We start from the raw sequence: 57,671 nt of genomic DNA, 5'->3' as shown, positions 1-57,671 counted from the left end.
TCAGGAATATAGCGGCGGCGCTGCATAAGGGTCGTGACATATCCTTTTTGCTTCGCTTCCTGCACCGATTCTTCCATATACGCCTTAACGCCCGGGAAGCTCTCCAAATAGCGGTCTATAAAAGCGCCCGCTTCTTTCCGGGTGATGCCGAGGTTTTGTGACAGCCCGTAATCACTGATGCCGTAAACAATGCCGAAATTGACGGCCTTTGCCTGGCGGCGCATCGCTTGTGTCACTTCATCTTCACTGACATGAAACACGTCCATGGCGGTTTTTGTGTGAATGTCCATGTCATTCGTAAACGCTTCGATCAGATTTTCATCTTTTGAAATATGCGCAAGCACCCTTAATTCAATTTGTGAATAATCGGCGGCGAAAATAAGCCAGTCCGGTTCGGACGGTACGAAAGCCTGACGGATTTTCCGCCCTTCCTCCAGCCGGATCGGAATATTTTGCAGGTTCGGATCCGTTGAGCTGAGGCGTCCGGTTTGAGTCAATGCCTGATTGAATCGTGTATGCACCTTATGAGAATCCTTGCGCGTGACCTTCAGCAGCCCTTCAATATAAGTCGATTGGAGTTTGCCGATTTGTCTGTATTGCAGAATGTGCGCGACGATATCATGTTTGTCTGCGAGCTTCTCAAGCACATCGGCTGAAGTGGAATAGCCTGTTTTTGTTTTCTTTACTGGCGGCAGGCCGAGCTTTTCAAACAGAATGACGCCGAGCTGTTTTGGTGAATTGATGTTAAACGGCTCACCGGCGATGTCATGGATTTTTTCTTCATATTCTTTCAGCTTTGCCTTGAGCTCTTCGCCCATTCGCTTCAGTCTTTCAACATCCACTTTGACGCCCATTGATTCCATTTCTCCGAGAATTAGCGCAAGCGGGAGTTCGAGATCTTCATATAATTCAAGCTGATTATTTTCTTCCAGCGCGTGCAGCAGTTTGTCACGGAGGCTGTTAACGGCAGACGCTTTCCGCGCGAGATGATCGGCAAGCTCTTTTTCAGCCGGAACGGCGCGCTTTGCGCCTTTTCCGTAGACCGCTTCATCTTTTGAAACGATATTCAGCCCGTATTCTTTCGCTACGCTCGCGACATCGTCGTACGAATTGCCCGGGTTTATAATGTAGGCAGCAAGAAGCGCGTCAAATTCCGTTCCCTTCAGCTCAATTCCCTGCCAGCGCAAAGCGACGACGGAACGTTTGCTGTCGAACACCCACTTTTTCATCGATTCATCTTCAGCCCAAGATTTAAAAGCTTCAGACTGAATGGCGATTTCTTTCGGAATATAATAAAGACCTGTTTCATTCACGATGGAAAAGCCGAGGATCGGTTCTTCGTGATAGTTATCACCGATTTGTTCGACGACCAAAGCGGACGGCGAAACGAGCATATCTTCGGTGATTTCTTCTGCCATTTCGACATTGATGTCTTCAAAATTTTCTTCCGCCGTTTCCCCGCTTTCTTCACCGAGCCGCTCAAGAAGCGTATTAAAACCCAGGTCTTTAAAAATGGCAACAACTTGTTCACGGTCAAACCCTTGGTAACCTAAATCTTCGGGCTTGACTTCAATCGGCGCATTTGTCATAATCGTCGCCAGCTCTTTGCTCATCAGGGCTTGTTCCTTGTATTCTTCAAGCTTTTCTTTTAATTTTTTTCCGCTGACTTCATCAATGGAATCAAGCAGTTTCTCAACCGAATGGAACTGCTTTAAGAGCTTAATCGCGGTTTTTTCTCCGACGCCGGGGACGCCCGGTATGTTATCGGATGAATCCCCCATTAATCCCTTCATATCAATGATTTGCAAAGGGGTCAGACCGTACTTTTCTTGCACGTGCTCCGGCGTGTAATCTTCCACGTCAGTAATGCCTTTTCTCGTAATGGCAACGGTCGTTTTCCCGGTTGCAAGCTGGGTTAAGTCCTTGTCCCCCGAAACTACCTTTACTTCGAAGCCTTCTTTTTCAGCAGATACAGCAAGGGTGCCGATAATATCGTCCGCTTCATATTCAGGAAGCTCGTAGCGGCTGATGTTATAGGCATCAAGGAGCTCGCGGATGAACGGCATCTGTTCTGAAAGCTCCGGCGGCGTTTTTTGTCTTCCGCCTTTATATTCTTTAAACGTGCTGTGGCGGAAAGTGGTTTTCCCCGCATCAAAAGCCACCAGCATGTGGGTCGGCTTTTCATCTTCCAGCATTTTCATTAAAATCATCGCAAACCCGTATACGGCATTTGTATGGATGCCTTTTTCATTGCTTAAAAGCGGCAATGCAAAAAACGCTCGGTACGCCAGACTGTTTCCGTCGACAAGCACTAATTTTTTTCGTTCCGTCATTCAATATCCTCCTAAGAGCAAAAGCTCGTCATTCCTCTATTTTTTAATCTCACAGCTTCTCTTATTTTAACAAAGTTCAATTTGAAAGGAAAATGAGCGAACCCCGTGAAAACGCAAAAAAGGACGGGAACAAGAAAACACGTTCCCGCCGTCAAAATTGGCTCCTTGGATGAAGGGGTTCTGTTACATCCTAACAAGATAGGTTTAACAGGTCATGAAGAAATTGTTAATCCTTTGTAAAGCTGATCACGCTTCCGGCTGCCGCTTCAGCGTCACGGTAAATACAGTCCCCTGTCCCGGCTCGCTTGTGACCTCGATTTTACCTTCATGGGCTTCTATTAAGTGCTTTACGATGGCAAGACCGAGCCCGGTTCCTCCCGAGTTGCGGCTTCTGTCTTTATCCACGCGGTAGAATCTCTCAAATATCCGCGGAATCTCTTCCTTCTGAATGCCGATTCCCGTATCGGACACTTTGATATCGACAGCGGTTTCTTTCACATTTACCGAAATCGCCACCGTCCCTTTTTCAGGCGTGTAGGTTAAAGCGTTGTTCGCCAGATTCAGGAATACCTGCTTCAGCCTGTGCACATCACCCATCACAAAAATCGGCTCCTCCGGAAGATCGAGCTGAAAACTGATGCCTTTTTCCTCAGCCTTATGCTGTAAAAGGGCTTCGATTTCATGGAGGATTTTTGCGGCGTCAAAGGACTCTACGCGCATCGTAAAGTTTTGCTGCTCCATCTTGGATAAATCCAGTAAATCCTGCACGAGAGATTGGAGCCGCTCACTTTCTTTCAGAATGATAGACAGAAAGTCTGAAAGCGCCTTTTCGTCTTTCATCGCTCCGTCTAACAGTGTTTCCGTAAAGCCTTTAATCGAGGTGATCGGTGTTTTCAGTTCATGGGAGACATTGGCGACGAAGTCCTTTCTCATCTGCTCCAATTTTTTAATTTCCGTCATATCGTGAAAGACGAGGACGATGCCCTTCCATTCATCGTCAGGGCCCATGATCGGAACGCCGTCAACTTCAAAGTAGCGCCGCTCAATGTTGATGGGAAGTCTGAGCAGCTGGCATTTTTTCGTCTCCGTCATAAAAATGTCTTCGACAAGCCGAATGATCTCCTCATGTTCAAACGCATCATGGTAAAGACGCCGAAGCAGACGTTCAGGCTTTGTATGAAACTGCTTCGTGTATGACCGGTTCACGAGATTGATAAAACCTCTCCCGTCTATTAAAATCAAACCGGATCCGATATTTTCAATGACGGTTAACAGACGATCGCGCTGCATATCCTGCGTTCTCGTCATTTCCATTAAATCGACCGCCAGGCTGTTCATCGCACGCCCGAGACGGTCCGACCGCCTTGCGTAACCGCTGTAGGAGCGGGCGTCATAATTCCCCTTGGACAGCTCCGTCGCCACTTTTGTCGCGGCGTCGATTGATTTTTTGTAACGGGACGTCATGTTTGTATAAAAGAAAACGATAATGATAAAAGCGGTACAAAGACTTGCTGCCAGCATGCCCCACATTTCTCCGGTAACGCTTGAACCGCCGTTGATCTCAGAGGAAACGAGTACATACCCCGCAATTTTCCCGGCGTCATTTTTTACGGCAGTGCCGCGGATGACTTTGCTTTTCGACTGTACGGCTTCCTCGCTTTTATTGTGAGAAATGAACTCCTTTACGGCTGAATCATCAGCATGACTGCCGGAATGATATACGGCGTCACCCTTCTCATTGAGCACGGCGACGTTTATACCGAGGGTGCGGCCGGCGTCACGGATTACCGTTTCATTGCTTTTATTGCCGATTCGGCCGGTGTCAAGAAGGCCCGCTATGTATACCGATTCCTTTTTCAGCTGATCCGCCGTTCTTTCTTCAGCGGATGAAGAAATAAGCTGCTGTAAAAAAAGGCCGAGAACACTGAAAACCAATATGATACATACAACGAGTAAAGCGAACAGACGCACACGGACTTTATTCATTCATTTTTGGCTCCTCCAGTTTATACCCCAAACCTCTGATTGTTTTAATATAGATGGGTTTTTTGGTATTTGATTCGATTTTGTCGCGCAGATGACTGATATGAACGTCAACAATCCGGGTATCCCCGGCAAAATCATAGTTCCAGACCGCGCTCAGCAGAAGATCTCTCGTCAGCACTCTTCCCTTATGTTTTCCCAAATACAGAAGCAGTTCAAATTCTTTAGGCGTCAATTCCAGCTGTTCTGACTTGAAGTACGCTTCGTAATGCTCCGGAAGAATTTTCAGCTCGCCGATGAGGATCTGCCCGTCCTTTTCCTCTTCTCTGCCTTGTGACAGCGAAGAAATGTCAGCCCTTCTTAAAATGGCTTTCACCCGCGCAGTGACTTCCCGCGGACTGAACGGCTTTGTCATGTAATCATCCGCTCCGAGCTCCAGTCCCAGCACTTTATCAAACTCCTCATCTTTTGCTGTCAGCATCAAGATCGGGACCATCATTTTCTGCTGTCTGAGCTGCTTACAGACGTCGATTCCGTCCACTTTCGGCAGCATGACATCCAGTACGATTAAATCCGGATTTTCATTCTCTGCCAGCTCCAGAGCCTCTTCTCCGTCTGATGCGGTAATGACATCATAGCCGGACCGTTCCAGATTATACTGTAAAAGAGTAACGATAGATTGTTCATCATCTACAACTAAAATTTTTTTGTTCATGCTGCGCCCTCCGCTGTCTATTTTCCCCGACATCCAATTTTCTCTATTTTATGTGCTGCATATCACTTTATGATTTCATTTTATCCAATACTGCCCGTTCAGACAATTCGCCTTTTTGATCATTTTCAGAGAAAGGATCGCTCAGGGAAAAAGAAAACGCTTTCATTAATTGTAAAAAGAGGAAGGCTTCTGATTCGGAAGCCTTCCCTTTTTTCTTATGACAATACTTTCATCACATTTTTGACAGATTCAACTGATTTACTCAGCTGCGCTTTTTCATAGTCTGTCAGTTCAAGCTCGATGATTTGCTCTAGGCCGTTTCCTCCGATAATCGTCGGTACGCCTAAGTAAATGCCTTCATGACCGTATTCGCCTTCTAAGTAAGCGATGGTCGGAAGCACGCGGCGCTGATCTTTCAAAATGGCTTCTACCATTTCAGTCAGTGATGCAGCAGGCGCGTAGTAGGCGCTTCCGTTGCCGAGAAGGTTGACGATTTCCCCGCCGCCTTTTCTTGTACGTTCTACAATCGCATCAAGACGGTCTTTCGGGATAAGCGTTTCAAGCGGAATGCCGCCCGCATAGGAATAACGGACGAGAGGAACCATGTCGTCACCGTGTCCGCCAAGAACAAAACCGGTCACATCTTTTACAGACAGGTTTAATTCTTCAGCGACGAATGTTCTGAATCGTGCAGTGTCAAGCACTCCGGATTGTCCGATGACGCGTTCTTTCGGGAAGCCTGATTCTTTGTACACCGCATATGTCATCGCATCAACAGGGTTTGTCAATACAACGATAATGCAGTCAGGAGAATATTTCACGATCTCACGTGTGACGCTTCTCATGATTTTTTCGTTTGTAGATACGAGATCATCACGGCTCATGCCCGGTTTTCTCGCAATTCCGGCTGTGATGACGACGATATCAGAACCGGCTGTGTCCTCGTAGTTGGACGTGCCTGTGATTTTCGCGTCAAATCCTTGGACCGGACTTGCTTCGAGCATGTCTAGCGCTTTTCCTTTTGTCGGGTTTTCTAATTGCGGAATATCAACGAGCACAACGTCCGCAAGCTCTTTTTGAGCTGTCAGAAAGGCTGTTGTCGCTCCCGTAAATCCTGCTCCGATAACAGAAACTTTACTGCGTGTTTTTCCCATGATTCTCTTCTCCTTTTTTGGCTTCATTAGAAGTCTGCTTTAGGTTCAGTCCATGTTTTTAATTAGCTCTTCACCAAACTCTGAACATTTCACTTCAGTTGCGCCGTCCATTAATCTAGCAAAATCGTACGTTACTACTTTTGAAGCAATCGTTTTTTCCATAGATTTAATGATCAAGTCAGCAGCCTCATTCCAGTTCAGGTGTTCAAGAAGAAGCACTCCTGAAAGGATGACGGATGACGGGTTGACTTTGTCAAGGCCGGCATACTTTGGAGCCGTTCCGTGAGTCGCTTCGAAAATCGCATGCCCTGTTTCATAGTTGATGTTCGCTCCCGGCGCGATTCCGATTCCGCCTACCTGAGCGGCAAGCGCATCAGAGATATAGTCTCCGTTTAAGTTCATTGTCGCCACGACGTCGAATTCGCTCGGACGGGTTAAGATCTGCTGAAGGAAAATATCAGCGATGCTGTCTTTGACGATGATTTTTCCTGCCGCTTCCGCGTCGCTCTGCGCTTTATCAGCAGCTTCTTTTCCGTCTTTTTCGACAATGCGGTCATATTCAGCCCAAGTGAATACTTTATCTCCGTATTCTCTTTCGGCAAGCTCGTAGCCCCAGTTTTTAAATGCCCCTTCAGTGAACTTCATGATGTTTCCTTTGTGGACAAGCGTGACAGACTTACGGCCGTTTTCGATCGCATACTCAATGGCAGCTCTGACTAAGCGGCTTGTGCCTTCTTCAGAAACAGGTTTGATGCCGATTCCTGACGTTTCAGGGAAACGGATTTTGTTAACACCCATTTCATTTTGCAGGAAGCTGATCAGCTTTTCAACCTCTTCAGAACCTTTCGCATACTCAATTCCGGCATAAATATCTTCCGTATTCTCGCGGAAAATGACCATATCCGTATCTTCAGGTCGTTTGACCGGAGAAGGCACTCCCGTGAAATATCTGACAGGGCGCAGGCACGTAAACAAATCAAGCTCCTGTCTCAGCGCCACGTTCAGAGAACGGATACCGCCGCCGACCGGTGTCGTCAGAGGACCTTTGATGGCGATGAAGTACTCTCTGATGTCTTCCAGCGTTTCGGCAGGAAGCCACTCACCTGTTTTATTATAAGCCTTTTCACCGGCATAAACTTCTTTCCACGTGATTTTTTTCTCGCCTTTATATGCTTTTTCAACAGCGGCTTCCAATACTTTAGAAGCGGCGTTCCAAATATCAGGGCCTGTGCCGTCGCCTTCAATAAACGGGATAATCGGATTATTTGGTACGTTTAATACTCCATTAGAGACTGTAATTTTTTCACCTTGTGACACAATATTACCTCCCAGTATGTAATTCATATTTAGAAAACATTTTATTTTTCTTGTATAGAAAATAAAATGACTTTTCTCAAGATTCTATCAAAATTGTAAACCAATCCGGGCTTGATTAACAAGAGGCTAACGACATGAAAATCACCAGCCTCCCGTTTGATCAGGCTCTTTCATCAATCGGAACAAAAGTCTGCTTATCCGGACCCGTGTAATCAGCGCGCGGGCGGATGAGGCGGTTGTTATCGTACTGTTCAAGAATATGGGCGATCCATCCTGACATTCTGCTGACCGCAAAGATCGGCGTGAACAGATCGTGATCAATGCCGAGACTGTGGTATACAGATGCGGAATAGAAATCAACGTTAGGCGGGAGTTTTTTCTCCGACGTCACGATTTCTTCGACACGGATTGACATCTCATACCATTTGCTTTCCCCCGTCAGATTCGTCAGGCGTTTGCTCATTTCTTTTAAGTGTTTGGCGCGCGGGTCTCCATGCTTATACACACGGTGTCCGAAGCCCATTACTTTTTCCTTTTTCTCCATTTTGCTGCGGATATAAGGCTCGGCGTTTTCCACTTCGCCGATTTCTGTCAGCATTTTCATGACGGCTTCATTGGCTCCGCCGTGAAGCGGTCCTTTTAAAGCGCCGATGGCGGCAGTGATGCCTGAGTAAATATCAGATAAGGTGGCGACACATACTCTCGCCGTAAATGTTGATGCGTTCAGCTCATGATCCGCATGAAGAATGAGCGCTTTGTTAAACGCTTCCACTTCGATCGGAGAAGGCTCTTCACCGTTTAAGGTGTAAAGGAAGTTCTCCGCGATTCCGTACTCTTCCTTCGGTTCAACAGGATCAAGTCCTTTGCGGATTCTTGAGAAAGCGGCGACAATGCCCGGCACTTTCGCCTGCAGACGGATGGCTTTTCTGTAGTTCGCTTCCGGATTCATAACATCGGCTTCACTGTCAGTCAGACCGAGTAATGAAATCGCCGTCCGGAGCGCAGCCATTGGATGTACGTTATTGAGGGGATATGATTTGAAGTGCTCAATGATTTCTTGTGGAACGGCAGCTTCTTTCGCAAGCTGTTTTTTCAGTTCAGCAAGTTCCGTTTTATTCGGCAGGCGCAGATGCCACAGCAAATAAATGATTTCTTCAAAACTTGCATTCTCTGTCAAGTCGTCAATATCGTACCCTACATATGTAAGGGTATCGTCGATAATAGAGCTTACAGATGATGTTGTTGCTACAACCCCTTCAAGACCGCGTGTTGCTGTCATATTCAACCTCTCCTTTTCAATCAAAATTCCCCTTTAAAGAGTATATAAAACATACGGCTTACTTAAAATGAGTCATGCAAACAATCCCTTTCCCCTTTAAGAAAATGCTTACATTTCACTGATTGCGGTTACATAACCGATATGCTTATAGAGGAACATAACAAATTCTTATAAGCTTATTTAAGTTTAAGCCTATTCTTATTATAAACAATAATCTGATTAATTTGTAGACTTTTAACTAAAAATGTTTTAAAAGCCCTATATATCAAGGTTTTGCGTTGATAAATTTAATCGCTTGCTTTCAGGCGCTTTGTAAAACCATGTATTCTCATGTTTTCATTTGGGGGTGTTTTGGAGGAGACTTTAAAAGGACAGGCGCGACAACTTCACCGCAAATTTAATCCCCTTCTTAGGAAAGTGAATAATATGAATGGGACAGAGTTCTCAATTTCATCGGCCCGAAAACAGCAAAGCAGTCAAACGATTCCAGTCCATGTACGGCCTGACTGCTGATGGCATTTATGGGCCAAAGACAAAGACGAAAATATTGTCCTTGCTATAATATAAAGCCTTCCCATTAATGTCTCTTAGTGGCAGCCTTATAGAATTTACGGACATTGTCTAATATATCTTTACATAAAAGTTCTTGCATAAAAACATCAAATAGCTCTTGAGAATCTTTTGGGTTCTGGCGATGTTCTTGTTTAGCAGCAGCCACTGTGATAGAGCTTAACGAAAAACATAAGATCAACAATACAATTATTTTTTCAAATTAATCATCTCCCTTCATAAAAATAGAGAGTTTATTATTACTTCAGCTAAGACAAGATTTTCGCTTTTGCAGTCAGCCCGTAAATATCCTTATCAAACCGTTCATCAATTGAAACTGACTCATTTACTGATGTAAGTGAAGTTAAATAAATGGCAGAAAAACCCTCCTCATCTCGAGAAGAGCTCTGACTTATACTTCTTTTTCTCTAAATCAGTCCGAAGAAACTAACTGATGCCGCTCAACTTTTCAATCGAAGGGCTTCATCGGGCTCTCCAACTATTTTCCCCTATGCTTTTCTTTTGCTTTTTGTTTTCTGATTAAATATTTTTGTTCCTTTATTTTTTCTCTTTGTTTTCTGTTCAGTTGTTTTTTCTTTTCTTTTCTTGCTTCAAGCTCCTGTTTTATCGCTTTTTGTGCCTTAGTTGATATCCCGATATTTTTCATTTCTTTAGAAGCTTGTCGTTGCAATCTTTTTGGGTTTAATTTCTTAGATTTTGCTTTAACACAAACCCCTTCTTGTTCAGTGTGGGAGAGAGTCTGTAAAAGTTGATTATTAACAAAATGCATTATTTCTGAATCCTTTGGCTCTTGTCCAAACAAATGACGAATTGCTCTTAATTTCCCGTCATTCACAACTTCAATGACTCCTACCCAAAACTGACCATCGTAGTAAACCGTTAATTTCATAACGATTCCCTCCTCCTAAATTTACTGAAGAATGATGGACATCCCGAGGAGGGGAAGGTTACTGACATTTTAAATCATGCATCCGGACTACCAACCGAATTGTGTTTTTTCATTCTCATTATAAATTTAACAAACTTTCAAATTGAAGGAAAGGGTCTCCGCTTATTTTAACAACACTTCAAGTTTTGCTTTGGTATCAGGCCCATAAATCCCATCAGCTTTTAATCTACTGCAATCGCTGTTTTCGCTCCATGTGCGCCGTCAATCCCGAAGCTCTTTGTTACATGGTAAGCCGCTTCATTCATCGGAATAATGTAAATGGCATTTGTCTGAACTACAAAATGCGCAAGTGCAAACTCTAATTTTCTCCACAAAAAAAGCAGCTTTACGCCGCTTTTTTACTTTACGAAGTGAATATTTTAACGATTTGCATGGCCAAGTAGGCGATTCCGGCGCCGATTAACGGGCCTACGGCGACGCCTCCGAAAAGCGCGACGGCAAGTATCGTGCCGATGACCAGCGCCGTTGTAATATGAGGGTCGTTTTCCAATAAGGTGAGACCGTTTTTGGCGATTAAGGCAACCGCGATCCCGGCACCGAGAGCGATCCACGCATAATATGATTTCATCGCTTCTCCGAGCTGTTTAAAACCGATATCACCTGTGGCAATCGGCACTAAAACGGCGATTGTAATGACGGTGACCCCCCAGTTGATGCCTTTTGACTGAATAACCGGAAATAGTTTCTGATCAAGACCGACAGCTTTTATCACAATGAGAAAGCCGACGGCAAAAAGCAATGACTGATTTTTGGCTATCAATGCGATGGCCAGCAATAATAGTAAAAATAAATTCGCTTGTGTAAACATCCTGAAAGCACCCTCTTTCATCATATCTGTATTCATATCCTTTTTTTGACGAATAAACTAATGTAATAGGACGTGCCATCGAGAGGAGGATCGATGTGAATCCGCACTATGCAACTGTTTTTTTCCGCGCGCTGTTTGTACTCGCTGCGGCCGGCGGCGCTTTAGCGGCCGGTTACGCCTCATTTCCGTTAACTTATCCGTTTCTGATCGCCCTTATTCTGTCATCAGCGATCATTCCCGTTGTTGACTGGCTGGACAAACTGACGGGGCTGCCCCGGTCAGTCAATACAGTCATTGTCCTGGTCTTCTTTTTGCTTATTCTTCTCGGCGCGGCGACATTTCTCGTTGCGGAAATCATTTCGGGAACCGCCTATCTGGCCAAAACGCTCCCTCCCCATATCAGCGCCTTTATGACGTATTGCGAAGAGCTGTTCACTTCCCGCATTCAGCCATTGTACCACGAGCTGACCGTCTTATTTAACGGGCTTGAAACCAATCAGCAGGCATCCATCGTGACGCATATTCAGACCCTCGGTGATACAGCCGCTAAAAATGCGGGGCTGATGCTTTCACATCTTTTGGAGCTGGTGCCGAAATGGATTGCCTTCCTTCCCAATACAGCTGCCGTCTTCATTTTCGCAATGCTGGCGACTTTTTTTATGACAAAGGACTGGCATAAGCTGAAGGCGCTGCTTTATTCCATTCTTCCGGAACGGGTTTCGGCAAACGCCAAGGCCGTATCGGGAGAGCTGAAAAAAGCGATGGCAGGTTTCATTAAGGCGCAGGCCGTGCTCATACTTTTCACGATGATCATTGTCTTTATCGGACTTTTTCTTTTAGGGATTGAGCATGCGGCAACCATCGCCTTTTTTATCGGCCTGGTGGACCTGCTCCCGTATCTCGGCGCCGGATCGGTCTTTGTTCCCTGGATTATGTATTTGGCCATTGCCGGTCAGCTTCCTCAAGCGATCGGTCTCGGTGTTTTATATATTGTGGTTCTTATCCAGCGCCAGCTGACGGAGCCGAAAATTTTAAGCAAGTCAATCGGACTTGATCCGCTTGCGACCTTAATCGCTCTGTTTGCCGGCTTTAAATTGTTCGGAATTTTAGGACTGGCTGCGGGGCCCGCGCTGCTCGTTTTCATTCAGGCCTTTATCACAACGGGCGCTTTAAAAGAAATATGGGCCTATATTACTGTTCAGTCCAAATAAAAACAGCAGCCCTGTAAGAAGGCTGCCGTTTTTATTTGATAATGATCCGCTTGTTTTTTGACATTCCTCTCAGCCATTTGAACAAAAGCGGCTTCATGCGGTTCCGAGTGAACGGAATCAGAAGACAGGCCCCTGCAATATCGGAAAGAAAACCCGGAAGCATCAAAAGCAGGCCTCCGAAAAAGACGCATATTCCGTCAAGAAGCGCTTCCCCCGGCATTTTGCCGTGCTGCAGGTCGCGCATCACCCGATGATACACATCGGTTCCCTGTCTTTTTGCCACCAAGGCGCCTAACACGCCTGTCAAAATGATGAGAAGGAAGGTCGGAAAAATACCGAGCCATTTTCCCGCCAGCAGAAACAAACCGATTTCAATTGCCGGACACACGATAAACAGTAAGAATAACACTCTCATTTTTCTGCCCTCCTGCCCTTCTAAAAGCGCGTCACCGCCCGCATGGGAATAGGAAAATAAACCTAAAGACAAAAGAGAAGGGAGAACCCCCCTCTCTTTTTTAAAGCTGTTTAAAGAACGCTTGCGCGGCCTTCATACACAGCGCCGCGGGCAGCGTCAACTGTGATAACCTGTCCTTCTGTTAAAACTGAAGTTGCGTTCTCCAGACCGACGATAACCGGAATGCCCAAGCTTAAACCGACAACGGCTGCATGGCTTGTCAGACCGCCTTCTTCAGTGATGAGCGCTGATGCTTTTTCAAGTGAAGCGATCATGTCGCGGTCAGTGCTTGAAGCAACCAATACTGCGCCGTCTGTCATTTTTTGTTCAGCTTCTTTCGCATTTTTTGCAACAACGACCGGACCGAATGCAGATTTGCGTCCGATGCCTTGCCCTTTCGCGATAACGCTGCCGACAGTGTGGACTTTCATCAGATTCGTCGTGCCTGATTCACCGACAGAACCTGCTGTAATGACAATCAGATCACCGCGTTTCACGATGCCGCTGTCAAGTGATTTTTGAACCGCGTCTTCAAGCATTTCATCGGTTGAATTCGCGTTTTGGCCGCTTGCCGGGAATACACCGAATACAAGACCGAGTTTGCGTGATACAGACTCATTAACCGTAACGGCTACAATCGGAGCCTGCGGACGGTATTTCGCGATCATACGCGCCGTATGGCCGCTTTCTGTAGGGGTAACGATAGCTGCCGCACTCAGATTGATCGCCGTGTGCGCAACTGATTGGCCGATCGCATCGGTAATCGTCATGCCGACCTGATCTCTGCGTTTAGACAGAATTTCTTTGTAGTTCAGAGATTCTTCCGTGCGTGTGGCGATGTTAAACATTGTTTGAACCGCCTCGACAGGATATTGTCCCGCAGCCGTCTCACCGGAAAGCATGATAGCGTCTGTGCCGTCGAAAATGGCGTTGGCAACGTCACTTGCTTCAGCGCGTGTCGGACGAGGGTTGCGCTGCATGCTGTCAAGCATTTGTGTCGCAGTAATAACCGGTTTGCCGAGCGCGTTGCATTTTTTGATCATTTCTTTTTGCACGAGCGGCACTTCTTCGGCCGGAATCTCTACGCCGAGGTCTCCGCGCGCTACCATTAAGCCGTCAGATACTTCCAGGATCGCGTCCAGGTTGTCCACGCCTTCCTGGTTCTCGATCTTAGGAATGATTTGAATGTCAGACGCGTTATGCTCTTCAAGCAGTTCGCGGATTTCAAGGACATCCGTAGAACGGCGTACAAATGACGCAGCGATGAAATCAACGCCTTGCTCGATACCGAATACGATGTCTTTGGCGTCTTTTTCAGTAATTCCGGGAAGGTTGACGCTGACGCCGGGAACGTTTACGCCTTTTTTATTTTTCAGCGTGCCGCTGTTTAAGATTTTTGTTTTGATTTCGTGTTTTTCCGGATTTGATTCTAGCACTTCCAATCCGATTAAACCGTCATCCAACAGGATGATAGACCCTGCTGACACGTCGTCTGCCAGGCCTTCATAAGAAACTGAGAATTTTTCAAGCGTTCCCAGCACCTGTTTCGTAGAAACGATAATTTCATTTCCCGCCTGAAGCTCAAGCGCGCCGTTTTCCATATCGTGCGTGCGGATTTCCGGACCTTTCGTATCGAGGAGAATCCCCACGTTTTTGCCGAGCTTTTTGCTTGCTTCTCTGATGTTTTTGATTCTTGCGCCGTGCTCTTCGAAATCACCGTGTGAAAAATTCAGACGAGCAACGTTCATACCCGCTTCCATCAATTTTGTCAGCATTTCTACACTTTCACTGGCCGGACCGATTGTACAAACGATTTTTGTTTTTTTCAACTCGTTCACTTCCTTCTGAAATCTTCAGCTTCTTCCGCCTTAAATAGACAGTTCTTTTGAAAGCTGATACATGTTTGGTTCAACAGTATGTTTTGATTCTAAAATTTCTATAATATCATGGTCTACAAGCTTGTTGTTTTGTATACCTACGCAGCGTCCGCCTTTTCCTTTAAGCAGAAGCTCAACCGCGTAAGCGCCGAGGCGGCTTGCAAGAACCCGGTCAGAAGCGCTTGGAGATCCGCCGCGCTGGATGTGCCCTAAAACGGATACCCGTGTTTCAAGGTTCGTTTCTTCTTCGATGCGTTTTCCGAATTCAACCCCGCTGCCTACCCCTTCTGCAACGATGATGATACTGTGTTTTTTGCCGCGGTCGTGCCCTCTCTTCAAACGGCCGATAATTTCCTGCATATCGTAGTCCGCTTCAGGAATTAAAATTGATTCCGCTCCGCCTGCAAGACCTGCCCATAAAGCAATGTCGCCCGCATGGCGCCCCATCACTTCAATAACGTATGTACGCTCATGAGACGTAGCGGTGTCACGGATTTTATCAATCGCATCAATTACGGTGTTTAGCGCCGTATCAAATCCGATCGTAAAATCAGTTCCCGGGATGTCATTATCTATCGTACCCGGTACACCCACACACGGAAACCCGTGTTCCGTTAATTTTTTCGCACCCATGTATGAACCGTCTCCGCCGATGACGACAAGACCTTCAATGCCGAGTTTCTTTAAATTTTCGATTCCTTTTTCACGGCCTTCAACTGTTTTGAATTCAGGACATCTGGCCGTGTACAGCTTTGTTCCGCCGCGGTGGATGATGTCACCGACCGAACCAAGCTCCAGTTTCTCTATTTTACCGCTGATTAATCCTGAATAACCGTTATAAATTCCGTACACTTCGACGTCGTGGTAGATAGCTTTCCGCACAACCGCGCGCACCGCAGCGTTCATACCCGGGGAATCCCCGCCGCTCGTTAAAACTCCTATACGCTTCATTTCCTATTCACCTCAGCAACATATATATGTTAAACATATCATGATCATTGCCCTAAAACAATGAAAAGGGACGCCTGAGCTCCCATGAAACCTTACCTATTATACAATTAAATAAATTGTTTTTAAATAAAATTTAAGGAATATCACAAAAATCACAAAAAATAAACGTGAGCCATAGGCTTCACGTCTATTCAGTTTACCCCGATATATTGATCCTCAACCGAAACTTTCCCGATTGCTTTATATTTTTCATATCGCTGTGAGATCAATTCTTCGGCGTTCAATTGAAGAAGAGATTTTAACGTTTCTTTAAGTATACCGTCAATGTAGCCCGCCTGCTGCTTGATATCATGGTGAGCTCCGCCCTTCACTTCTTTAATCATATCATCAATAATTCCTAATTCTAATAAATCGGGCGCAGTAATCTTCATGGTTTCGGCCGCTTTTTTCGCAAGGCTGGAGTCTTTCCACAAAATGGATGCGGCTCCTTCAGGAGAAATAACGGAATACGTCGAGTTCTCAAGCATCAGCATGCGGTTGCCCACACCTAACGCAAGCGCGCCTCCGCTGCCGCCTTCCCCGATGACGATACAAACGACAGGCACTTTCAGGCCGGCCATCTCGAACAGGTTCTTGGCGATGGCTTCACTTTGTCCCCGTTCCTCCGCCGCTTTACCCGGGTACGCTCCCTTCGTGTCGATGAAGCAGATAATCGGGCGGTTGAACTTATCCGCCTGCTTCATGAGACGAAGCGCTTTGCGGTAGCCCTCAGGGTGAGGCATCCCGAAATTGCGGACAAGGTTTTCTTTCGTGTCTTTTCCGCGCTGATGTCCGATAACGGTGACCGGCATGCCGTGATATTTGGCGACTCCGCCGACAATCGCCGCATCATCTCCGTATGTTCTGTCTCCGTGGCACTCAAAAAAGTCGGTAAACAGGTATTGAATGTAATCAAGCGTCGTCGGCCGGTCGGGAAGGCGTGCGATCTGCACTCTGTCCCACGGCTTCAGGTTTTTATAAATCTCATCCTGAAGCTTGCTGAGCCGGTCTTCAAGCCTTGCGATTTCAGCGCTTAAATCCATCTCCGAATCTTGGGTGAATTTTTTCAGTTCGGCGATTTTCGTCTGCAGTTCAATCACTGGTTTTTCAAATTCTAATCTTGCAGCCACTCATGCTCACCTCCTGTTTGGTGCATGTCCAGCAGAAATGCGAGTTTGTCTTTCATGTCGTTTCGGTGAATCACCGCATCAAGCTGGCCGTGCTTTAATAAAAATTCCGCCGTCTGGAAATCTTCCGGCAGTTTTTCCCCGATCGTCTGTTCAATAATACGTCTTCCGGCAAATCCGATCAAGGCGCCCGGTTCAGCGAAATTATAATCACCGAGAGACGCGAAACTGGCCGATACGCCGCCTGTCGTCGGATGGGTCATGACAGAAATAATCAGTCCCTGCTCCTCACTGAACAGTTTTAATGCAGAGCTTGTCTTGGCCATTTGCATAAGGCTTAAGACCCCCTCCTGCATACGTGCGCCGCCTGAAGCGGTAAAGATGATAAACGGGACTTTTTCCTCTTTTGCTTTTTCAATTGCAAGCGTGATTTTTTCGCCGACAACCGAACCCATGCTGCCCATTCGGAATGTTGAATCCATGATCGCGATCACGGCCGGGAATCCGCTGATGGTTCCTTTTCCGGTAACCACCGCTTCATTCAGCGATGTTTTCTCACGGTCTTTTTCGATTTTTTCTAAGTATTCCGGGAAACCGAGCGGGTTTTCAGATATCATTCCCTGGTTGAATTCTTCGAATGAATCTTCATCCAGGAGGCTTTCAATGCGCTGCTTTGCATTCATCGGGAAATGGTGCCCGCAGTTCATGCAGACGCGCAGGTTTTTATCTAACTCTTTTGTGAGCATGATTTTTTTACATTTGGAGCACTTTGTCATAATGCCTTCCGGAACATCATGTTTTGCCTGCTCAGACGGCACGGAAGCATATTTTTTCTTTTTTGTGAATATATCCTTTAACAAATGATTACCTCCCTTTTGTGAAGGGTTCTCTTCACTGCATGTCTTCCGATTAGATAGACTTAATAATAACTTTACCGAAACTATTGTACTTTTTTTGTCAAACGGTGTCATCCTCCATTCGACATTTTTTGCTGCAAAACAGACGGAAACGGACGGATTTCATACCGTGAAAAGCGTTGTTCAGCCTTATCTGTCAGCGTTTTCAAAAGAAATAAGGATTCTGCTGAAATTTTTTTAAGACCTGCCCTTAAAAAAATGCCAGCAGTCCGTATATTGAACAGCAGCGCGTTGTTTTTTTCCAACGCGCTGCCATTTCATTTTTGTGTTATTATTCGCCGATAACCGTGAGCTGCCTTGTTTTTTCAGCCACTTCCTCAGGATCGACCGTAATTCTGGCGACGCCCGTTTCCATCGCTGCTTTCGCAACAGCTTTCGCAACGGCAGGAGCCACACGTTTGTCAAATGGAGCCGGGATGACATAATCAGCGCTTAATTCTTCCTCTGAAACAAGGGAAGCAATCGCTTCAACCGCAGCAATTTTCATTTCTTCGTTGATGTGAGTCGCGCGAACGTCAAGCGCCCCGCGGAAAATTCCAGGGAATGCCAGAACATTGTTGACCTGGTTCGGGAAATCAGAACGGCCTGTTCCGATTACGCTTGCGCCGGCTGCGCGCGCGTCTTCAGGCATGATTTCCGGATTCGGGTTGGCCATTGCGAAGATAATCGGATCTTTCGCCATGCTCTCCACCATTTCTTTCGTCAGCGCACCTTCGACTGATACGCCGATAAAGACGTCTGCATCTTTAATGACATCCTGCAGCGAACCGTCGTTGCGGTCTTGGTTTGTAAACTTCGCCACTTCGTTTTTCACTGCGTTCATTCCGGCCGGACGCCCTTCGTAAATCGCTCCTTTAGAGTCGCACATCACGATGTCGCGTACGCCGAAATGGTAAAGAAGCTTGATGATCGCGATGCCTGCCGCTCCCGCTCCGTTTGCCACAACTTTAATGGATGACATGGATTTTCCTGATAATTTCAGCGCGTTTACAAGTCCGGCAACGGTTACGATGGCAGTGCCGTGCTGATCATCGTGGAAAACCGGAATGTTTGTTTCTTTTTTCAGGCGCTCTTCGATAATGAAGCAGTTCGGCGCCGCAATATCTTCAAGGTTGACTCCGCCGAATGTCGGTGCAAGCAGCTTCACAGTGTCAATGATTTTGTCCACATCGTTTGTGTCAAGCGCGATCGGGAATGCATCCACACCCGCGAAACTTTTGAACAGCACCGCTTTCCCTTCCATGACCGGAAGTGAAGCTTCAGGCCCGATATTACCGAGTCCGAGAACGGCTGATCCGTCTGTTACGACTGCTACCATGTTCCCCTTCATTGTATAATCATATACTTTGTTTTTATCGTCATAAATCTCTTTACAAGGCTCAGCTACTCCGGGAGAGTATGCAAGGCTTAAGTCGTCTGCGTTTCTGACTTCTACCTTTGCTTTTGATTCCAGCTTTCCTTGATTTACTTTGTGTAAATGTAACGCTTCTTCTCTTAATGACATTCTAAACACTCCTTTTAAGTACTTTGTTACATATTCTGCCGCATAGACTGGTACAATCGCTGGAGGTGAAAAATTTCAGAATCTTTAAATAAGATAGCACAATTGTTTCAATTGTATAACAAAACGATTATTGTTACCACTATTTTAACACGACGTTTTCGCGGCCCAGCAGCTCTTTTAAACGGTATAACGCCTGATGGTCCGCCTGAATATGAAAAGTATCCGGCAGCCTGATCGTCTGCTTGTCTTTTTCATAATATAGATAAACACCGGTTTCCCCTTTATGCTCCAGTAAAATACGCTTCATCTTTTCCAAAAACTCCTGATTGTGCCGGCTGCCTTCGATTTTGATGTAAACAGACGGCGCTCTGTCTGCCTCCGTCTGCTCAAGAAGAGAGGCGGATGACATGATGAATTGTGTCTTCTCCTGACGCTCTTCCATTTTTCCGGCGGCGAATAAAAGCGCGCCTTCTTCTAACAGCGGAGACAGCCTTCTATATTGGTCAGGAAACACGACGGCTTCCATTTCTCCCGTTTCATCGCTTAATGTGAGAAACGCCATATGCTGACCTGTCTTTGTCCGAATCGTTTTAATGCCCGCGAGCAAAGCGCCGATTGACAGCTGCCCCTTCGGCATCTGCCGCGCTGCTGTGATCGCTTTCGCCCCCCGTTTTTTCAGGAGATCCCTGAAAGCAGACAAAGGATGGCTTGAGAAATAAACACCGAGAGCTTCTTTTTCGAACCGAAGCTTGTCCACGAGCGGAAATTCCTCAGCCTCTACATATTTTGGCTTAATGGAGAACGATTCTTCCAAAAACAATCCCATTTGGTCATCGTCTGCACGAAAAAGTTCAGCGTGCTCTAAAGCCACATCAACGGAGGCCAGCAAGGCGGCGCGATTTTGATTGAATTCGTCCATGGCGCCAGAAAATATAAGGGCTTCGATGGTTTTCCGATTCACGCTTTTTGCAGGTACGCGAAAGCAGAAATCGAAAAGATCCTCGAACGGTTTATGTGTTCTTGCTTTATAAATATCTTTCACTGCCGAGACGCCTACGTTTTTAACGGCCCGCAAACTGTATCTGACGGCTCCGTTTTCCGGCGCAAACGGAAAACCGCTTTTGTTTATTGACGGCGGAAGGACTTGAATCCCGCTCCCCTTCGCTTCATGCAGATATTGCGATATTTTGTCCTCATTGCCGATGACGCTCGTCAACAGCCCGCACATAAAATATAACGGATAATGCGCTTTTAAATAGGCGAGCTGATAGCCGATCATGCTGTATGCGACAGCATGGCTTCTGTTGAATCCGTAGTTAGCGAATTTTACAATCAGATCGTAGACCTCGTTTGCAGTGACTACAGAATACTCCTTTTTTAAGCACCCTTCAACAAAATGGCTTCGCTCTCTGTCCAGAATGTCCTTTTGCTTTTTGCTGACAGCCCGTCTGAGCAGATCCGCTTCACCTAATGAAAACCCTGCCATGCGCGAGGCGATCATCATTATCTGCTCTTGATAGACGATGACGCCGTAAGTGTCACTGAGAATATTTCTTACGTCCTCGTGCGGCACTTCCACACGCGCGCGGCCGTGCTTCCGCTCGATAAATAACGGAATATTTTCCATCGGTCCCGGCCTGTAAAGCGCGTTAACCGCGACAATGTCTTCCAGTCTTGACGGCTTCAGGCGCTTCAGCACGTTTCTCATTCCTGATGATTCCAGCTGGAAAATACCCGTCGTATCACCGTTTGACAATAGTGAGAACGTTTTTTCATCCTGATAAGAAATCTCGGAAAAATCAATTTTCGTATTCGTCTCTTTTTCAATCATCGTTTTAATGGATTCAATAAGCGTCAGGTTGCGCAAACCTAAAAAGTCCATTTTTAAAAGACCGAGATCTTCCAAGTGATCCATCGCATACTGCGTTAAATACACGCCGTCATGCCCCTCTTGAAGAGGGACAACTTCCGAAAGCGGCTCTTTACTGAGAACGACCCCCGCCGCGTGTGTTGACGTGTGCCGCGGAAGACCTTCAATTTTCCTTGCGATCTGAAACACTTTATGAAGAACGGCGGATTCGGACAGCCTCCTGTTCAGCTGAGCGGACTGCCGCCTCGCTTCCTCAAGCGTCATTCCCGGTTTTGACGGAATCAGGCGGGCAAGCTGGTCGGCTTCTTTCGGGCTGATTCCGAACACTCTCCCGGTATCCCTTAACGCCGCCTTTGCGGCCAATGTCCCGAAGGTGATAATCTGGGCGACGTGCATGGCCCCGTACTTATTTTGTACATACTGAATGACCTCATCCCTTCTCGTATCAGGGAAATCGATATCAATATCCGGCATGCTGATCCGCTCGGGATTAAGAAATCTCTCAAACAGCAGAGAATGTTTAAGCGGATCCACGTCGGTAATGAAAAGGGAGTAAGCGACAAGCGAGCCTGCCGCGGACCCCCTTCCCGGGCCTGTCACAATGCCCTTTTCATGCGCGTACTTCATAAAGTCCCATACGATGAGAAAATAATCACTGAATTTCATGCGCCTGATGACGTCCAGCTCATATTCAAGCCGGCGGACAGCGCGCTCATCAGGAGTGCCGAAACGGAGGCGCAGCCCCTCATGACAGATCTCCGCTAAATAGTCATCAGCTGATTTGCCGTCCGGCGCCGGAAAAGACGGAAGCTGTGTCTGTCCGAGGCTGACATCGACCCGGCATTGCCGGGCGATACGCGCGGCTGCTTCAATCGCTTCCGGATGCTGCGTGTAAAGCTCTGCCATTTCTTCAGGCGTCCTCAAGTATAAGTCCGGCAGATTCCCGCTCTGATCCTCCCACTTCTCTCCGGCTTTAATAGCGCACAGACAGCGGTACGCATCTTGATCTTCTTTCTTGATATATCGGACATCCCCCGCAGCGCAGACAGCGATTTCCGTCTCGGCTGACAGGCGGAGAATCTCTTCTGATAACGTCTCATGTCCTTTAAACGGCTGGTACCCTAAATAAAAACGGCCGTCTCCGAACAGCTCCCGGAATCCTTCGGCAGCCCGGACCGCTTCTTCAAACTTCCCGGCTTGAAGCAGGCTTTCAATGTAGCCGTTTTCACCGGGCGTAATGGCGATCAGCCCCTCATGATAGCTCTTCATCCATTTTCGCTTCATGCCGCCCTTTGCCATGGATTGCAGCGCACTTGAGATTTTCACCAGGTTCTGATATCCGGTGTTTGTCTCTGCTAAAAGAATGAGCGGGTGTGCTTCAAGCTCCGTATCGTCCGTGTATATAGAAGCCGTCAGACCGATAATCGGCTTCATTCCGTTTGATTTGCATGCTTTATAAAACTCAATGGCGCCGTACATCACATTTTCGTCCGTCAGCGCCAATGATGAATATCCGAGTTCCTTCGCTTGTGTAACAAGCTCTTTTACAGAAGCGGCGCTGTTTAACAGACTGTAGCCGCTATGTACTTGCAGGTGAACAAAAGACAATGCCGCCACTCCTTTCCCATACGTTCATTTTGCCTTTCTACATTATAAGACGGGTTTTCTTAAGAAACAAATGTTCTTTTTTGACTCATCATCATACTTGTCCGTTTCGCTCAATATGATAGAAAAGTGAGGTGGTGTATATATGGATCAGGAAGCCGGATTTATGGCGAATTTCATCAGCAGTTATTTTATCGCCCTCGGTGTGTTGCTCGGCGGCGCGCTGATCGGCGGCCTCGGAGCTTATTTATCAGGCGAGCCTCCGCTGACGGCGATCACAAAATTGGCGAACAGGCTGAAGATCTGGGCGCTTGTCGCGGCCATCGGGGGAACATTTGACGCGGTATACAGTTTCGAGCGGGGGCTGTTCGAAGGCAACACGCGCGACATCTTCAAACAGCTTCTTTTAATTATTTCAGCAATGGGCGGCGCGCAGACCGGCTGGCTGATTATTTCATGGCTGACCCAGGAGAATATGTCATCATGAGAATTCCCGAGTATTATAAAAAACCGGGATGGCAGCGTTTTTTCGCGGGAATGATGTGCGGAGCCATCGTCAGCTGGCTGTTCTTTCTGTTTACATACGGAACGTTTCAGGAAGAACAAGTGACGTTAATTGAAAAGCAGCGTGAGCACGCGCGGGATTTAAAAAACCAAATCTCCATCTATCAGAAGGATCTTCATAAATTAAATGAGGATAATAAGCAAAGACTTCTCATCCAAAGTGTTGATGTGAAGCTGATCAATGGGGAAAAATACAGAATCGCCCAGCCTGACAAGATGAAATTTGAGGAACAAGTGAAAGATAATATTTCTGAAGTCATCACAAAAGATATTGAAAGCGTGTATAAAACAAAGGAGCTTTTAAAACGGACGATCGAAAACAAAATATACACCATAAATGAGAAGGAATTTAAAGCTGAAGTAAAGGAACTGACGATTTATACGAGATTGTCTGTCGAAATTCATATTTCTTTTGCGACGTAATTATGTCATTTTTAAAAATTTTCCATAGATCTGTCGCTTTTTTCTCCGCTTTTTTATAAACTGTAAATGAGACATTTTCAATGATTCTGAAGGGAGGAAGGGAAAATGGAGGTTTTTAGTGAACGACGCTTGGCAAAAGATCATGCAGCCCGAATCAGACAAGGCTATTCCGCATATGCAGAAACAGACACACTCGCTTCCCTCATAAAAAAAGAACTCCAAATCTGTAATCTCCGCGTCTACGAAGACCTGACTGATTTCGGCTGCTGGTTCATCCCCGTGACAGATGAACACTAAGAAAGAGGGTCTCCCCTCTACTTGTGTTCGTTACATACCTCTTCCAGATCAGCAAGAATCTGATCGGTTTCATCCCAGCTGAAGATGGATGCGCCGGCCGCAAGCGGATGTCCGCCGCCATTGTATTTCCGGGCAATTCCGTTGATGACCGGACCTTTTGAACGGAACCGGACTCTGATTTGATCGTCTTCTTCTACGAAAAACACCCAAGCGCGGATACCCGAAATATTTCCGAGTGTTCCGACAAGCTGCGACGCTTCAGAAGCGGTGGTTCCATATGTCTCCAAAATGTCTTTTTTAATGAACACGGAAGCGACGCCGTTTTCAGACAGTGACACATTTTGATAAATAAAGCCGTTAAGCTTCACCACATTTAATTTTGTTTCATACAATTGATTGAACAGCTCTGACGATGAAAATGGGAACTCAATGAGCTCTCCCGCGTATTTTAATGTCTTTTTTGTGGTGTTCGGGAATAAGAAGCGCCCCGTATCACCGACGATACCCGCGTAGATCAGCTCAGCTGCTTTCGTATTCAGTTTCCAGCCGTGCTGCTTTCCTTCCAGGTACAGCTCATAGATCATTTCGCTTACGGAGCTTGCATTCGTATCGACCCATAACAGATCGCCATACGGATCTTCATTTGGATGGTGGTCTATTTTCATGAGCTTTGCGCCGGAATGGTAGCGCTGATCGTCGACCCTGCCTTGGTTTGCGGTGTCGCACACGATGACAAGAGCATCTTTATAGGTTTCGTCATCCACCTCATCGAGGGAATATAAAAAAGACAAGGACGGCTCAGGCTGTCCGACGGCAAAAATATTTTTTTCGGGATACGTTTCCCGCAGGATTTCCGTAAGGCCGCACTGTGAACCGTAGGCGTCCGGGTCAGGCCTCACATGTCTATGTAAGATAATGGTGTCATATAATGATATGGTTCTGATCAGTTCGGATTTCATCGCTTTCTCCTTTTCGTTTTTATTCATTTAATCATACTCTTTATCCATGGAAAAGGAAAATCTTTCAGCAACGGTATAAACGGTTTTGCAAACTCATATAATGGAGGATTTCATTTATGCTGGTTTTTGTTTTTCTCATCGGGCTTTCTGCCTGCTTTTACGTGTATTACAAAGTAAAAGGAATCCAGACGAAACGGGCGCTGGAGAAGGAATGTTTTTCGGCTAAATCAAGTATGGCATTAGGCGCGCTGGTGCTTTTGTACGGAGTAAACCAAATGATTCTGTTTCACTCCGTCCTGACCCTGGTCATCGGCGGCGTCTTCATTTTAATCGGAGCAGGCAGCGCATGGGCCGGGTATAAAGCCTATAAGCATTATGAGCCCATCCATGCAAAGGAAGCGGAGAGGGACCACGCATAATGAATGCCAAGGGACCCGGGTGCGTCCCTTAACTTCTCTCCATCAGCTGCACCATGAGCATCGCTTTTGAAACGATGCCGCTTTGGCTTGACACTTCCACTTCCATTTTCCCGAATTTCCGGCCCGCCTCTAAAATGCGCGGTTTCACTTCAATGACCGACTCCATCTGTACGGGCTTCAGGAAGAAAATCGTAATGCTTTCAATGACCAGCTCGCCGCGTTTGCGGGAGCGTAAAAATCGGCTGGCGGCCTGGGTTAAAATCGTCGTAAACACCCCGTAAGAAATCGTGCCGAGCTGATTGGTCATTTGCGGCGTGACTTCATATTGATAAACGGCCGGCGTTTTGTCATCTTCGTCTTCTTTAAATCCCCTTGAAACAATATCATCCAGCTTTTCCCCGACCTGAGGCTGCTTTTGAACCATTTGAAGCGCTTTTAAGACATCCTGGCGGCTGATCATTCCGATCAGTTTGTGATGCCCGTCTGTCACCGGAAGCACTTCAATTCCTTCCCAAACCATCATTTGAGCAGCTGAGGCGACAGATGTTTTCCCGATCACCGTGACAGGGTTTTTGGTCATTACTTTTTCAATCGGAACTGACCGGTCATGCCCCGCGATATCTTTCGATGTGAGGATTCCGTGGATTTTCATCTGCTGGTCGATAACCGGGAAGCGGCCGTGTCCGGTTTCATAGTTCTTTTCGTACCATTTCTCCAGCTTATCCTTAGGGGACAGCGTCACTGTCCGATCTGCGGGCGTCAAAATGTCTTCCACGAGCACAATCTCTTTTTTTATGAGCTGATCATAGATCGCCCGGTTGATCATCGCGGCTACCGTAAAGGTATCGTAACTCGTGGAGAGAATCGGAAGCTCAAGCATATCGGCCAGCTCGATAATGCTGTCGTCGGTATTAAACCCTCCCGTTACCAAAACAGCCGCGCCCGCTTCAAGCGCCTGGCGGTGGGCGTTGATTCGGTTCCCGACGATTAACAGGTTCCCCGCCGCCGTATAACGCATCATCGCGTCAAGCTCCATCGCGCCGATCACAAACTTATTCAACGTTTTATGCAGACCGGCTTTTCCGCCGAGCACCTGGCCGTCTATCACATTGACGACCTCGGCGTATGTCAGCTTTTCAATATTTTCTTTTTTCTTCTGTTCAATCCGGATGGTCCCCACACGTTCAATAGTGGAAACGAATCCTTTGTTCTCGGCTTCCTTAATGGCTCTGTAAGCCGTTCCTTCACTGACTTTCATTTCTTTCGCAATTCTTCTGACCGAAATTTTTTCACCGACAGGAAGCGAATCTATGTATGATAGGATTTGTTCATGCTTTGTTGCCAAGCGTTTCACCTCTAAGGACAGTCTTCTGCTTTTATTATAAGGGTACGGGGGATTCATTCGCAATGAGACGCCCGAAAAAAGGCGGCATCACAAAAAGACCTTCTGAATGCTTGATTCAGAAGGTCTTTGACACATATGTCAGGCAAGCTCAATGGTCTCGCCGACCGCCATGACTTTGCCGACGCCTCCGGGCAGACTTTCGGCGAAAGCGTCAGGGTCCTGTTCAATGACAGGAAATGTATTGTAATGAACGGGAACGACCTGTTTCGCTCTCAGCCATTCAGCCGCGAGTTTCGCATCTTCAGGGCCCATGGTGAAGTTATCACCGATCGGTAGAAACGCCAGGTCAATGTGATTCAGTTCCCCGATCAGTTTCATATCAGAGAACAGCGCCGTGTCCCCGGCGTGGAAAATCGTTTTGCCGTCAATCGTCAATAAAATCCCAGCCGGCATCCCCGTGTACGTAATGGTTTTGTTTTCTTCATCAGTGACCGCCGATCCGTGGAATGCCTGTGTCAGTTTCACTTTGCCGAAATCAAATTGGCGCGCCCCTCCGATATGCATCGGGTGGACCTTTAAACCTTTAAAGCCGAGATAAACGGCCAGCTCATTCGGCGCAATAACGAGCGCATCGTTTTGTTTAGCGATCTGCTCTGTATCTCCGACATGGTCATTGTGTCCGTGAGTAAGCAGGATGACATCCGCTTTCACTTCTTCCGGTTTCAAATTTGTCAGACTGTTTCCGGTCAGAAACGGATCAAAAATAATGTTATGGGTTTTCGTTTCCACTTGAATGACAGAATGTCCGTGATAAGTCACTTTCATCGTTTTCACCTCATAAAAAATTAATATTTATCAAGTTCCCTTTTTGACAAACGAAAAAACTTACAGGGATTGATGCCTGTTAATCACATTCAGCCCGCCTGTTGCTTCAATGACCGTTCCGGTTACAAGATCGGAATCATCTTCACATAAAAAGGCGATGATTCTCGCAATGTCCTCTCCGGTTCCGGACCTGCCGATCGGCGTCTTTTCTTTGCCGATTTTCCGTCTTGCTTCCTCTATAGACGCTTCTTTCATATCTCCTACAATATCACCCGGGCAGACCATATTGGCCGTAATGCCTGATTCAGCTTCTTCAATCGCAATGGTTTTCGTTAACGAAGCCAATCCGACTTTAGCCGCTCCGAAAGCGGAACGGTGAAGCCAGCCGGGGGCATGGTCCGCTCCTTGAAAACCGTATGTAATAATCCGGCCGAACCGCTGCTGTCTCATGACCGGGATAACCGCTTTAAACAGATGGAAAACGGCGCTTAAATTCCCTTCAAGCATGTCATACCATTCGTCATCGGAGTAATCGGCAAGCTTTTTGCGCTCAAATATGTACGGCCCGGCATTGTTAATCAGTATGTCAATCCTTCCAAACCGCTGAAGGGCTGCATCGGCGATCCGCATAAGATCTTCTTTCCGGGTTACATCGCCCTTAACGAATTGCAATCTGTCATGGCACCCGGGATAATCCGCCTTCAGACAGGCGACCGCTTCTTCGTCTTGTCTGTAATTCACTGTGACAGAAAAGCCTTTTTCCAGAAGCATTTCAGTCACTTTTCGGCCCAATCCCTTTGTACCGGCAGTGATTAGAGCATGTCGCACATTGAATACCCTCCCCAGGCAACGTTGCCGCTTCAATAAAATCAAGACGTTTCTCCCTCTACTTTACTATAAACAAACGGCAATATCACTTTTTTGCACTTCGTCCGCACGAAAAAAAAGCCGTCTTTACAGACAGCTTAATTTTCTGAAGGAGCAGAGGCTTCCTCCATGCCGACATAACCGCTTTCGTATGCCTCTGAGATGAGCCTGGCCGTTTCTTCACTTTCTTTTTCATCATAGATGTAACGGTCTTGTTCTTTGCGCATTCCTTCTACCTCCCATCTTTATAGATGTAGGGTGTCTGATATGACGGGAAAATATGAAGGAAATTTCAGCAAATTAAATGCCGGCGCAGGCTTTTGCTTTTACGAGCGCCTGTTCTACCTGCTGAAAACCCGTTCCGCCGGCGCTCATTCTTTTTTCAACTGCATGATGCGGATCGAGCACGGTATAGATATCTTCTTCAAAGAGACTGCTGGCTTGAAGGAATTCTTCAAATGCCATATCACTTAAATAGATTCCTTTTTCAATGCAGCTGTACACAAGCATGCCGACCACTTCATGCGCTTCTCTGAACGGCATGCCTTTTTTAGCTAAATAATCGGCAAGTTCCGTCGCGTTTGAAAAATCTTGTTTTGTCGCTTGTTTCATGATGTCTTTGTTTACTTTCATCGTTTCAATCATGCCCGTGAAAATCTGAAGGCTTCCTTCAACGGTTTTCACCGTGTCAAACATGCCTTCTTTATCTTCCTGCAGGTCTTTGTTGTAAGCGAGCGGGAGCCCTTTCATAATCGTGAAAAGCCCCATCATATCACCGTATACGCGTCCGGTTTTACCGCGGATCAGCTCAGCCATGTCGGGGTTTTTCTTCTGCGGCATCATGCTGCTTCCCGTCGCATACGTATCATCCAGTTCAATGAACCTGAATTCCTGCGAGCACCATAGAATGATTTCTTCTGATAAACGCGAAAGGTGCATCATCAGCATGCTGCTGCCGCTTAAAAACTCGAGAATAAAATCTCTGTCACTGACTCCGTCAAGACTGTTCTCATAAATGGAGTCAAAACCGAGCAGCTCCGCCGAATAGTTACGGTCTATCGGAAACGTGGTTCCGGCAAGCGCCCCGCATCCGAGCGGCGATATGTTAATCCGCTTCATAGCGTCGCGAAAACGCTCTTTATCCCGTTCAAGCATCCAAAAATAAGCAAGCAGATGGTGGGCGAAAGAAATCGGCTGAGCCCGCTGCAAATGGGTGTACCCCGGCAGAATGGTCTCGACATTCGCCTCCGCTTTTTCGATCAGCGCTTTTTGGAACTGTTCAATCAGCACGATGATATGTGAGACATGATCTTTCAAATACAAATGCATGTCGGTCGCCACCTGGTCATTCCGGCTTCTGCCGGTATGGAGCTTGCCGCCTAGCGGTCCGATTTCTTCGATCAGCATTTTTTCAATATTCAAATGGATATCTTCATAATCAACAGAGAATTCAAGCGTTCCTTCCTCTGCTTTTTGCAGGAGGGTCTGCAGCCCCTGTCGGATGGCGCCTTCTTCTTCTTCCGTCAGAATGCCGCATTTTTTCAGCATTGCCGCATGAGCGAGAGACCCTGTAATATCCTCTTTGACTAAGTTTTGGTCGAACGTGATGGATGCGCCGAACTCATCGACCCACTTTTCCGGTGTTTTTTGAAAACGGCCTCCCCAAAGCTTCTTCATGCTTCAATCTGCTCCTTCTTTTTCACAATGCTGTTTACTTTTGTCGGCAGCCCCCAAAGCTCAATGAAACCGATTGCCGCGTGATGGTCAAAAGCATCGTCTTTTGTATATGTCGCAAGTTTTTCATCATAGAGTGAATATTCCGACTTACGTCCTTCTACAATGGCATGGCCTTTAAACAGCTTGACGCGTACGACGCCGGTGACGTGTTTTTGAGTTTCTTTCAGGAATGCAAGCAGCGCGTCTTTTAACGGCGAGAACCATAAACCGTTATAGATGATTTCAGACAGTTTTTGTTCAATTGCCGGTTTGAAATGGGCCACTTCTTTCACTAAAGTCAGATCCTCAAGCTCTTTGTGAGCCGTAATCAAAGTCATGGCGCCCGGGCACTCATAAACTTCACGGGACTTAATGCCGACCAGGCGGTTTTCCACATGGTCAATCCGGCCGATGCCGTGTTTTCCGGCAGTCTCGTTCAGCTTGAGAATTAAATCAGCGAGCGGATAGGTTACGCCGTCGATTGAAATCGGAACACCGGCTTCAAATGCGATTTCGATGATTTCCGGAACGTCCGGCGTGTTTTCAAGAGATGCTGTCAGGTCATATGCCCCTTCAGGCGGCGCCGCCCACGGATCTTCTAATATACCGCATTCATTGGCGCGTCCCCATAGGTTCTGGTCGATGGAATACGGGCTGTCAAGATTGATCGGAATCGGTATGCCACGGCTTGCAGCATATTCAATTTCTTCTTCACGCGACCATTGCCACTCACGGACCGGAGCAATGACCTCCAGATCAGGATTTAATGATTTAATGGATACTTCGAAACGCACCTGATCGTTGCCTTTTCCCGTGCAGCCGTGCGCTACGGCCACCGCGTTTTCCTTTTCCGCGACTTCAACGAGTTTTTTCGCGATTAACGGACGGGATAGTGCAGATACGAGCGGATACTTGCCTTCATACATTGTATGGGCCTGCATAGAAATGAGCGCGTACTCCCGGGCGAATTCTTCTTTCGCATCAATCACATAGGAATTTACGGCGCCTACTTCCAGCGCTTTTTGCTGAACGAATGCCAAATCCTTTCCTTCCCCTACGTCTAAGCAGCAGGCAACAACATCGTATCCCTGTTCTTGCAGCCATTTTATCGCTACAGAAGTATCAAGACCTCCTGAGTATGCCAATACAACCTTTTTTTGTTCTGCCATGTTAAAAGCTCCCTTTTGTATAAAAATTAGTTTTAATTAATAAAAATGCATTTTGTATGTATACACTGTAACAAGTAAATTCTGTTTTTTCAAGCCTTTTATAAAAAAAACCCCACCCAATTTTTTGAGCGGAGCAGAGCCTTTTTATACATTTATAAATCTTTTCGGATTTCCCGAAGCACATGGGGCAGTTCAGGAATAATCAGTTTACTCATTGCAAGCTTTACGGCGCCTGAGGAGCCGGGCGTGCAGAAGACTGCGGTATTTTGGATCACACCCGCTGCCGCTCTGGACAAAATGGCGGCGGAACCGATGTCCTCCGTATAGCTCAGCATGCGGAACAGCTCGCCGAATCCCGGAAGTTCTTTTGAAAACAGCGGCGTGACCGCTTCAATTGTGACATCCCTTTCGGCAATGCCCGTCCCTCCGTTTAACAGCACCGCATCTGTATATTCATCCATACAGCCGGATAAAACGGCTTTCTGCAATTCATCTTTTTCATCTTTAACAATGTCATAAGCGACCGTTTCAAATCCCGCTTCCCTGAGGAAGTCCATCATGACGCGCCCGCTTTTGTCGGTTTCTTTCGTTCTCGTGTCGCTGACTGTGATCACCTTGCAGCGCACGGCTGACGGGGCTTCTTGTTTATGTTCATGCACACTCATTGCTTCACCTCATCGTTTATGTATTAAACATATCGTAACGTTTGATCCTGGGGCATTCAATAAAAAAGCACACCCTAAAAGGATGTGCTTTTTTTGATCATTACTGTGCAAGGCGGACAACGTCGCGTGCGATCATGACCTCTTCGTCAGTCGGAATGATCATGACTTTGACAGGAGAGTGAGGGTAGCTGATAAACGCTTCCTCGCCGCGCACGTTGTTCAGCGCAGGATCCCAATATACACCCATGAATTCTAAGCCGCGAAGCACGCGTTCTCTGACTTCAACGCTGTTTTCACCGATACCCGCAGTGAAAATAATCGCGTCAACGCCGCTCATTCTCGCAGCGTAAGAACCGATGTATTTATGGATTCTGCTTGCAAACACTTCAAGAGCCGTTTCCGCTCTTTCGTTTCCTTCTTTTGAAGCTTCCACGATATCGCGAAGGTCGCTGGAGAAACCGGATACGCCAAGCAGTCCGCTCTTTTTATTTAACGTATTTAATACTTCATCTGCCGTCTGATCCGTTTTTTCCATAATGTACGGAATCAATGCAGGGTCGATGTTTCCTGAACGTGTTCCCATCGCAACACCCGCAAGCGGTGTGAAGCCCATTGACGTATCAATGGATTTTCCGCCTTCTACCGCCGCGATACTTGCGCCGTTACCGAGGTGGCAGGAAATCAGACGCAAATCTTCAAGCGGGCGGCCGAGAAGCTCAGCTGCGCGCTGTGTCACGTATTTATGAGATGTGCCGTGGAAACCGTATTTGCGAATGCCGTATTTCTCGTAGTATTCGTACGGTAGGCTGTACAGGTAAGATTGTTCAGGCATCGTTTGGTGGAACGCCGTATCAAACACTGCAACCGCAGGCACATTCGGAAGCACTTCTTTAAAGGCTTTAATGCCGACGATGTTAGCCGGGTTGTGAAGCGGCGCTAGTTCTGAAATCTCTTCAATCTCACGGATTGTTTCATCCGTAAGCAAAACAGAATCGCTGAATTTTTCTCCGCCGTGAACCACACGGTGGCCGATTCCGTCAATTTCATTTAAATCCTTTATAATACCGAATTCAGTCAGCTTGTGAAGCAGCATCTTCACCGCAACCGCATGATCCGGAATATCTGTCACTTCTGTATTTTTTTCGCCGTTAACAGAGATTGTGAAAACGCTGTCGGCGATACCGATCCGTTCTACTAAACCTTTTGTTAGCACCTTTTCTGAAGGCATTTCGAATAACTGAAATTTTAAAGATGAGCTTCCTGCGTTAATTGCAATAATTTTAGACATAAATGACGCTCCTATCAAAATTCTTCTTCGTTTGTTCGTTCTTTTTTCCCAGACCATAACTGCAGTCCAAAAAATATCTGACTTTTCCATTTAAACATTGTCAACTCAGCATTTCAAGTCAACATCCACATTGGTACCGCTTACAATATGAAGTCGATATTTTCTGATAAATTTCATTTGTGCCAAATGGACGGCACGGCCTTACGGAATGTTATTTTCTTTCCTTAATTTGTGTTATCTTCCTGATTTCCATTCATTTTAAAAAGCAAAAGCAGCGCGGGATTTTGCATCTCACACTGCTTTTTCGCCATTATTTTTCTTTTTGAATCCATTGATCCAATTTTGCCGTCATCTCCCGCATCGCCTGCTGGTTCGCAAAAGAAGGAAGATTCGCCAAAAGCGCTTGTTTCGGCGGCTTTGCGTCTTCGCCTTTTTTCTGCAAGATTAAAATGCTCTTTGCCTGCGCTTCGTCTTTAAACATAGTAGCCGGCAGCTGAAGAAGGGCGTTGATATACACTTTTTCCGCAAAAAACCGCTTCAGTTTATCGCTTTGCGCGCTGTCAAACAGATGGTTCGGAATCATAAAAAATAAGTATCCGCCCGGTTTTGTATGTTTGACGCTCTGCTCAATAAATAAGTGGTGAGCAAAAGAGTGACCTTCATCCGCTTTCAGCTCAAACGCTTCAGCGCCTTCGTCATTCGGATAGTAGCCGACCGGCAAATCGCAGATGACCGCATCGGCCGGTTCGATAAATAACGGCTGAAGACTGTCCTGGCAGAACAGCTCCATTTCTTTTTCCTGCAGATTCGCCTGAGCATAAGCGATCTTCAGAAGGACATCGTCGATTTCAATGCCGAAGCTTTTTGCCGCTTTGTCCGAAAGCTGGTTTGCCGCGGTCAGCAGAAGATTTCCGGTGCCGCAGGCGGGGTCCAGCAATGTCAGGCCTTTTCGGCCGCCCGTAAATTTATTCACGAGGTAACTGATGAAAATGCCGATCGTATCAGGCGTCATCTGTCTGTTCGGATGGGACTTATCTTTCAGCCCTTTTAAAATGGCGAGCTGGAACGCCTTGCGGATCCATTCATGCTCCCATTTTCTGAAGTCTGCTTTCGCAAGCAGGCTGTTAAGCTCGCCGGTTTGCTTTTCCTGAAGCGGAAGCTGGTCGGCCTTTTCAAGAAAATACATTTCTCCCGCTTCCGCAAGCCCCTCAATATAAGAAATCTGAAGGCCTTCTGCTATCACTTGGGCGGCTTCATCTAAAAGTTCATAAATCTGACCGACATGGTCGTGTTGCATGCTGTTTCCTCCTTGCCATGAAAAGAGCTCCGCGGCAGCACCCGGAGCTCTTTTTCTCTCTTTACTTGATTAACGCTTTTGCAGCTTCGATAGGCTTTTCATAATTCGGGTGGTTTGTCGCTTCACTTACGTATTCCGCGTAAACGACTTTTCCGTCCTGATCAAGGACGAATACGGAACGTGCCAAAAGACGAAGTTCTTTGATATAAACACCGAATGCTTCACCAAATGACATCTCTTTATGATCCGATAATGTTTCAACTTTATCAATTCCGTTCGCTCCGCACCAGCGCGCTTGTGCAAACGGAAGGTCGGCGCTGATTGTATAAACGTTCACATCACCGAGTTTTGCGGCTTCTTCGTTGAAGCGGCGTGTCTGCGCGTCACATACGCCTGTGTCAATGGAAGGAATAACGGATATGATCGTTACTTTCCCTTTCATATCTGCTAATGTCTTCTCTTCTAATCCGTTTGTCAGAACCGTGAAGTCAGGAGCTTGGTCCCCCGGTTTCACTTCTTGTCCGATCAGCGTCACGGCTCCGCCTTTAAATGTAATTTCAGCCATTCTGATTCCTCCCTTTATCTATGTATAGCTCTATCATAGTCGAGTTTTATGCAAACTGCAAAGGTTATGCCGCATCGTAAAAAAAGCTAACTGCGGGCGGCAGTTAACTTTTCTGTTATAAATCGATATCCGTTCTTTTTTGGTTCCGGCCTTTTTCATTCTTTTTAAACATATGCTGGATGCGTTCAATCGTTTGAGGCGCGGAGTCTAACAGTTTATCAATCAGATGGGTGTTTTCGTCTAAATGAAGCATGCGCACGCCGTTTGTTCCGACAATCAGAAACGCAATCGGCGTAATGGATACTCCGCCGCCGCTTCCGCCGCCGAACGGGAGCTTCTGCTCTTTTCTTTCATCATCATCGGTTCTTTTTTCAGCCGGCTTTCCTCCAAACTCGCTTCCGCCCGCCGCAAATCCGAAGCCGACCTTTGAAACCGTTAAGATTACGCTGCCGTCAGGCGTTTCAACAGGATCGCCGATGATTGTATTCACGTCAATCATTTCTTTTAAATTTTCCATAGCGGTTTTCATTAAACCTTGAATGGGATGGTCTGCCATATGCGCTCCTCCTTAAACTGATGAATCATTCTTTGAAGCAACCGGAACCGGCTGTTTCTTTCGTATGATAGAAAGTCCGTTCCGCCCGTATTTGAGCAATTTGAAAGCTGCACCTATAAGATGTCCAAAACGAAAAAAGAATATACACTGCAAATGCGTCTTGGATGCAGGCACTTGAAAAGACGGAATGACTTCGCACACCGGTTTATGTATGAAACGCAGATGATCATACAGCATCGCCGTAAGTCCTCCCTTTACGGCCCACAATCCGCCGGCGGCGATTCCAGTAACGGCGGCGTCCTTTATTCCGATAACCGTCACCCATTCGAACTTCGTAACACGGACTCCCGCAAGAAATGAAGCGGCGATTTGGCGCATCTGAAAGACTTGGTGCAGAATCATTTCTATTCTGTGAATGCTCTGTTTGACATCTTCATATGTGATTTTTTTCTTCTCTTTTTTCTGACCTTTCATTTCTGATTTTGTGTCCTGTTTGACATCAATTGACGCGTCTTCGCTGTTTACTTTAATGACGGGCAGCGTTTTTTTAATACGGATCAGCCCGTATAAGGCCGAGATTTTAAACGTCAGTTTGTCGTTATCTTTATCGTGAAGATATTCGAAAGTCAGGTGGATTTTCATCCTCATGAGCAGCCAGGCCAAAATGAGAATGAGAATAACAGCTGCTGCGGCATATCCCATAAGCTTCACTTCCTTAGCAGCATTATCGCCAAAACCAAAAAAAATAAACCCGGACGTTTATTCCGGGTTTACTGCTTTTATTTGCGGTACAGCGCTTCGTGAATCACCGTTGTGTCGGCGATCAGATCATGAATGCCCTGCTTTTTGGGCGTAAACGCAATGACGATATAGAGAATCCAGATTTTATCGATATAACGCCCCACCGCTTCTCTGAAAATGACGGTGCTCCAAGTCAGCGGCTTTCCGGGCGTCAAAGAAGTGACCTTTAACCCGAAGACCATCTTGCCGAGTGTCTGATGAAACCATTTCGTCATGAACACAAAATAGGCGAGGTAGACGATCAGGGTTGTGACGGAATAAGCTGAGATTGTAAACATTCCGCTTGTTGCCGGGAGCTTCATCAGCGTGAAAATCGGTGAAACGATGAGATGGTTAAGTCCCCAGACCACCAGCCAATCAAGAAGAAACGCCCAAAACCTGATCCAAAAGCCCGCATATGCCTGCTCGGGCGCCCTCTGTTGTTCGGCTTCCTCTTCTTTGCCGTGAAAGCCTTCGTAAGTCGCGTCCATTCTTTCTTCCCCCCTACTTTGCATAGAGATACATCATCCGCGGCGAACCGGATTGCGAAATGAGTTCTTTCATATTCAGAAAATCAATTTCGCTTTTAAACATTTTCGCTGCGCTCATGGAAAAGAGCGAGCCTAATCCGAATCCTTCCTCGTATGTGATGACTGAAGCGTTTTTCATATTTTTATGGTCCTTTTTCATCGCGCTGATCGTGTCATCGTAAAAACCGAGCTCATCAACGAGGCCGATTTTTTTCGCTTGTCTGCCGTCGTAAACACGGCCGTCGGCAATTTTTTTCACATCCGCTTTTGACATGTGCCGGCCTTTTGAAATGACATTGACAAATCCTTCATAAGAATCGTTGACCATTGTCTGCATGATCTTTCTTTCTTCCTTCGTCATGTCGCGGGTCGGGGACATGATGTCTTTATGCGCGCCGCTTTTAATGGTTTCAAACTTGATGCCGAGTTCATCGACGAGCTTGGAATAATTGACGCTTTCCATGATGACGCCCAGTGAACCCGTGAGCGTTTCCGGTGAAGCATAGATTTTATCGGCGGCCGTTGAAATATAGTAGCCTCCCGATGCCGCCATGGAGCCCATGGATACATAAATCGGTTTCTTGGTTTCTTTCTTTAGTTCTTCCAGTTTTTTATGTATTTCCGCGCTTTCGTACACGCCTCCGCCAGGGGAATTGATTTTCAGCACAATTCCTTTGACGCTTTTGTCTTCTTTCGCACGCTCAACCTGTTTTAAAAATGATCTGTGATCATACCCGCCTGAGCTGAGCAGGCCAGCGGACCCGCCGTTATCCTCAATCGTGCCGTCCACTTCAAGCACGGCGATTTTACTGCCGGGGCTGCCCTTATCCAGCGTCACTTCCTCTGTGTCATCTGTCAGTGATGCAAAGTCAGACCCTGTATCCCCGATATTCTTCAGCACCCCGACGGTCACACTTGCAATGACTGATACGCCGAAAATGCCGAGCGCGATGACGAGCGCAATCCATCTTTTTGCATTCATTTGTTCTCCTCCTTTTCTGTCAATATTCGTACGTTCCCCCCGTAAAAAAAGATTCATTTTTTTCATGAAGCGCTTTCCCTTAACGGATAAACAGGAAACATGTTACACTATTGCCACAGGTATTTTAACACAATACCTGCTGGGAGAAAAACGTAAATATGACAGCAAAGGGGAATGGGGATATGACCGATCTTCGCCGCAATGTTTATTTTTTTCACAAACAAAACAACGAAACAAAAGAACAAGTCAGCTCTTTGAAGCAGCTTGCTGAATCGCACGGTTTTACAGTTGCGGCTCAACCGGAGGATGCCGGAATTATCGCCAGCATCGGCAGCGACGGCTCATTTCTGCAAGCCGTCAGAAAAACCGGATTCCGTGATGACTGCCTGTATGTCGGCATCGCTAAAAAAGGGAAAGCCCATTTGTACTGTGATTTTCACAGCGATGAACCTGAAAAAATGGCGGCCAGCATGACCGCGGAACAGCTTGAGGTCAGAAAATACCCGCTCATTCACGTAACGGTGGACGGCAGCAATCATTTTCACTGTTTAAACGAGGTTTCCATCCGTTCAAGCATTATTAAAACGTTTGTGATGGATGTGTTAATTGATGATCTTCATTTTGAGACGTTCAGAGGAGACGGGATGATCATTTCCACCCCGACGGGCAGCACTGCCTACAATAAATCTGTTTCAGGCGCCGTTGTTGATCCTTTGATTTCCTGCATGCAGGTATCCGAACTGGCGTCGTTGAACAACAACACATACCGTACACTCGGATCTCCGTTTATTTTAAGCTCAGACCGGAAGCTGACACTGCAGGTGGTGCAAGGCGGCAATGAGCATCCGATTATCGGGCTTGATAATGAAGCGCTCAGCACGCGGAATGTCAAAAAGGTTGAGATTAGACTATCCGATAAAAAAATCAAAACGGTGAAACTGAAAGACAACTCTTTCTGGGAAAAAGTAAAACGATCATTTTTATCATAAAAAAAGAGGACGGGCATCACTGCCTGTCCTCTTTTTCATATACGATACGGCCGCCGACGACGGTTTTGACAGCTTCCAATTCATGAAGCTTTTTCGGGTCCGTCCTGAACGGATCACCGCTGAGTACGGTAAAGTCGGCATCATAGCCGGGGGCGATCCGTCCGCGGCTATGTTCTTTATGGATGATGGCCGCGCTTCCCTCCGTGTAAAGCTGAATGGCTTCGTACACGGTCAGACACTCTTTTTCATAATAGGCCGGACCTTCCGGGTGCTGCTTGCTCGTACGGAGCACAGCCGATTGAATACCCAGAAGCGGATCGGCCGGCTCAATCGGGGCATCTGAACCTCCGGCGCACAGCAGCCCTTTTGACAGCAGTGTTTTCCAGGCGAAAGCCGTTTTCATCCGCTCTTCTCCGAGCCTGTCAATCACCCACGGAAAATCACTGGCCACAAAATGCGGCTGAAGATCAAGTCCGATCGGCAGCCGGGCGGCTCTTTCAATCAATCCGTCATCTAATACTTGCGCATGAATGAGCCTGTCTAGCTGTCCGGGCTTTGCCGGGTATCTTTCGATAACATCCAGCACCTTTTCAAATGCAAGGTCGCCAATCGCGTGCACGGCGATCTCCATCCCTTTCTCTCTCGCTTTATAAACAAGAGCGGCAAGGGTTTCGTCATCATGCACCTGAACGCCGGAAACAGACGGATCATCATGGTAAGGCTTTTTCAATAGAGCGGTTCTGCCTCCGAGCGCACCGTCAGCAAAAATTTTCATCGCTCCGTATTCCAAATAAGGTCCGGTCGATTTATCCAGAGCGCTCCAGCTGTCGACGGCTTCGTGATGTACGAGCAGATGGGCGCGAAAAGGATAAAGGCCGCTGCCGGTTAATGACTCGTACGCGGCAACGGGAACGGACGCGTCTCCGTAGTATGCCAGATCTTCTGAATGCCCGCCGGTCAGGCCTTTTGACCAGCAGTCCGTAATCGCCGTTTGAAGCGCGCGTTTGACATAGTGAAGTGAGACGGGCGGCAGAGCCTGTGTCACAAGCTCTTGGGCTTTATCCAGCAGAAGGCCCGTCGGACCGGTTCCGTCCCGGACGATAATCCCGCCGTTTGGATCAGGTGTTTCGTTTGTAATTCCCGCCGCGCGCAATGCGGCCGAATTAACCGCCGCGGCGTGCCGGCATACCCGCTTCAGCAGGACGGGGCGGTCGGGAAAGAGCGGGTCAAGGTCATGCTTCGTGACGTAATCCGGCTGTTCAAACAGATTTTCATCCCAGCCTTCGCCGATCAGCCATTCGCCATCTTCCAATTCACGCTCTGCTTCTTTTGCGGCCCGCAGTATCGCTTCTTTTGACGTCAGCTGCGACAAATCGAGGCGAAGCTGTTTTTCCCCGTGTCCGATTAAATGCATATGACTGTCCGTAAACCCCGGGAACATCACAGCTCCATGTAAATCGATTTCCTCCGTATCAGGCGCACCGTATGTTCCTTGGAGCTCCCGGAAGCTGCCCGTCTGCCTGACGACGCCTTCTTCGGTATAAACGGCTTCAGTGACATGATTCTTGTCCAGCATTGTATAGATGGTGCCGCCGTGCCAAATCGCTTTCATCCCCGCTCACCCTTTATCCTGTATTATGCTTTTTTATCAGCCTTCAGCCGTTCTTCACGCTGTCTCAGCTCCACACGTCTGATTTTTGCGGACGCCGTTTTCGGCAAGCTTTCGACAAATTCAATTTCTCTCGGATATTTGTAAGGCGCCGTAATCGTTTTGACGTGGTTTTGCAGTTCTTTGACAAGTTCGTCACTGCGCTTTTCATCGTCTTGTAAAACGACATAGGCTTTTACGATTGAACCTCTGATTTCATCCGGGCTCGCCACGACGGCACATTCTTTCACTTCCGGGTGCTTCACAAGCGCGTCTTCTACTTCAAAAGGCCCGATTGTATATCCGGAGCTGACGATGATGTCATCATTGCGGCTCTCAAACCAAAAGTAGCCGTCCTCGTCTTTTTTCGCGCGGTCTCCTGTAAGAAAGTAATCTCCGCGAATCTGCTTTTTCGTTCTTTCAGGATCTTTATAATATTCCTTGAATAAGGCCGGTGTGCTCAAATGCACGGCGATATCGCCCGTTTCGCCAGTTTCGCATATTTCGCCTTTATCGTTTATAATCTCCACTTGATTTCCGGGGGTCGGTTTGCCCATGCTTCCCGGCTTAATATCCATATCCTTCAGGACGCCGACTAACAGGGTGCTCTCCGTTTGGCCGTATCCGTCTCTCACTTTAATGCCGAAATGCTTCCGGAATACGTCAATGACTTCCCGGTTTAATGGCTCACCCGCAGAAACTGCGCTGTGAAGGGCAGAAAGATCATATTTGTCCAACTCCTCCACTTTTGCCATCAGGCGGTATTCCGTCGGGGTACAGCAGAAGACATTTACTTGATGGCGCTCCAGCAGCTCTAAATACGTCTTGGCGCTGAATCTGCCGTGATAAATGAATCCTGTCGCGCCGCTTCCCAGAACGGCGAGCAGCGGGCTCCACACCCATTTCTGCCAGCCGGGCGCCGCGGTGGCCCACACTGTATCGTCTTCAGAAATATCCAGCCATGCACCGGCTGATGTTTTTAAATGGGCAAAGGCCCAGCCGTGTGTATGTACAACGCCTTTAGGCTGGCCTGTCGTGCCTGAAGTATAGGACAAAAACGCCATGTCTTCTCTTGTTGTATCAGCTGTTTGAAAACTGTCTCCGTCCGCTTTAATCGTTAGGAGGTTTTTCCAGCCGGCATCATTTTCACCGATTGACAATGTCACCAGCTGCTCGGTATTTACCTCGTCAAACGCGTTTATAAATGAAGGATAAACGATAGCGCCTTTCACTTCGGCGTGTTTGATCCGGTATTCAAGGTCTTTGGCGCGCAGCATTTCCGAGCAAGGAATGACGACCATCCCCGCTTTTAAGATCGCTAAATAAACGGCATACGCTTCAAGCACTCTCGGAACCATGACAATCAGCTTATCGCCTTTTTCAAATCCGAGACCTTTCAGGCGGGCTCCGATTTTATTCGTTTCTTCCATCAATTTTTCATACGTCCAGACTTTCTTGCCGCCTGTTTGATCTTCCCAAATAAGCGCGTTCTTCTCTTTGGAACGGCTGAACTTTTCGATTTCATTTACAAGGTTATAGTTCTTTGGGGCGATTAAATCTTCTCGTTTTAACACGAACAACTCCTCACTTTCTTTCCCCATTATACATAAACATAGGCCATTACAATAAAAATATGCATAAATTGCTTCCCGCCTTCTATCTATACTCATGAAAAAAGAGCGGGGAATTCCCCGCTCTCTTAGCCATTATGTGAAGTTGTGATTAAAACTGCTGCTGGCTGCTTCCGCCCATGCTTTGCTGAGCAAAAGAGACAAGACGTTTTGTGATTTCTCCACCGACAGAACCGTTGGCGCGAGAAGTTGTTTCCGGTCCAAGGTTTACACCGAATTCAGAAGCGATTTCATACTTCATTTGGTCGATAGCTTGAGCAGCGCCTGGCACTAAAAGCTGGTTGCTGTTTCCGCTGTTTGATTGTTGTGACATGTGTATCACCTCCTTGTGAGTATAGAATGTGATAAAACACATGTCTTCATTCAAAAAAACTTTGGTAATTGTATACAGTTTTAAAACAGGCCGGCAAACTTATCGTGAGCTTCCTGCTCTGAGTAAACAGTGGTAATTGTATACAGTTTTAAAACAGGCCGGCAAACTTATCGTGAGCTTCCTGCTCTGAGTAAACAGTGGTAATTGTATACAGTTTTAAAACAGGCCGGCAAACTTATCGTGAGCTTCCTGCTCTGAGTAAACAGTGATGGTTTCGATGCCGGCAGCGGCCTCTGCAATCAGCGGTTCAAAATCAACGAAGCTTTCGAAGTGCTCGATTTTTTCTTTTTTCGGGCGTGTTTTCGGACTTGGCGGCGTAAAGATGGTGCAGCAGTCCTCAAACGGCTGAATGCTCGTTTCATAAGTGCCGATTTCTTTTGATTTTTCGATGATTTCTGTTTTGTCCATTCCGATTAAAGGGCGCAAAATCGGCGTTGCCGTCACCGCATTGATCGCATACATGCTTTCAAGCGTCTGGCTCGCTACCTGCCCGAGGCTTTCTCCCGTAATGATCGCGAGCGCTTTCCGTTCTTCTCTGATTCTGTCCGCGATTTGCAGCATAAGACGCCGCGTCGCCGTCATCGTATAGTTCTCCGGGATTTGTTTTTGGATGAGTTCCTGCGTCTTTGTAAACGGCACGATATGAAGTGTCATACTGCCGCCGAACTTCGCGAGGCATCCCGCGAGATCCATGACTTTCTGCTTTGCCCGTTCACTCGTATACGGCGGACTGAAGAAATGTACGGCTTCAACTGATAATCCCCGTTTCATCGCGTAAAAACCGGCGACCGGACTGTCAAAACCGCCGGAAAGCATCAGCATCGCTTTACCCGCGGAACCGACAGGAAGGCCTCCGGCGCCTTTTTCGTTACGAATGGTCAGGAATGTCGCTTCCTCCCTGATTTCAATCCGAAGCGGAATATCGGGATTTCTCACATCGACGGTTAATCCATCCGTGTTTTTCAAAATATGGCCGCCGATTTCAGCGTTCATCGCATTCGTATCTAATTCAAACTGTTTGTAAGCCCGTTTGGTCTCGACCTTAAACGTATTCCCCGGTTTATATTCGCCTTCTATCGCGGCTAAAGCCGTTTTTTTAATGTCTTCCAGCTTGCTTTCGCATTTAATTGCGAGACTAAAGCTTTGAATGCCGAATATATTCTTTAATAAGGAACAAATTTCCTCCGGGTTTTCTCCATTAAGTGTAATTGACATCCGGTCCCGGTTTGAAAAGTATTTTACTTTTTTATAATCCTTTAATACCAGGCGGATATTCTGTTTTAATCTTTCAATAAAACTGCGTCTGTTTTTTCCTTTTGTGGATATTTCACCAAAGCGGATTAAAATATGATCGTAATTCATATGCTACCTCATCATTTTTTTTAGTTTTTGAACAGCCGGCGCCAGCGCGGCCATAAACGGCTCCGTGATGTCAGCCGTATGGCTGAAGTTCAGGCTGACTCTTATGCTGCTTGATGCAATCTGTTCGCCTTTATTCATTTGCAGAAGAACACGGCTCGGTTTGTGCTCTCTTGCCGAACATGCCGCGGTTGTGGAGACATATATTCCTTTTTCCTCAAGCATGTGCAGCAGCACTTCCGCCTTCACGCCCGGAACGGAAAAATTAATGATATGCGGCGCGCTGCTTTCAGCGGGGGTGTTGATGACGACCCCGTCCGTCCCGCTCAGCCTTTCCATGAGCGCATTCTTGGCAGCCTCCACGGAAGAAAGCCGCTCGTTCATGTCACGCGCGGAAAGATTGATCGCTTTCGCAAGGGAAACGGCGCCTGCCGTGTGTTCCGTTCCGGCGCGGACGCCTTTTTGCTGCGAGCCGCCTGTTATAAGCGGAATGAGCCGCGTTCCTTTTTTGACGATAAGCGCTCCGGTCCCTTTTAAGCCGTGAAACTTATGCCCTGAAACGGTGCAAAGGTCAATGCCCGCTTCTTCTATAGACAGGGGAACTTTATGAATGCCCTGCACATGATCAACATGAAACAGAATATTCCGGTGCTGCTTTAAAAACCCGCCGATTTCCTTTACGGGCTGAATGGAGCCGACTTCGTTATTGACATGCATGACGCTGACGATTATCGTATCCGGCCTGATAGCCGATTTGACGTCTTTCAAAGAAACGAAGCCGTTTTGATCGGCCGGAAGATATGTGACTTCAAAGCCGAACAGCTCTGTCAGCTGATCAAGCGTCTCCGTCACAGAAGGATGCTCAATCGCCGAAGCAATGATATGTCTTCCTTTACTCATGTTTGCCCAGGCTGCTCCCTTTAACGCAGCGTTATTCGCTTCAGTCGCGCCCGATGTAAATACAATATCATAATTTTTTAAACGCAAGGTTTTTTTTATTTGCTGAGCGGCCGCTTCAAGGAGCTGTTCCGTCTCAGTTCCTAACCGGTGCAGAGACGAAGGATTGCCGAAATAACGGCTGCTCGTCTGTTTGTACACATCCAATACCTCTTCATACGGCTCGGTCGTTGAGCTGTTGTCTAAATATATCATTTTTTTTACTCCTTTAATGAAAACGGTACATCGTATGATATTTATGCTACCATAACAAAAGTAAATATAAATTCGCAATAAATCGAGTATTGACTTCTCTGTACATTGCCATATAATAAGTAATGTTCGTTTTGTTATATTATCTGACAATTAATTGACAGAATATTTCAACATAGTATTTAGGAGGATTTTTATGAAACACTCACTACCTGTCAAAGATACCGTTATTATCGGTTTCATGCTTTTCGCACTTTTTTTCGGGGCAGGAAATATGATATATCCGCCGGAGCTCGGGCAAGCGGCGGGGCATAATGTCTGGAAAGCGATGGGCGGTTTCTTACTGACCGGCGTTGGTCTGCCGCTTTTGGGTATTATCGCCATCGCATTAACGGGCAAAGACGCGAAAGGGCTTGCCGATAAAGCTCATCCGGTATTCGGGACTATTTTCACCGTTGTGCTTTATTTATCAATCGGGCCGCTTTTCGCGATTCCGAGAACCGGAACCGTTTCATATGAAATCGGTGCAGTTCCGTTTTTAAGCGGCATTCCGGAAAGATTATCTTTATTTGTTTTCACGTTGATCTTTTTTTCTATTACGTATTATTTAGCTCTTAACCCTTCCAAAATCGTGGACAGAGTCGGAAAGATTTTGACTCCTATTAAATTCGGTATTATTTTAATCATCGTCGTAAAAGCCATTGTCACTCCGATGGGCGGGCTGGGCGCCGTACATCAGGCATATTCCGGAACGCCGGTGTTCAAAGGATTTTTGGAAGGCTATAAAACAATGGATGCGCTCGCCTCAATCGTCTTCGGCGTCGTTGTCGTCAACGCTGTTAAAAGCAGGGGCGTCACCCAGCGTAAAGCGCTCGCCGCCGCTTGTATTAAAGCGGGTCTGATTGCAGCGGCAGGTTTGACATTCATTTATTTATCTTTGGCCTATTTGGGAGCGACAAGCACGGACGCTGTGGGGCCGCTCGGCGAAGGCGCAAAGATTTTATCAGCTTCATCTGATTACCTGTTCGGTTCACTGGGAAACATCGTTCTCGGCGCCGCCATCACCGTTGCGTGTTTAACGACAAGCATCGGGCTTGTCACATCTTGCGGCGAATATTTTTCAAAATTGATTCCAGCTTTATCATACAAAATGGTGGTTACGATTGTCACGCTGTTCAGTCTGGCGATTTCAAATTTCGGACTTGCTGAGATTATTGCATTTTCAGTTCCTATTTTATCAGCCATTTACCCGCTGGCGATTGTCATTATCGTCCTTTCCTTTATTGATAAAATCTTTAAGGAAAGACGCGAAGTCTATATCGCCTGCCTGATCGGAACGGGGCTGTTCAGTATCCTGGACGGTTTGAAGGCAGCCGGCATTCCGCTCGGATCATTAGATTCATTCTTAAACGCAAATCTTCCGCTTTACAGCATGGGAATCGGCTGGGTGCTTCCGGGCATTGCCGGAGCGATCATCGGCTGCATTATCACGTTTTTTACCAGCCCGCCCATCGAATTAAATAAAGCAAAATCGTAACATTCAGCGCCTGCGGTTTGATGTATATCAGCCGCAGGCGCTTTTTATATTCCGTGAGAAACTAAAAAACTGCACCTCTGATTTCCATCAGGGTGCAGTTTTTGCTTATGCGTCTATGAAGCAGATTGATCAGCTTTAATTTTTTTCACGGCGCCGGGAGCTGCTTTTTCAACAGCATCTGCCGCCATCTCATAAGCTTCATTATAGCGGTAAGCATAAAACAGCCGTTCCGCTTCTTTCAGCTGTTCGGATAAAATATGATTCTGGCTTCGGAAGCGGTTGCCGTACTGGATGATCCGCTCAATCAGCTTCACCTGAATCACAAGATCTTCCGCCTCTTCACTGACTTCCTCAACCACCTTTTCGGCTTCAGCCAGATGTTTGGCGGCTTCCTCCATGTTCAGCGGCAGCTCTTCCAATTGGCTGACGGTTTCTTCTATATGATGATTTGCCGTCTCGAGCTTGTCCTTGACTTGTTCAGGAATTCCCGGCACGTTGCTTTTTTGCAGCATTCGGGCCGTGTCAGAAATGGTTTTCCGAAGATGCATCAGCGTTTCCCGCGCCTGCAGTTCTTCTTTTCTGAGCGCCTGCAGATTTTCACGGTATTCGGCATGTTCTTTCTGAGCCTCTTCCATCTGCTTTTCGATGGCCTCGACTTCTTCAATCAGCAGCGAGTAAGCTACATGCTCGCCGTCAAGCTTTTCTCTCGCCTGCTCAAGGAGCCGGCCGATCGTTTCCAGCTGTTTTTCGAAGGCATGCTGTCTGCCGATTTCTCCCGCCGTCAGCTGATAGCTTTCCTTGACGAGCTCCGTTTCGGTTTTTGTGCGGTCTTTTTCTTCCTCAAGCTTCTCATACGCGATGATCAGCTCAGGCATTTTGCTTAATACGGACTGTCCGGCTTCCACTTCGCCTTCCAGCTGTTCATACATCGATTGAATGGTTTCATCAATCAGCTGAAGGATGGCGGACGCTTCGTCGACATCCAATTCTTCTAAAAGCGCGTTTTCGGCCCGTTTCAATTGATTTGTGAGGGTCTCCAGCTCTTTTTCGATTTGAATATGCTCCAATTTGTAGCCTTTTTCCGTCATTTCCCGGTAGCCGTCTTTCAGCTTGGCAATTTGGTTCGGCACGGTCTGTTTACAGTCCGCAAGCAGTTTCGGAACGTCATCTATGTATGTCTGAAGCTGATCCAGTCTGCGGTCCTGTTCAAGCAGCACTTTTCTCGCTTTGATGTAATTGCCGCTTTCCGTCTCTTCTTCGAACTCTTTTATGCCGCTCCAAATTTCGTCGAGATCCGTCTCCAGGCTGTTATAAAGCTCTCCGTAGAGATGGCTGTACGCCAGAAGGTTTTTCCGCGCTTTTGAATACCGCTCACGCACCTGTTCAATCTCTCCGCGGCTTTTTTCCTCGCTCGTCACAAGGTCGCTGATCTCACGCAGTATGCCTTCTATATTTGATTCGGCAGCAGTGAGGAGGTCGTCGATGTGGACAAGCACCTGATTCGCTTTTTTAAACCGATATTTGTCGGCGTTCTCTTCGGCATCATAAAGGAGCTCTTCTACTTTCGGCAGATGGGCTGTGACAATTTCATCCCACTCTTCGCGCCATCTTTCAAAGAACTCTTCCGTCTCTCCGGTCATTTTCAGATGTTTGATCTTGGACATTTCTTCCACTATCGAACGGTTTAAAATTTCAATCTTCCATGACTCCAGCCGGTCAATTTCCGTATAAATTTTTTTCCTGAAAAAGTAGCCCGCCGCAAAGAGCGCGAGCAGTATAACCAATAATCCGATGACTAACTCCATAATGAGCCCCCTTGTTGTTCTCTTAATCTGTCAGGGTGTTTTATGTATTCAGAAAGATTTCAATATATGTATTGAGAAAATCTGTCGTTTTCATTGTTATTATGATACCATGTAACCAACATTTTTTGACCAGAAATCAAAAACTTTTTGCATAATTTCGGCAGGATTCTGCAATTTTTTAATGGAGTGACACAAATGGAAAAACGAGACGCTCATATCCACACCCCTTTTTGCCCTCACGGCTCGAAGGATGCGCTGAAACAATATGTCGAAAAGGCCCTGGAAAGAGGCTTTGACTCGATCACATTTACAGAGCACGCCCCCCTTCCTCCGTCATTTCAAGATCCCGTACCGCTTCAGGACAGCGCGATGGATCTCAGACAGATGGAGGTTTATTTGGAGCGGCTGTCACAGCTGAAAAAGGAATACGATGGACAAATCAGCATTCTGACTGGGCTAGAAACCGATTTTATCACAGGGTATGAAGAGGAAACCGCGGCGTTTCTGAACACGTACGGCCCCTCACTGGATGACGGCATTTTATCCGTTCATTTTTTGAAAACCGGTCCGTCTTATATATGCCTCGATTTTGACGAGCACGCCTTTCAGCAGCTTGCCGACCGCTTCGGAAGCGTTGAAGCCGTATATGAACAATACTATGAAACCGTGTATTCTTCCATTGTAACACCGCTCGGCCCCTTTAAGCCAAAACGGGTCGGCCATATCACGCTCGTCAAAAAATTCGCGCGCCTTTTCCCTTACAGCATGTCACCTCAAATAAGAGAGCTTGCGGCCCGCTGTCTTGACGCCGTGAAAGAACACGGAATGGAGCTGGATGTGAATACATCCGGGCTCAGAAAGAAGTTTGCCGGGGAAGTATACATGGAGGATTGGATGGCTGAGACGGCGAAGCAAAAAAAAATCCCGCTCATATTCGGGTCGGACGCCCATCAAGCGGAAGATGTCGGCAGTTCCTACGAAACGTACAAAAACATCATTACTTCATAAGCGCCGCATCAGGCCGTCGGAACACGCTTTCGATCCAGATCTTCACCTCTTCAAAATACCTTTTATAAAAGTACGGCTCATGAGGCTGCATATAGAGCACCTCCGTAATATATTGAGGCTGGAGATACGGCATCATCAAGAGGGATTTCAATTGCAGAATAAAATGCGGCACGGGCAGCGTCAGCCGTCTATGGCGTGACTGCCCTTCTTCAATCACCAGCTGGAAAATATATTTTTCTTTCATTAAGTAAGTAGACATAATTTCCCTGATAAGCACGGAATCAATCGTCACTTCCCGGTATACAAACCGCGTTAATTGACGGTTATCGTGCTGATAGGATAAAATATCGAAAATCACCCGCAGGATGCGTTCCTGCGCGTCTTCACCCTTCATACTGACGGCGGCTTTTTCCAGCGCTTCAGTATAGCCTTCGTAAAACTCGGAAACTAAATGTTCCATTAATCCGCCTTTCCCTTTAAAATAGTAGGAGATGTGCGCAACATTTACATCAGCTGACTTTGCGATTTCACGGACGGACGTGCCGGAATAACCTTTTTGGTTAAACAGCTGGACAGCGGCGTTAATAATTTTGTCTTTAGTGCTTACTTTCATACGGCTCACCCCTTTATGTGTAACAATTCAAGCAGAAAGGCGCCGTTCCTGTAAGAACTTCTCGACAAATGCCGGCAGAACGGCCGGAACTTTGTTTGATATTATAGAAAAAGTGAGGGTTTTCCATGTTTCATGTCGAAAAACAATCCGGAGATAAAGAAAAAAGTTATCAGCTTCTGCTTAAACAGCTCGAAGCCATGACAGAAGATGAAACGGATGCGATCGCAAATTACGCGAATGCGTCAGCGCTTTTATACCATTCATTACATGAAGTCAACTGGGCGGGGTTTTACTTCGCTAAAGAGGGCGAGCTCGTGCTCGGACCGTTTCAAGGACTTCCTGCCTGTGTGCGCATTCCGTTCGGCAGAGGCGTATGCGGCACTGCCTACTCTAATGGCGACGTGCAGCGGATTGCCGATGTGAATGCGTTCCCGGGACATATCGCCTGTGACGCGGCTTCCCAGTCAGAAATCGTTCTCCCGATCCGCGTAAACGGTGAAGTGATCGGTGTGCTGGACATTGACAGCCCCGTGAAAAACCGTTTTGATGAAACGGACGAAACCTATTTAGCAAAGTTTGTTGAAACGCTTGAAAAACGATTAGGATAAAAAAAGGAGCCCGGCCGGCAGGCCGGCTCCTTTTTTATGTCGTCGTGCTGTTTTGATGGATGATCAGCCGGTTTTTGCCGTTCCGTTTGGCGATATAAAGCGCCTCATCCGCTTGCTGAACGAGCAATTTCAACGGCATCGGGCCGGTCTTTGACCAGCAGGAAACGCCGCAGGAAATCGTCACGCGCGGCTCGGTATTTTCCCGGATGGCGCGAACCAGCCTTTTAGCGATGCGTTCTCCGGATGACACGTTGATATTCGGCAGATAGACAGCCAGCTCCTCGCCCCCCCACCTCGCAGCGACATCATGCTCACGAATATGGTTCTTCATAACGGAGGCCACCTGAATCAGGATCGAATCTCCCGTTTGATGACCGTATGTATCATTAATATTTTTGAAATTATCGATATCAACGAGGATGAATACACCCCGTTTATGAATTTTCATGCTGTATTGAATTTTCTCATCCAAATAGGTTCTTGAATACAGCTCCGTCAGCTGGTCTGTCTGAACAAGATGCTCAAGCCTGTCGCGCAGCATGGAGTTCGTGACCGCCAATGTCGCATGGTGAATGAGCGCTTGAAAAAGCTTATACATTTCAAACGTAAAAGCATACAAATCCTTTTTCAATAAAATCGCGAACCCGAAGACGGTGTCATTTTCGATCATCGGCACCGCCATCAGCGAGCCGAAACCGTTTTCGCCGAATACAGTCTTTCCGCTGCCGATAAACACGCCCTTTTCTCCCTCGAACAGCTTTTCTTTCACAATGCTGATATAGGGGTTCGCACGTTCTGTCTTAAAAAAAGCGGTATGTCCCGGAAGCAGATTTTGCGTCTCAAAATGATCAATATGAAAAAAAGCCACTTCTTCCGCATGAAACGATTGGGTCATAATGGCGGCGAGCTCCCGCATCGTATCAGTGAGTCTGAGGCGCTGATTCAGCTGGCGCGATGTTTCATTAATGAGCTCCAGATTCGCAATGCTTTTTTTCGATTGCTCATAGAGCTGCGCATTTTCAAATGCTTTTCCCGCTGCGCCCGCAAGCAGCAGCATTTCACTGAGAGTACTGCACGAAAGAACGGCATCCTGCAGCCCCTCCGTCTTCAGAACCCCGTAAGTCCCCTGCTGGCCTTTGATCGGCAGATAAGCAGATGACCTGCCTTTTCTGAGCAGTCTCCCCGATAAATAAACCTTCAGGGCAGACGGATCGGCATCTTTTCCGTCCATATGTAATTCTTTTGCGGGAAGCTGTCTGTCCGTATCCTGATCCTGCGTGATAAACAGTGAAAAACGGAAAGACCGGAAAGCCGTACTCAAACTTGCCTGCAGTTTTTCCAAAACCTCATTTTGGTCCAAAAGCGAATGGAACATTTCTGTCATTCTGTGAATTTTCCGCTGATGCTTCGTTTTGTCAAACAGCCCGCTTTGTCTCACAGATTGATTAATAAACTGAGTAACGATCTCAGGCAATGATTCCGGGATCGGCAGCCCGCCTTCCGAGCACAGATAAAAGGATCTGCCGGAGGTCTGATTCCTGATCATAAAACGGCCGTCACTCTCTTTCAGCGGAGCATAATGCGGTTCATCTTCTGTTTTTATGGTGAAACGTGTTGATTCTGCCGGTGAAAGGGTCAATGAAAGAGATGTAAAGCAGGATTCTAGAGCTGAGGCCAGCCATAACAGCGAGTCGGATAATGAGACGGATTCAGATTTCGTTAAGAAAAAAGAAAGCATTTTCTGATGAAAGGCCGTCACTTCATCAATTGTTTGTTTTTTCATTTTTATCACCTAAACATGTACTACTCATTTTTGTACATTATATCATAAACCGGCACTCTTCATGGAGAAATGGTTGACGGCGGCGGGGAAAAATCATATAATGTTCTTTGTGTGAAATATTGCAGCCTTTTTGTTCAGCTTCTGTGTTTGCATTTTGTTCCTTAGCTGTAAGGTGTATCGTGTAACTCTCTGCTGCTGGAGCGAGGATACATGAAAACAAAATGTGCACGGTCGGATCGAACAGACGGTTTTTATTTTCCACAAAATAAAACCAAAGGAGGAGTCACATTATGGCTCGCTATACAGGTCCATCTTGGAAACTGTCTCGCCGTTTAGGAATCTCTCTTAGCGGTACAGGTAAAGAATTAGAAAAACGCCCTTACGCACCAGGCCCCCACGGTCCGGGACAGCGTAAAAAACTATCAGAATACGGTTTGCAATTGCAAGAAAAGCAAAAACTTCGTCACATGTACGGTGTAAACGAACGTCAATTCCGCACATTGTTTGACAAAGCTGCAAAAATGACTGGTAAACACGGCGAAAACTTCATGATTCTTTTAGATGCACGTCTTGATAACGTTGTGTACAAGCTCGGTCTTGCACGCACTCGCCGTCAAGCACGCCAATTAGTTAACCACGGTCACATCCTTGTTGACGGAAGCCGCGTTGACATTCCGTCTTACCAAGTAAAACCTGGTCAAACAATCGGTGTTCGCGAAAAATCAAGAAACCTTTCTATCATCAAAGAATCTGTAGAAGTAAACAACTTCGTTCCTGAGTACCTTACTTTCGACGCTGAAAAGCTTGAAGGTACATTCACTCGTCTTCCAGAGCGCTCTGAGCTTGCTCCGGAAATTAACGAAGCGCTTATCGTTGAGTTCTACTCCCGTTAAGTAAAACGCTCTTTAAAGAGCATTGGATTAAACCCCGGACATGTTGTGATGACAATGTTTCCGGGGTTTTTCTTTTGGGCTGTCAGAATAATGGACAGATGCTCCCTCTCTTTATTAAAAAAAGCCCCGGACAGGGGCTTTTTTTATGTGCCAACTGGCTTTTCAGCTACATGTACATTAGAAAAACCCATTTGACAAGCAGAAGCGATTTTTTACATAATGAATCATCATACCTTACAAAAAAGGAGCGACTGAATGAACAGCATCCCCTCTATCGTCAGCAAGCACAAAGCCTATTTTGCGGCGGGGCATACGAGACAGCTAGAATCGAGACTGAACATGCTGCAAAAGCTGAAACAAGCCATCAAAACACAAGAAGCCGATATAACAGCCGCTCTCTATCAGGATCTCCACAAATCCGAACAGGAGTCGTACACGACAGAAATCGGAATTGTACTGGAGGAAATCAGTTTTGTGATGAAGCGGCTGGGAAAATGGATCAAACCGAAACGAGTCAAAACGCCTCTGACTCACCTAGGCTCGAAAAGCATAATTATCCCTGAGCCATATGGAACCGTTTTGGTGATTGCGCCTTGGAACTATCCCTTGCAGCTGGCGCTTTCTCCGTTGATTGGAGCCATTGCAGCGGGAAACACGGTCGTTCTCAAACCGTCAGAATATACGCCGGCGGTTTCCGCTGTTCTTTCCAAACTCATCAGCAGCGTTTTTCCGAGTGACTATGTCGCTATGGCAGAAGGCGGGCCCGACGTCAGCACTGAGTTATTACAGCAGCCCTTTGACTATATTTTCTTCACTGGAAGCGTTGCCGTGGGAAAAATCGTCATGGAGGCCGCCGCCAAACAATTAATTCCCGTTACCTTGGAGCTCGGCGGCAAAAGTCCCTGCATTGTCCATAAGGATGCTGATATACAGCTTGCCGCCAAACGCATTATCTTCGGGAAATTTACAAATGCAGGGCAAACCTGCATCGCACCGGATTATTTATTTGTCCACCAAGATATCAAAATGAAGCTCACAGAAGAAATGAAGCGTGCGATCAGCGAATTTTACGGTCCTCAGCCTGAACAAAATCCGCAGTACGGCAAAATCGTCAGTGAACGCCACTATCAGCGGCTGCTCAGCTTTCTGAATGATGGCGTCCCGCTTACAGGCGGACAATTTAATCCTGATCACCACAAAATAGCGCCGACGATTCTAGATCAAGTGAAGGATGACTCTCCAGTGATGCAGGAGGAGATTTTCGGGCCGATTCTTCCGCTGTTTACATACGGTGATATCGATGAAGTCATCGAGAAAGTCCAATCGCGCCCAAAGCCGCTCGCTCTGTATCTCTTCACCACAAACAAAGAAACTGAGCGCGCTGTTTTAGAGAATCTGTCGTTTGGCGGAGGCTGCATCAATGATACGTTAATGCATGTTGCGACGCCGTATTTGCCATTCGGCGGCGTCGGGGAAAGCGGCATCGGGAGCTATCACGGATTTGACAGCTTTAACACGTTTACGCACAAAAAAAGCGTCGTCAAACAAACGAACCGCTTCGACTTCGCTTTCCGTTATCCTTCTTCCAAAAACGGGCTGCGAATGATTCGGAAAATACTTAAATAAAAAAGCGCAGAGTATCTGCGCTTTTTATAAATCCTCTATACACCAATTAATCGGTTCGTCTCCTAAATTAAACCTATTTTTAAAAGTTCAAATCGAAGTCTAATAGTAAAAATGAACCAACCCAACTGTAGGAAAGGTTAATCCTCATCACCCTGGTGAGTCCTATAATAATTTTCAGCAGTATAGATATTCCATTCCCAAAAACTTGATCCTTGAGACAAAATATACCTATCTAAAAATATCTCAAAATTAAGTTGCATTGGTTCATACTCAATAAATCTGCGGAACCATAAATAGTTTGGATCTGTGGACATTTTGGTTTTGTTAATTAACAAATAACATCCGTCTAACAGATGTGAGACGGGAATAAACTGAGGCTCTAAAAAACCATTTTGCATATACTTTTCAATCTCTTCTAAATTAAGAATATGCAAACCCCCACCTGCATTCTCACCGTAAATCAACAAATCAAATATTCTGGCTCCGTTATGCAATTTTAAAAAGGTTTTATAATCTTCAGGAAGTGAGACTTTTATTTTCTTCTCAAAACTCTCAATCTCCAGATCTGTTGCACCTTTAGAGAAAGTACATTCTGTCTCTAAAAGAGTTCCTTCATTCCCTAAAATTTTTAAGCGGCCTTTTTCATCAATTAATTCTTTTAGACCTTGGAGCGTTTTTTCAACAAAAACTGCCATTGAGCCACCTCTTACTTATTAATATTTATCCCACCAAGGATTTAATAGATTTTGGTGCATATCACGAGGGAGAGGATACAAATTATTAAAGTTATTTTTTCCCCCATACTTTAGCGGAAGCACATGGTGAATATCGAATCAACTCCAATTCCACTTTGGATCAACTTTGTCTTTTTAGGATAATACGACTTTGAATATGATTTACCTACTTTAATGTCTTTTCCTAAAAATTCTCTGTTATGGAGAAAAACCCTTCCATATTTTCCGCTATAAGTGTTACTTTCATATAAATCGTTTCTTGCTTCGATAACTATCGGCTTTTCGCCAACTATGCTTGCTATTTTAATTGTGGTTGTGTGGATTTTTTGTTGGGGTCATATATTGTTGTGTAGGACATCGTAACTAAGCTAGCTGCTTTAGTGTGCGCTTTCTCTTCTTTTTTCTCAACGACTGGCACATTAACAATGTTGTTTTCTTCTTTAGCTAAGGGGCTCTTATAGGTTATTTCATTGTGGCTATCCTGTTTGGCAAGTTGTCGTGCCTCCTTAATGACGGAAGCCTGGCCATTATTATTGCTCTTAGCCACTCCATTCTTATTTACTGTTAAAGTTTCTTTTTCTTCAAAGGTTACTGGTTTTGCTAATCCAAACGAGTGCTCTTGTGTTGCTTTCGTTTGCGGCGAAAATCCAATAGCAAACAATAGAGTTGCGACAAGTAAACAGATTGAGTTTTTTAACAACCTCATACAAATCCTCCTTCATTTGTTTTCTGGTCTAACATACTATATTTTTACTTTTATTTAAACAATTTGAAAATTAACCCTGCTCCCTTTAATAGGAGTTCCTTTTTGAGAAGTCCTAAAGTAACTGTTTAGTAGAGATTCGCGCTTTGCTTTTGTTTTAACCCTAAATGCCGTCAGGAATCATGGATTGCATATGCCGTTTGTGAGCCATATACGCCGTTAATAAGTTCTTTACCTTTTTATCTAGGCAATGATGGAGATCTGCTGACAAGCCTAAATCCGAACTGAATTCCTGTAGTTGCGCTGCCATGTCTTTTTTATGGATAATAACAGGGTTGAGATTTGGCACCCTTTCAGCCGCACACCTCACATTCTTTCCTAATTCCTCTAAGGCTTGACTAATTATTTTATGTAATCCCTCCAATCATATTCTTTCTAAACTGCCCCCGTACTCAGTCGTTAACCGCCAATCGTTTATCCCGAGATTTACCGGACGCAGTTTACAGAGAACATAAAACTTTTTTCATTACTCGAGAGACGAATACTGCCATAACTTTCTGGGAATATTTGATTTGTAAGAGAATACTGCTGCTGTACCACCCATAAGAGAAAAGCCTCCTACTGTGTTGACTCGCTTAACAGTTGGAGGCTTTTGTCCTTAAATTTAAAGCACCCTCCCCTGCGGGAAAGCGCCTGCCTGTTTATTACCTATTACCATAATACCTTATATAAAAAAATTAGATGAGTTTGCTTATATTTTAAATTTCTTCATCCTTCTAAAGCTGTATATTAAGCTCTATAAGCTTTTTTAAGTCATTCTCATTTCTTGTTTAATATGGAGATTTAAACCACTTATCTAATTTAATTTTTTGAGAACAATAGAAGCGTTTACGTTTGTTTGCGTTCCCCCTGCTAAAGTTTGAAGAGTAACTGCTGCTGCAGAAGTATGATTTACAAGAGTAAGAATGTCACCTGCTGCTAGAGTAATTATGGCCTGACCATTGTTCTGTTGAGTACCAGCTCCTGAACCGTAAACTGTGTTCGTCACCGGCCCTCCATTTACAAATAAAGTGAATTGGTTAGGCTCTACACCCGAGACTGAAAAAGTGACCTCGTAATCTCCTGGAGTGGTTACTATAATTTGAGCTGTTCCAGGGGCATGTGTAATGCCAGCAGTAGTGATTCCAGTTGAGTCAAAAATTACCGGAGCCTCTATAGCTACCGTTTCTGCACTTAGATTGTACACATAAGCATATTCTGATAGCCCAGATCCTGTGGCTCCGGTTGCTCCAGTGACTCCCG

At 46.4% G+C, this 57,671-nt stretch carries 52 protein-coding genes and 2 pseudogenes (1 of these 54 running past the window's edge); 12 read left to right on the top strand and 42 right to left on the bottom strand.

Annotated elements, in window-relative coordinates; all coding sequences use genetic code 11:
* The 6 genes from polA to citZ all read right to left on the bottom strand — a co-directional run.
* Positions 1 to 2,333, bottom strand: partial view of a DNA polymerase I gene (gene polA / locus D5S11_RS06435; protein ID WP_047936015.1) — the 5' portion only. The gene continues 307 nt to the left of window position 1, outside the view; the window shows 2,333 of its 2,640 coding nt (coding positions 1–2,333); it begins with the start codon at positions 2,331 to 2,333; its stop codon lies off the left edge, out of view.
* Between the two features lie 246 nt (positions 2,334 to 2,579).
* Positions 2,580 to 4,319 carry a two-component system histidine kinase PnpS gene (pnpS, locus tag D5S11_RS06430; protein WP_108724789.1) on the bottom strand — a complete coding sequence of 580 codons (1,740 nt, stop codon included), beginning with the start codon at positions 4,317 to 4,319 and terminating at the stop codon, positions 2,580 to 2,582.
* Positions 4,312 to 5,031: a response regulator transcription factor gene (locus tag D5S11_RS06425; protein ID WP_003152457.1), complete on the bottom strand. Its 720-nt coding sequence runs from the start codon at positions 5,029 to 5,031 to the stop codon at positions 4,312 to 4,314. Before D5S11_RS06425 ends, pnpS begins: the two co-directional genes overlap by 8 nt.
* 215 nt (positions 5,032 to 5,246) lie before the next feature.
* Complete coding sequence (gene mdh / locus D5S11_RS06420; RefSeq protein WP_003152455.1) at positions 5,247 to 6,185, bottom strand: malate dehydrogenase; 939 nt, start codon at positions 6,183 to 6,185, stop codon at positions 5,247 to 5,249.
* A 45-nt stretch (positions 6,186 to 6,230) separates the two neighbouring features.
* Complete coding sequence (gene icd / locus D5S11_RS06415) at positions 6,231 to 7,502, bottom strand: NADP-dependent isocitrate dehydrogenase (RefSeq protein WP_007408075.1); 1,272 nt, start codon at positions 7,500 to 7,502, stop codon at positions 6,231 to 6,233.
* Positions 7,503 to 7,662: 160 nt separating this feature from the next.
* Entirely contained in the window at positions 7,663 to 8,781 is a 1,119-nt protein-coding gene (gene citZ, locus D5S11_RS06410; RefSeq protein ID WP_003152453.1) for a citrate synthase, read from the bottom strand.
* Positions 8,782 to 9,253: 472 nt separating this feature from the next.
* Here citZ and D5S11_RS06405 point away from each other — a divergent pair.
* A pseudogene (locus D5S11_RS06405) lies at positions 9,254 to 9,343 on the top strand (peptidoglycan-binding domain-containing protein); the annotation flags it as partial.
* 486 nt (positions 9,344 to 9,829) lie between these two features.
* On the opposite strand, the gene D5S11_RS06400 reads toward D5S11_RS06405, so the two are convergent.
* The 3 genes and pseudogenes from D5S11_RS06400 to D5S11_RS06395 form a co-directional block, all read right to left on the bottom strand.
* Positions 9,830 to 10,240 carry a YjdF family protein gene (locus D5S11_RS06400; protein WP_015240369.1) on the bottom strand — a complete coding sequence of 137 codons (411 nt, stop codon included), beginning with the start codon at positions 10,238 to 10,240 and terminating at the stop codon, positions 9,830 to 9,832.
* Positions 10,241 to 10,402: 162 nt separating this feature from the next.
* Positions 10,403 to 10,563 (bottom strand): annotated as a pseudogene (locus D5S11_RS20050) (peptidoglycan-binding domain-containing protein); the annotation flags it as partial.
* Between the two features lie 80 nt (positions 10,564 to 10,643).
* The gene (locus tag D5S11_RS06395; protein WP_007408072.1) at positions 10,644 to 11,108 is read right to left on the bottom strand and encodes a DUF441 domain-containing protein; all 465 of its coding nucleotides are present in this window, start codon (positions 11,106 to 11,108) and stop codon (positions 10,644 to 10,646) included.
* A gap of 95 nt (positions 11,109 to 11,203) precedes the next feature.
* On the opposite strand from D5S11_RS06395, the gene ytvI reads away from it, so the two are divergent.
* Positions 11,204 to 12,319 (top strand): sporulation integral membrane protein YtvI, encoded by a 1,116-nt coding sequence (gene ytvI, locus D5S11_RS06390; protein WP_007408071.1) that lies wholly within the window; start codon positions 11,204 to 11,206, stop codon positions 12,317 to 12,319.
* 31 nt (positions 12,320 to 12,350) lie between these two features.
* Here ytvI and D5S11_RS06385 read toward each other — a convergent pair whose 3' ends face one another.
* The 7 genes from D5S11_RS06385 to dnaE all read right to left on the bottom strand — a co-directional run bounded on the left by D5S11_RS06385 (position 12,351) and on the right by dnaE (position 22,666).
* Positions 12,351 to 12,734, bottom strand: a complete 384-nt coding sequence (locus tag D5S11_RS06385) for an FxsA family protein (RefSeq protein WP_012118168.1) — start codon at positions 12,732 to 12,734, stop codon at positions 12,351 to 12,353.
* 110 nt (positions 12,735 to 12,844) lie between these two features.
* Complete coding sequence (pyk, locus tag D5S11_RS06380; protein ID WP_007408069.1) at positions 12,845 to 14,602, bottom strand: pyruvate kinase; 1,758 nt, start codon at positions 14,600 to 14,602, stop codon at positions 12,845 to 12,847.
* Positions 14,603 to 14,641: 39 nt separating this feature from the next.
* Positions 14,642 to 15,601 carry a 6-phosphofructokinase gene (gene pfkA / locus D5S11_RS06375; protein ID WP_007408068.1) on the bottom strand — a complete coding sequence of 320 codons (960 nt, stop codon included), beginning with the start codon at positions 15,599 to 15,601 and terminating at the stop codon, positions 14,642 to 14,644.
* Positions 15,602 to 15,792: 191 nt separating this feature from the next.
* Positions 15,793 to 16,770 carry an acetyl-CoA carboxylase carboxyl transferase subunit alpha gene (gene accA, locus D5S11_RS06370; protein WP_020956193.1) on the bottom strand — a complete coding sequence of 326 codons (978 nt, stop codon included), beginning with the start codon at positions 16,768 to 16,770 and terminating at the stop codon, positions 15,793 to 15,795.
* A complete protein-coding gene (accD, locus tag D5S11_RS06365) occupies positions 16,755 to 17,627 on the bottom strand; it encodes an acetyl-CoA carboxylase, carboxyltransferase subunit beta (protein ID WP_007613077.1) in 873 nt (290 codons plus the stop codon). Before accD ends, accA begins: the two co-directional genes overlap by 16 nt.
* 328 nt (positions 17,628 to 17,955) lie before the next feature.
* Positions 17,956 to 19,188, bottom strand: coding sequence for an NADP-dependent malic enzyme (ystJ, locus tag D5S11_RS06360; RefSeq protein ID WP_007613079.1), 1,233 nt, complete (start codon positions 19,186 to 19,188; stop codon positions 17,956 to 17,958).
* Positions 19,189 to 19,327: 139 nt separating this feature from the next.
* Positions 19,328 to 22,666, bottom strand: a complete 3,339-nt coding sequence (gene dnaE, locus D5S11_RS06355; protein WP_108724788.1) for a DNA polymerase III subunit alpha — start codon at positions 22,664 to 22,666, stop codon at positions 19,328 to 19,330.
* A gap of 142 nt (positions 22,667 to 22,808) precedes the next feature.
* On the opposite strand from dnaE, the gene ytrH reads away from it, so the two are divergent.
* From ytrH to D5S11_RS06340, 3 genes are all read left to right on the top strand, one after another.
* Positions 22,809 to 23,150: a sporulation membrane protein YtrH gene (ytrH, locus tag D5S11_RS06350; RefSeq protein WP_003152438.1), complete on the top strand. Its 342-nt coding sequence runs from the start codon at positions 22,809 to 22,811 to the stop codon at positions 23,148 to 23,150.
* Positions 23,147 to 23,650, top strand: coding sequence for a sporulation membrane protein YtrI (ytrI, locus tag D5S11_RS06345; RefSeq protein ID WP_007408062.1), 504 nt, complete (start codon positions 23,147 to 23,149; stop codon positions 23,648 to 23,650). The genes ytrH and ytrI overlap by 4 nt, the downstream gene beginning before the upstream one ends.
* A 105-nt stretch (positions 23,651 to 23,755) precedes the next feature.
* Positions 23,756 to 23,947, top strand: coding sequence for a YtzJ family protein (locus D5S11_RS06340; protein WP_007408061.1), 192 nt, complete (start codon positions 23,756 to 23,758; stop codon positions 23,945 to 23,947).
* 17 nt (positions 23,948 to 23,964) lie between these two features.
* On the opposite strand, the gene D5S11_RS06335 is transcribed toward D5S11_RS06340, so the two are convergent.
* Positions 23,965 to 24,906: a DHH family phosphoesterase gene (locus tag D5S11_RS06335; protein WP_003152435.1), complete on the bottom strand. Its 942-nt coding sequence runs from the start codon at positions 24,904 to 24,906 to the stop codon at positions 23,965 to 23,967.
* A gap of 116 nt (positions 24,907 to 25,022) precedes the next feature.
* Between D5S11_RS06335 and D5S11_RS06330 the strand changes: the two genes are divergently transcribed.
* Positions 25,023 to 25,325, top strand: coding sequence for a YtpI family protein (locus D5S11_RS06330; protein ID WP_003152434.1), 303 nt, complete (start codon positions 25,023 to 25,025; stop codon positions 25,323 to 25,325).
* Positions 25,326 to 25,353: 28 nt separating this feature from the next.
* Here the strand turns inward: D5S11_RS06330 and D5S11_RS06325 are convergent, their stop codons facing one another.
* The 14 genes from D5S11_RS06325 to sppA all read right to left on the bottom strand — a co-directional run bounded on the left by D5S11_RS06325 (position 25,354) and on the right by sppA (position 37,910).
* On the bottom strand, positions 25,354 to 26,670 hold the full coding sequence (locus tag D5S11_RS06325) for a CBS domain-containing protein (protein ID WP_012118175.1): 1,317 nt from the start codon (positions 26,668 to 26,670) through the stop codon (positions 25,354 to 25,356).
* Positions 26,671 to 26,808: 138 nt separating this feature from the next.
* Positions 26,809 to 27,495, bottom strand: a complete 687-nt coding sequence (locus D5S11_RS06320; protein ID WP_007408057.1) for a metal-dependent hydrolase — start codon at positions 27,493 to 27,495, stop codon at positions 26,809 to 26,811.
* A 60-nt stretch (positions 27,496 to 27,555) separates the two neighbouring features.
* The gene (locus D5S11_RS06315) at positions 27,556 to 28,323 is read right to left on the bottom strand and encodes an SDR family oxidoreductase (RefSeq protein ID WP_012118176.1); all 768 of its coding nucleotides are present in this window, start codon (positions 28,321 to 28,323) and stop codon (positions 27,556 to 27,558) included.
* 137 nt (positions 28,324 to 28,460) lie between these two features.
* Positions 28,461 to 28,589: a hypothetical protein gene (locus tag D5S11_RS20345; RefSeq protein WP_007408056.1), complete on the bottom strand. Its 129-nt coding sequence runs from the start codon at positions 28,587 to 28,589 to the stop codon at positions 28,461 to 28,463.
* 73 nt (positions 28,590 to 28,662) lie between these two features.
* A complete protein-coding gene (argH, locus tag D5S11_RS06310; RefSeq protein ID WP_108724787.1) occupies positions 28,663 to 30,039 on the bottom strand; it encodes an argininosuccinate lyase in 1,377 nt (458 codons plus the stop codon).
* Positions 30,036 to 31,247: an argininosuccinate synthase gene (locus tag D5S11_RS06305; protein WP_108724786.1), complete on the bottom strand. Its 1,212-nt coding sequence runs from the start codon at positions 31,245 to 31,247 to the stop codon at positions 30,036 to 30,038. Before D5S11_RS06305 ends, argH begins: the two co-directional genes overlap by 4 nt.
* 152 nt (positions 31,248 to 31,399) lie before the next feature.
* Positions 31,400 to 31,912, bottom strand: a complete 513-nt coding sequence (locus D5S11_RS06300; protein WP_007408054.1) for a MogA/MoaB family molybdenum cofactor biosynthesis protein — start codon at positions 31,910 to 31,912, stop codon at positions 31,400 to 31,402.
* Positions 31,913 to 32,012: 100 nt separating this feature from the next.
* Positions 32,013 to 33,200, bottom strand: coding sequence for an acetate kinase (locus D5S11_RS06295; RefSeq protein ID WP_007408053.1), 1,188 nt, complete (start codon positions 33,198 to 33,200; stop codon positions 32,013 to 32,015).
* Positions 33,201 to 33,510: 310 nt separating this feature from the next.
* On the bottom strand, positions 33,511 to 34,497 hold the full coding sequence (locus D5S11_RS06290; protein WP_007408051.1) for a class I SAM-dependent methyltransferase: 987 nt from the start codon (positions 34,495 to 34,497) through the stop codon (positions 33,511 to 33,513).
* 61 nt (positions 34,498 to 34,558) lie between these two features.
* Positions 34,559 to 35,062: a thiol peroxidase gene (tpx, locus tag D5S11_RS06285; RefSeq protein ID WP_007408050.1), complete on the bottom strand. Its 504-nt coding sequence runs from the start codon at positions 35,060 to 35,062 to the stop codon at positions 34,559 to 34,561.
* Between the two features lie 115 nt (positions 35,063 to 35,177).
* Positions 35,178 to 35,618 (bottom strand): GerW family sporulation protein, encoded by a 441-nt coding sequence (gene ytfJ / locus D5S11_RS06280; protein ID WP_003152423.1) that lies wholly within the window; start codon positions 35,616 to 35,618, stop codon positions 35,178 to 35,180.
* 12 nt (positions 35,619 to 35,630) lie between these two features.
* Entirely contained in the window at positions 35,631 to 36,320 is a 690-nt protein-coding gene (locus D5S11_RS06275) for a DUF2953 domain-containing protein (protein ID WP_007408049.1), read from the bottom strand.
* A 77-nt stretch (positions 36,321 to 36,397) separates the two neighbouring features.
* A complete protein-coding gene (locus D5S11_RS06270; protein WP_007408048.1) occupies positions 36,398 to 36,889 on the bottom strand; it encodes an RDD family protein in 492 nt (163 codons plus the stop codon).
* Between the two features lie 13 nt (positions 36,890 to 36,902).
* Complete coding sequence (gene sppA, locus D5S11_RS06265) at positions 36,903 to 37,910, bottom strand: signal peptide peptidase SppA (protein WP_085342253.1); 1,008 nt, start codon at positions 37,908 to 37,910, stop codon at positions 36,903 to 36,905.
* A 182-nt stretch (positions 37,911 to 38,092) separates the two neighbouring features.
* Between sppA and D5S11_RS06260 the strand changes: the two genes are divergently transcribed.
* Positions 38,093 to 38,899, top strand: coding sequence for an NAD kinase (locus D5S11_RS06260; RefSeq protein WP_108724785.1), 807 nt, complete (start codon positions 38,093 to 38,095; stop codon positions 38,897 to 38,899).
* Positions 38,900 to 38,915: 16 nt separating this feature from the next.
* On the opposite strand, the gene D5S11_RS06255 is transcribed toward D5S11_RS06260, so the two are convergent.
* The 5 genes from D5S11_RS06255 to D5S11_RS06235 form a co-directional block, all read right to left on the bottom strand.
* On the bottom strand, positions 38,916 to 40,511 hold the full coding sequence (locus tag D5S11_RS06255; protein WP_108724784.1) for an amidohydrolase: 1,596 nt from the start codon (positions 40,509 to 40,511) through the stop codon (positions 38,916 to 38,918).
* 23 nt (positions 40,512 to 40,534) lie between these two features.
* A complete protein-coding gene (gene mbcS / locus D5S11_RS06250) occupies positions 40,535 to 42,121 on the bottom strand; it encodes an acyl-CoA synthetase MbcS (RefSeq protein WP_108724783.1) in 1,587 nt (528 codons plus the stop codon).
* Between the two features lie 148 nt (positions 42,122 to 42,269).
* A complete protein-coding gene (locus D5S11_RS06245; protein ID WP_007408043.1) occupies positions 42,270 to 42,491 on the bottom strand; it encodes an alpha/beta-type small acid-soluble spore protein in 222 nt (73 codons plus the stop codon).
* 216 nt (positions 42,492 to 42,707) lie between these two features.
* Positions 42,708 to 43,913: a tRNA uracil 4-sulfurtransferase ThiI gene (gene thiI, locus D5S11_RS06240; RefSeq protein ID WP_032871699.1), complete on the bottom strand. Its 1,206-nt coding sequence runs from the start codon at positions 43,911 to 43,913 to the stop codon at positions 42,708 to 42,710.
* Positions 43,914 to 43,916: 3 nt separating this feature from the next.
* Positions 43,917 to 45,062, bottom strand: a complete 1,146-nt coding sequence (locus D5S11_RS06235; RefSeq protein ID WP_108724782.1) for a cysteine desulfurase family protein — start codon at positions 45,060 to 45,062, stop codon at positions 43,917 to 43,919.
* A gap of 193 nt (positions 45,063 to 45,255) precedes the next feature.
* On the opposite strand from D5S11_RS06235, the gene brnQ reads away from it, so the two are divergent.
* Complete coding sequence (brnQ, locus tag D5S11_RS06230) at positions 45,256 to 46,596, top strand: branched-chain amino acid transport system II carrier protein (protein WP_015240382.1); 1,341 nt, start codon at positions 45,256 to 45,258, stop codon at positions 46,594 to 46,596.
* A gap of 113 nt (positions 46,597 to 46,709) precedes the next feature.
* On the opposite strand, the gene ezrA is transcribed toward brnQ, so the two are convergent.
* Positions 46,710 to 48,401: a septation ring formation regulator EzrA gene (gene ezrA, locus D5S11_RS06225; RefSeq protein WP_007408039.1), complete on the bottom strand. Its 1,692-nt coding sequence runs from the start codon at positions 48,399 to 48,401 to the stop codon at positions 46,710 to 46,712.
* Between the two features lie 195 nt (positions 48,402 to 48,596).
* Here ezrA and hisJ point away from each other — a divergent pair, with 195 nt between their 5' ends.
* A complete protein-coding gene (hisJ, locus tag D5S11_RS06220; protein ID WP_017418367.1) occupies positions 48,597 to 49,409 on the top strand; it encodes a histidinol-phosphatase HisJ in 813 nt (270 codons plus the stop codon).
* Here the strand turns inward: hisJ and refZ are convergent.
* Positions 49,399 to 50,022, bottom strand: coding sequence for a forespore capture DNA-binding protein RefZ (gene refZ, locus D5S11_RS06215; protein ID WP_032866509.1), 624 nt, complete (start codon positions 50,020 to 50,022; stop codon positions 49,399 to 49,401). The genes hisJ and refZ overlap by 11 nt on opposite strands.
* Positions 50,023 to 50,147: 125 nt before the next feature.
* Between refZ and D5S11_RS06210 the strand changes: the two genes are divergently transcribed.
* Positions 50,148 to 50,630: a GAF domain-containing protein gene (locus tag D5S11_RS06210; RefSeq protein WP_007408037.1), complete on the top strand. Its 483-nt coding sequence runs from the start codon at positions 50,148 to 50,150 to the stop codon at positions 50,628 to 50,630.
* A 34-nt stretch (positions 50,631 to 50,664) separates the two neighbouring features.
* Here D5S11_RS06210 and D5S11_RS06205 read toward each other — a convergent pair whose 3' ends face one another.
* Complete coding sequence (locus tag D5S11_RS06205) at positions 50,665 to 52,413, bottom strand: sensor domain-containing diguanylate cyclase (protein ID WP_007408036.1); 1,749 nt, start codon at positions 52,411 to 52,413, stop codon at positions 50,665 to 50,667.
* A 290-nt stretch (positions 52,414 to 52,703) separates the two neighbouring features.
* On the opposite strand from D5S11_RS06205, the gene rpsD reads away from it, so the two are divergent.
* Both rpsD and D5S11_RS06190 read left to right on the top strand, forming a co-directional pair.
* Positions 52,704 to 53,306, top strand: a complete 603-nt coding sequence (gene rpsD / locus D5S11_RS06195) for a 30S ribosomal protein S4 (protein ID WP_003152406.1) — start codon at positions 52,704 to 52,706, stop codon at positions 53,304 to 53,306.
* Positions 53,307 to 53,561: 255 nt separating this feature from the next.
* Positions 53,562 to 54,932, top strand: coding sequence for an aldehyde dehydrogenase (locus D5S11_RS06190; protein ID WP_047936032.1), 1,371 nt, complete (start codon positions 53,562 to 53,564; stop codon positions 54,930 to 54,932).
* A gap of 137 nt (positions 54,933 to 55,069) precedes the next feature.
* Here the strand turns inward: D5S11_RS06190 and D5S11_RS06185 are convergent, their stop codons facing one another.
* The 3 genes from D5S11_RS06185 to D5S11_RS06165 form a co-directional block, all read right to left on the bottom strand.
* Positions 55,070 to 55,627 (bottom strand): SMI1/KNR4 family protein, encoded by a 558-nt coding sequence (locus D5S11_RS06185; RefSeq protein ID WP_108724781.1) that lies wholly within the window; start codon positions 55,625 to 55,627, stop codon positions 55,070 to 55,072.
* Positions 55,628 to 55,964: 337 nt separating this feature from the next.
* Entirely contained in the window at positions 55,965 to 56,372 is a 408-nt protein-coding gene (locus D5S11_RS06175) for a hypothetical protein (protein ID WP_007408033.1), read from the bottom strand.
* A gap of 853 nt (positions 56,373 to 57,225) precedes the next feature.
* Positions 57,226 to 57,671: BclA C-terminal domain-containing protein (locus D5S11_RS06165; protein WP_481747863.1), on the bottom strand; the 446-nt coding region annotated here is incomplete at its 5' end.

It is taken from the genome of Bacillus sp. L75 (assembly GCF_003676355.1).
Taxonomy (GTDB): Bacteria; Bacillota; Bacilli; order Bacillales; family Bacillaceae; genus Bacillus; species Bacillus velezensis.
The sequence above is the reverse complement of the archived record's forward strand: the minus strand, read 5'-3'. Positions and strand labels throughout refer to the sequence as shown.

Coding starts and splice junctions, on each gene's coding strand:
- thiI (WP_032871699.1), bottom strand. CDS start 43,913: ATGAATTACGATCATATTTTAATCCGCTTTGGTGAAATATCCACAAAA.
- D5S11_RS06400 (WP_015240369.1), bottom strand. CDS start 10,240: ATGAAATTAACGGTTTACTACGATGGTCAGTTTTGGGTAGGAGTCATT.
- sppA (WP_085342253.1), bottom strand. CDS start 37,910: ATGAATGCAAAAAGATGGATTGCGCTCGTCATCGCGCTCGGCATTTTC.
- D5S11_RS06385 (WP_012118168.1), bottom strand. CDS start 12,734: ATGAGAGTGTTATTCTTACTGTTTATCGTGTGTCCGGCAATTGAAATC.
- D5S11_RS06395 (WP_007408072.1), bottom strand. CDS start 11,108: ATGTTTACACAAGCGAATTTATTTTTACTATTATTGCTGGCCATCGCA.
- hisJ (WP_017418367.1), top strand. CDS start 48,597: ATGGAAAAACGAGACGCTCATATCCACACCCCTTTTTGCCCTCACGGC.
- ytfJ (WP_003152423.1), bottom strand. CDS start 35,618: ATGGCAGACCATCCCATTCAAGGTTTAATGAAAACCGCTATGGAAAAT.
- pnpS (WP_108724789.1), bottom strand. CDS start 4,319: ATGAATAAAGTCCGTGTGCGTCTGTTCGCTTTACTCGTTGTATGTATC.
- D5S11_RS06205 (WP_007408036.1), bottom strand. CDS start 52,413: ATGAAAAAACAAACAATTGATGAAGTGACGGCCTTTCATCAGAAAATG.
- brnQ (WP_015240382.1), top strand. CDS start 45,256: ATGAAACACTCACTACCTGTCAAAGATACCGTTATTATCGGTTTCATG.
- ystJ (WP_007613079.1), bottom strand. CDS start 19,188: ATGTCATTAAGAGAAGAAGCGTTACATTTACACAAAGTAAATCAAGGA.
- rpsD (WP_003152406.1), top strand. CDS start 52,704: ATGGCTCGCTATACAGGTCCATCTTGGAAACTGTCTCGCCGTTTAGGA.
- D5S11_RS06185 (WP_108724781.1), bottom strand. CDS start 55,627: ATGGCAGTTTTTGTTGAAAAAACGCTCCAAGGTCTAAAAGAATTAATT.
- D5S11_RS06330 (WP_003152434.1), top strand. CDS start 25,023: ATGCTGGTTTTTGTTTTTCTCATCGGGCTTTCTGCCTGCTTTTACGTG.
- D5S11_RS06275 (WP_007408049.1), bottom strand. CDS start 36,320: ATGGGATATGCCGCAGCAGCTGTTATTCTCATTCTCATTTTGGCCTGG.
- D5S11_RS06255 (WP_108724784.1), bottom strand. CDS start 40,511: ATGAAAGCGATTTGGCACGGCGGCACCATCTATACAATGCTGGACAAG.
- tpx (WP_007408050.1), bottom strand. CDS start 35,062: ATGGCTGAAATTACATTTAAAGGCGGAGCCGTGACGCTGATCGGACAA.
- D5S11_RS06210 (WP_007408037.1), top strand. CDS start 50,148: ATGTTTCATGTCGAAAAACAATCCGGAGATAAAGAAAAAAGTTATCAG.
- D5S11_RS06295 (WP_007408053.1), bottom strand. CDS start 33,200: ATGTCTAAAATTATTGCAATTAACGCAGGAAGCTCATCTTTAAAATTT.
- D5S11_RS06300 (WP_007408054.1), bottom strand. CDS start 31,912: ATGAGTGTGCATGAACATAAACAAGAAGCCCCGTCAGCCGTGCGCTGC.
- D5S11_RS06190 (WP_047936032.1), top strand. CDS start 53,562: ATGAACAGCATCCCCTCTATCGTCAGCAAGCACAAAGCCTATTTTGCG.
- D5S11_RS06270 (WP_007408048.1), bottom strand. CDS start 36,889: ATGGACGCGACTTACGAAGGCTTTCACGGCAAAGAAGAGGAAGCCGAA.
- citZ (WP_003152453.1), bottom strand. CDS start 8,781: ATGACAGCAACACGCGGTCTTGAAGGGGTTGTAGCAACAACATCATCT.
- D5S11_RS06245 (WP_007408043.1), bottom strand. CDS start 42,491: ATGTCACAACAATCAAACAGCGGAAACAGCAACCAGCTTTTAGTGCCA.
- ytrI (WP_007408062.1), top strand. CDS start 23,147: ATGAGAATTCCCGAGTATTATAAAAAACCGGGATGGCAGCGTTTTTTC.
- D5S11_RS06320 (WP_007408057.1), bottom strand. CDS start 27,495: ATGAAAGTGACTTATCACGGACATTCTGTCATTCAAGTGGAAACGAAA.
- D5S11_RS06290 (WP_007408051.1), bottom strand. CDS start 34,497: ATGCAACACGACCATGTCGGTCAGATTTATGAACTTTTAGATGAAGCC.
- D5S11_RS06235 (WP_108724782.1), bottom strand. CDS start 45,062: ATGATATATTTAGACAACAGCTCAACGACCGAGCCGTATGAAGAGGTA.
- pfkA (WP_007408068.1), bottom strand. CDS start 15,601: ATGAAGCGTATAGGAGTTTTAACGAGCGGCGGGGATTCCCCGGGTATG.
- mdh (WP_003152455.1), bottom strand. CDS start 6,185: ATGGGAAAAACACGCAGTAAAGTTTCTGTTATCGGAGCAGGATTTACG.
- D5S11_RS06175 (WP_007408033.1), bottom strand. CDS start 56,372: ATGAGGTTGTTAAAAAACTCAATCTGTTTACTTGTCGCAACTCTATTG.
- argH (WP_108724787.1), bottom strand. CDS start 30,039: ATGAAGAAGCTTTGGGGAGGCCGTTTTCAAAAAACACCGGAAAAGTGG.
- refZ (WP_032866509.1), bottom strand. CDS start 50,022: ATGAAAGTAAGCACTAAAGACAAAATTATTAACGCCGCTGTCCAGCTG.
- D5S11_RS06425 (WP_003152457.1), bottom strand. CDS start 5,031: ATGAACAAAAAAATTTTAGTTGTAGATGATGAACAATCTATCGTTACT.
- ytrH (WP_003152438.1), top strand. CDS start 22,809: ATGGATCAGGAAGCCGGATTTATGGCGAATTTCATCAGCAGTTATTTT.
- D5S11_RS20345 (WP_007408056.1), bottom strand. CDS start 28,589: ATGCGCAAAGAACAAGACCGTTACATCTATGATGAAAAAGAAAGTGAA.
- ezrA (WP_007408039.1), bottom strand. CDS start 48,401: ATGGAGTTAGTCATCGGATTATTGGTTATACTGCTCGCGCTCTTTGCG.
- D5S11_RS06335 (WP_003152435.1), bottom strand. CDS start 24,906: ATGAAATCCGAACTGATCAGAACCATATCATTATATGACACCATTATC.
- D5S11_RS06340 (WP_007408061.1), top strand. CDS start 23,756: ATGGAGGTTTTTAGTGAACGACGCTTGGCAAAAGATCATGCAGCCCGA.
- D5S11_RS06260 (WP_108724785.1), top strand. CDS start 38,093: ATGACCGATCTTCGCCGCAATGTTTATTTTTTTCACAAACAAAACAAC.
- D5S11_RS06305 (WP_108724786.1), bottom strand. CDS start 31,247: ATGGCAGAACAAAAAAAGGTTGTATTGGCATACTCAGGAGGTCTTGAT.